Here is a 57454-nt window from a genome sequence, read left to right as displayed (position 1 = left end):
CCAGCCGTGTGGGCCGTAGAGGCGTGCCTGGCCGGGCATGCCGACGCGGTGCGCGCCCGCGCGGGCGAGCGCGTCGAGGGTACCGGGCAGCAGGTTTTCGATAGCGCGGGCTCCGCCGGAGGGGAGGGCATGCAGGTGGCGTCCCTGGGGGACTCCGGGGCGGGGGGCCGGCTCGTCCGGGAGCCGGTCGTGTTCGACGATGGTCAGCCGGGCTGCGTGCGGGGCGGCGGCCGCGGCGGCGAGCAGGCCGGCGATGCCGCAGCCCAGCACGACGCAGTGCCGCAGCGTCGCGGGCCGTGTCACGGCCGTGCCTGGGTGGAGAGGACGGGCGTCACCAGGTCCGGCGGAGCGGGTGAGGCGGCGAGGCCGGCCAGCAAGTGGGCCAGGCCGTAGCAGAGCACCGCCAGCTGGATGGCTCCAGCCGTGGCCAGGAGCCTGAGCCAGGGCCTGCTCCACCCGGGGAAGCGGTCCGCGCCTCTGTCGATCGCGGTGAGACCGTCGCTGTCCTGGTGGTACCAGAGCAGGCCGAAGACGGCGAAGGAAGCGCCGATGAACACCGCGTCGTAGAGGGGGTATTGGAATCTGCTGCCGTAGAACAGCGTCAGTACGGGGATAGTGTCCGCGAAGGCGTAGAGCCGTACGGCCACCCCCGAGAACATGACGGCCCCGCCGCACACCGCGCTGGTTGCCAGCGCCGCTGCGGCGCGGTGCCGGCGGCCGCTGCGGGGCCGCCGGGCCGTCCACCGCACCGCCTGCCGGATGAGCGCGAAGAACAGGGGCATGGACAGGTACGCCAGAAGCGCCTGTGCGGGGAGATTGGTCGCCGCCTGAGGGCCTCCGCGCCACCCGGGCAGGTAGGGAAACCAGCTGCGCATCGCTAGCGGTTCGTCCTTGTAGTACGCGAATACGGGCCGGAGCCAGCCCCCCACCAGGTCCAGCCACATGGCGAACGGCGCGGTCACCATCACCATCGCCGGGAAGGTCAGCCGCCGTTCCCGCCGGCAGTCGCGTACCACCCAGACCGCCACGGCCGCGACGATCGGGGCGTAGCAGAGGGTGAAGACGGTGGTGATCCCGGGGCTGCCCAGGTGCGGCGGGCCGGCGGGACGGTCCGGCAGGCGCCAGCCGCCGTCAGCCAGCCAGCGTCCGACCACGATGATCTGGGTGACTATCCCTGTTGCACCGAGCAGGGACCACCAGCGGATCGGTGTCGGGGGCGGGGGTGCCGCACGGGTATCGCTCGCGGACTCGGCCGTGGTCACGCTCTGTACCTCCCACGTCGGACTGGCCGGCATCGTGACTAGTGCGGGGGCCACAGGTAATGGGGAAAATCCGCCGGGAGCGGGTCGTGTCCGGCAGCGGCGGTCAGCGGGACGAACACCAGGAGGAAGGACATCGCGATCGCGTTGCAGATCCCGATGCCGGCGAGCACGCGCAGTGCCGCCTCAGGGCGCCGGCTCAGAGGGGCAGCGGTGCGGAACACCCAGGGGGTGCGAGCATGCCTTTCGGCCAGCTGTTCCATCAGTACCACGACGGTGGGCTGCAGGACCATGGTCACGATGTTGACCAGCGGTACCTGGTACCAGTGCCCGCCGAACACCGACAGGTGCCATGGCGCGAAGGGGTAGGCGTAGACGCCCAGCAGGATCGCGACGAGTTCGAGCAGCACGCACACGACCGCCATGAAGGGCAACGAGGCCAGCAGCCGCCGTCCGATGCCCCAGCGTGGGCGCACGCGCTCGATGCGAGCGACGGCCCAGCGCTGCAGCCAGACCCACACGACGGTCAGGAACATCATGAGGACGGTGCTGGCTGTCGCGGCCTGCGACTCGGGTAGCGGACCGGTCCAGCCGGGAAGGTAGGGCCCCCAGGTCGTGGCATTGAGCGAGAACGGATTCTCGACCATCGTCAGGTTTCCCCAGCCGTACACCGGCAGCAGCCAGGCCGACATGCCGAAGCCGAGCAGGAGCACCGCATCGAGGGTGATCGTGTGAGCCTGTCGGCACTGGCGCCAGACCACCACCGCGCACACGGCCAGGGCGGCGGCCAGTCCGGCCTGACCGATCCAGGTCACCGTCTGCTGAGTCGGCGAGATCTCACGGCCGGCGGTGGGGACCGGGTGCAGGCCACCGCCGGTGATCCATCGTCCGAACACTGTCGCCTGGGTGACCAGGGCCAGCACGCCGGCCGTCGCCCACCATGTCAGGGGAGCGGACAGCAGTCCGCGGGCGCGTGCGGCTGTGGCGTGGTCCGGGCCGGCCGTGGTCATGCTTCGGGCACCTCCTGTGGGCGCTGCTCGGTTGTCCGTTGTCCGGGGACGGCAGGCTTTCCGAGCGCGGTGGCGGGGAGGCGGCCCATTTTGTCCAGCAGCCAGTCGGCCAGGGCGGCGGCACTGGGCTTGACCCAGATGACGCCCGGTTTGATCTCGGTGCGCAGGGCGCGCTGGATGCGTTGTTGCAGCTGGACGGCGCCGAGGGAGTCCAGCCCCAGCAGGACCAGGCTGGTGTGCCCTCCGATGTGGCGGTGGGTGCCGCCGAGCAGGTCACGTACCTGGTCGATGATGAACTCTTCGATGAGGCGGCGTCGTTCGGCGTCGCCGGTAGCGGCCAGCACGGCCTCGCGAACTGCCGACGTGCCCGTCTCCGTCTGGGGTGTGCCCGCCAGCAGGGGGGCGAGGAGGGTGGAGCGCCGTAGTGCCGGGTAGGGGGCGGTCCACCGCGTGGTGTCGAGGGGGGAGTAGCCGATCTGGTGGTGGCCCTCGGTCAGGATCCTTTCGAGGGCGGCGGTTCCGTCCTCCGGTGTGATCATGATGAACTTGCGTTGGGCGAGGTGCCGGCCGCGGCCGACCTCGCTCCACGCTCCCCACTGGACGGCGGTAGCCGGCAGGCCGTGACTGCGGCGCCAGGCGGCGAGGGCGTCGACGAAGGTGTTGGCGGAGGCGTAAGCCCCTTGTCCGGGGGAACCGAGGAGGCCGGCGACCGATGAGTAGAGGACGAAGAAGTCCAGGTCATGGGCGAGGGTGGCCCGGTGCAGGGCCCAGGCTCCCTCGGCTTTGCCATGCCAGACCCGCGCGGTGAGGTCGTCGTCGAGGCGGGTGAGGGTGGCGTCTTCGATGACGCCGGCGGCGTGCAGTACCCCGTGCAGCCTCCCGGTGCCGTCGGCTGCGGCCTCGACGGCCTGCTCGGCGGTGCGGGGGTCGGCGATGTCTCCGAGGAACACTCGGATATCGGCACCGGTGTCACGGCGCAGTGCCTCGAGTTCCTTGGTGGTCGTCTGGGTGGGGGCGGTGCGGCCGCAGGCCACGATGCGTCCGGCACCCCGCTCGGCCAGCCAGCGCAGGGCCAGCAGGCCCAGTCCTCCCAGCCCGCCGCTGACCAGATAGGCGCCGCCCGGCTGTACCGGCGTGGGCACCGGGGAGCGGAAGGGTCCAGGGCCGGGGCGGATCTGGGCGAGGTGGCGTGTGCCGTGCCGCCAGGCGATCTCGGTGACCGGCTGGCCGGTGGCGAGCAGGTCGTCGGCGACGGCGTCGAGCGGAGTGGTGCCGCAGATCTCGATGCTGCTGGGCGTCAGCTCGGGGTGCTCGAAGGCGGCGACCCGCAGCAAGCCGGGCAGTCCGGCCGTCGCGAGCGGTGTCTCGTCCCCACGCCACAGCACCCACAGCCGGGGCGGTGCGGCACGCTCACCGAGCTGCCGGATCACGGTGACGGCGCGGGTGAAGAGGCTACGGGCCGTGAGGGCCGGGGTGTGCTCATGACGGGCGGGCGGGCGGGTCGAGGACGAGAGCCAGCGCGGTGACCGCCGGCTCGCGGCCCTCCAGTGCCTCGGCGAGGGCCGCTCCGGCCGGGGGGACCTCTGGTCGGTGGGTGAGCAGCCGGCTGCCGGCGCTCCTCTTGCCCAGCAGGGCGGCCAGCCGCTCGGCCCAGGGGCTGTCCTCGGCCGCGACGACCAGCCACCGGCTCTCCCTGTCCGCTTCGCGGTCCGCCGGGACAGGGTGGGGCATCCAGGCGAGATGGGCGAGTCGGTCGGCGTAGCGCTGCTGAGGCGGGGTGATGTTGGTCAGGCGCAGGCCGCGGACCTCGGCGACGACGGTGCCGTCGGCGGTGGCGAGTTGTCCGGAGGCGGTGCAGGCGAGGTCATCGGCTCGGTGCAGCTGTACGGACGCGATGCGTGTGTGGGCGGTGGGTCCGTGGACGCGGATCTCGTCGAAGCCGCTGACGACCACAGGCCCGGGGCTGGTAGCGCAGTACTCCAGCCAGGCCGCGACGACGGTCTGCACCAGTTGGTCGGCGAGGGCGGGGTGGAGGGCCATGGTCCACGCGGACACGCGGGCCGGGTCGGCGATCCGCAGTCGGGCGACGGCACGGTCGCGCGCGGGGCTGATCTGGATGCGGTCGACCGCGGTGAAAGCAGGGCCGTGGAACACGTCGTGGCGCTCGCGGAAGTACCGGTAGAGGTCGGCCGGGGCCGTGTCCGTCCACTGCTCGGTGACGAGTGCGGGCGTCTCCAGGCGCTCCGGAGCCTCGTGGGCGGGCAGCGGCCGTACGGTCGCTGCGGCGTGCACGACGACACCGTCCTGGCCGCCCGAGACCACTTCGACCCGCGCCTGCTGCCCCCGGACGGTCATACGGGTGGTGACCTGCGGTTCGGGTTCCAGGATCAGGGGCGCATCGGCCTGCAGCCCCTCGAGGACGATGCGGTCGGTGGCGAAGACCTGTGCGCCGGCGGCGAGAGCCATCTCGGCCAGGCCGGTTCCGGGCAGCACCGGTACCCCGGAAACCCGGTGGTCACCGAGCCAGGGCAGGCGGTGCGGGCTGACGAGAGCCTGCCACAGGTGCCGCTCGGGGGCGTCGGGATCGTGCACGTAGCCGCCGAGCAGTGGATGCTGGGCGGCGCCCGCCAGATGGGGGGCGATGAGCTGGTAGGGCGTCTGGTCGCCGCCATGGCGTGTGCGGTGCCAGGCATGTGGGGGCAGTTCGGCCAGTCGGCCCTCGCCGTAGCGGGAGGCGAAGTCGATGCGGTCGTATCCGGCGCAGTGCACGGCCGCGAGATGAGCCAAGAATGCGTCGGTGTCGTCAACGCCCTGGCGCAGGGTGCCGACTGCCACGGCATCGCTCACGCCGTCCGCGTGGGCGGTATCCAGGATGGGGCGGACGGCCAAGGGGTGCGGGGTGCATTCGACGAAGAGCCGGTGTCCGGCGGTCAGCGCCGCCGATACGGCGGTGTGGAAGCGGACCGTGCCGCGCTGGTTGCGCACCCAGTAGGAGCCGTCCAGCGGACCGGGGCTGCGGGGGTCCTCACTGACGGTGGAGAAGAATCCCTCGCCGGGCGCAGTGGCGGGCAGGTCGGCGAGGGCCGCGGTCAGATCGGCCAGGACGGGCTCGACCTGCGGGGAATGCGAGGCCACATCGACGTCGATCATCCGGGCCGCGACACCAGCCGCATCCCACGCCCGGACCAGAGCGGCGATCTGTGCGGCGTCCCCGGAGATGACGGTGGAGGTGGGGGAGGTGAGCACAGCGAGCGACACACCGTCCGCCCCGGCTGTCGCGAGCGCCGACCGGACCTCGTCGGCACCGAGCAGGACGGACGCCATCGCGCCGCCGGAGATGGTGGCGAGCAGCGCCGAGCGGCGGCAGATCACCCGCACTCCGTCCGCACGGCTGAGCGCACCGCACACCACGGCGGCGGCGGCTTCGCCCAACGACTGCCCGATCACGGCGGCCGGTTCGACGCCCCAGGACCGCCACAACGCCGCCAGTGCGACCTGGACGCCGAACAGCACAGGCTGGATCCGGTCGATACCGCGCAGCCGCTCCGGATCGGCGATCATCGCGCGCAGGGAAAACCCGGCCTCGGTCGCGATCAGCGGCTCGAGTTCGTCGATCGTGGCGGCGAACACCGGCTCGGCCGCCAGCAGCCTGCGGCACATGCCGGGCCGCTGGGAGCCCTGGCCGGTGAAGACGAACACCGGCCCGGCATGATCCGGTGGCAGCACAGGCACCCCACTGACCATGTCGTCCGCCTGCCGTCCCTCGGCGAACGCCCTAGCCCGCTCCGCCAGTTGAGCGTGATCGCGGGCGACCAGGCCCAGGCGGTGGTCCGCGTGCCAGCGGCGCAGGGCCAGGGTGTGCGCTGTGTCCGCCGGCTCCACCGCCTGGCCGTGCTCGCCCTCCGCCCAGTCGGCCAGCCGTGCCGCGGCTGCGGACAGCGACTCCGGGGAGGTACCCGAGAGCAGGAACAAGCGGGCCGGACTCCCCTCGGGCGTCCGGTCGCGGCGTGCGGTGCGACGCCGGGGCTTCGGCGCGGTCTCCAGGACGACGTGCGCGTTGGTGCCGGTCACCCCGTACGAGCAGATTCCGGCCAGCCGTGCAGCCCCCTTGACCGGCCACGCGGTGAGCACGGTGGGCACGAACAGCCTCGATGGCACGCCCCGGGAGATGGAGGGGTTCCACCGGTCGAAGTGGAGGTTGGGCGGGATGAAGCCGCGACGCAGACACTCGACAGCCTTGATCACGCCGGCGATCCCCGATACCGGCTCACTGTGCCCGATGTTGGTCTTGACCGAGCCCAGCGCACACCGACCCTTGCCCTGGCCGTAGACGGAGTCGATGGAGGCGTACTCCACCGGGTCGCCGACCGCGGTGCCCGGGCCGTGCGCCTCGATCAGACCGACCTCGCCCGCGTCGATCCCGGCAGCCTCGACCGCGCGGCGGAACAGCCGCTGCTGCATGAGGGTCGACGGCGCGGTCAGACGGCTGGCCTGCCCGTCGTTGTTGACCGCGCTGCCCCTGATCACCGCCAGCACCCGGTCCCCGTCCCGCAACGCATCAGCCAAACGTTTCAGCACGAGTACGCCTGCGCCCTCCCCTCGTACGTAGCCGTCCGCACGCGCGTCGAAGGCATGACACGCCCCACGCTGCGAGAGCAGCAGCGGAGCCTCGTACAAGTGCGTCTCGGGTGAGAGCATCAGCAGCACTGCACCCGCCAGTGCCACATCACAATCCCCCAGCGTCAGGGCCCCGCACGCGGTATCCAGCGCCACCAAGCCCGAGGAGCAGTGCGTACTGATCACCATCACCGGGCCGCGCAGGTCCAGGGCGAACGCCACCCGCCCCGCCGCACCCGCCGTGAAATTCCCGAACAGGTAGGGGCTGTTGGGCGCGTCCTGGACCGGTCTCGCCTCGCGAAAGAGGTTGTCCGGCGCGTAGGTGCCCACATACACCCCGGTCCGCGAACCGCGCAGTCGGTCGAGCGGCACGCCAGCATGCTCCACCGCCTCCCACGCCACCTCCAACAGCACCCGGAACTGCGGGTCCACCCAGCGCTGCTCGACCGGGGCCACCGCGAACGCCTCCGGCTCCCACGCCCACACGTCCCCGTCCAGGAAGCACCCCTGCCCCGCCCGGACCGCGACGTCCGGATCCTGAACGGCCGCCAGTTCTGCCGCGTCCCAGCGCCCCGCAGGCACCGGCCCCACCGTTGAACGGCCCTGTGCGGCCAACCGCCACAGCCCGGCCGCACTCTCAACGCCCCCCGGAAACCTGCAGCCGATCCCGATCACCGCGATCGGGGTCTCCTGTGAGGCAGCCATCGTGTCCCCTTCTCTCCACCTGCTCGGCGACCTTCACGCCGCGGGACCGCGGGAGAACGGCAGGCGCCGCCCGTCGAGGGTCTCCCCCTCAGCCGTGCCGACGGAGTGCCCACGCCGTCCTTGAGGGCCGCCCTTACGATCGCCGGCACGTGGCCCCCGACTCCAGCCACGCCACGCCCCGCCGCCCGGTCCGCACCGCGATCGTCCAGGAAGAGTTCCGGCCCCGGCCCGCACTCTGCCGCACCACAAGTGGCCAGATGGGCGCGGGCATAGCACGTACTCGCTGTTACGGCCCCGCGGAGCCCGCTGCCGGACACCGTGTACGCGCGGATGCGCACCTGGTGCATGACTCCGCCAGATCGTCCGCTCTTCAAGTTGACGCGGGACCGATTCATCGGTCAATTCTCCCCGGAGGAGCGCATCGCAGCGTTCTCGTAGCGCGAGGGCGCAGACCAACCACAACCGAACCCTCCGCGCGCCGGTCGAAGCAGTTCAGGGGTGGTGGAGATGGTCTGCTTGGACACGCTCACGCCATAGACCTCGGCCAGATGGGCGGAGATCCCACCGCGTGTCAGACCCCGGGCCGACAGGGACAGGACCATGTCGTCGACACCGGTCAGCCGGCGCTGGCGCTTGCGCACGATCTGCGGCTCGAAGCTGCCTTCCCGGTCGCGAGGCACATCGATCTCGACCGGTCCCACGTCGGTGAGCACAGTCGTGGACCGGATGCCGTTGCGGGAGTTCCCGGAGCCGGCACCGGCCGGGTCGCGCTTCTCGTAGCCGAGGTGGCATGAGCTGCCGGATCGCGTGGTGGACGAGCAGGAGGCCGTAGACCTCCTGCTCGACGCCCCACGGGTACTTCGAGGCGCAGGACGAGTCCGGGGCCGCGCTGGTGGGTCTTGATCTCGTCCAGGGCGGCCTCGATCTCCCACCGCTGGGCGCAGAGCGCGGCCAGTTCGCGGGCGGGCGCCTGCTCGGGGTCGAGGATGGTGGTCACCAGCCGGTAGACGGTCGCGTCGCCGGTGCGGGCCAGGGTGTACTCGACGACCCGCACGGTCACCGGGTTGCGGCTGCTCCTGCGGTCCGGCTCAGCGTGGACGGTACTGAGGTAGGAACCGTCTTCCTGTACCCGCATGACCGGCAGGGCGGCGTTCGCGCGGACCCGCCACAGCAGGTCCGCGCGAACGCCCGGGTGGCATGCCACAGCTCGAACCCGTAGAAGCCCCGGTCCGCCGGCAGCAGCATGCCCTCCCGCAGGTGCACGAACAGCCGACGCGACAGCGCCTGCTCGCCCACCGACGGCGGGCCCACCTCGGCGCCGAACGCGGCGTGGGTGCCGCACTCGGCCAGCCCCACTACTCTGGCCTGCGGGAACGCGCCCGTCCCGCGCCCGGTGCCCGGACGGCCGAAATGCGCGTCGTTGGCCTCGGTGTCCGCCAGGTCCGAAGTCGTGCCGTCTACCGCGACCAGACGCCAGTGCCGGTACCAGGCCCCGCCGTCCCGGGCGCGGCCGGCGGGCGGCACACCCACGCGAACAGCGCCTTCAGCGGATCGACTCCCAGCCGTCGGCGGGCCCGGCCGATCGCGGCGATCGTGGGAACCCGCCACGACCGCCGCCCGTCCCCAAGTCCCTCGCCCAGCAGCCGTGCGACCTCCTCGTAGCCCTGCCCGAAGAACAGGCACATCGCCAGCACGAAGTACACGACCACCCGCGCCGGCAACAGCCGGCTGCGTTTCTCGCCCCGCCCGGTCTCGGAGATCACCTCATCGACCAGATCCGGCGGAAACGCCTGGGTCAGCACCCCGATCGCGATCCGATCCGATAGCCGCTCACCCGTAGGCGACTTGACCTGCCCCACCCTCGCCACACCACACCCGACGAGCCAGAGACACCAAAGTCACTGGCATTGGCCCTAGCCGGCCGGGGCGAGTGTGGGGTCGAGCGCGGCCCGCAGGAGTCGAAGGTAGGTGTCCCGGGGGATCACCGTGCCGCCCAACTGCCGGGTGAAGGCGTGGAGTTCCTGCACGTCGACCAGGACGCAGCCGCGGCGTTCCATAAGTTCCGCCATGGCTGCGATCGCGGCGTGCCCGGCGTTGGGCGCGGAGTGGAAGGTCGTCTCCATGGAGAGCCACCGTCCGATGCCCAGACCGATGACACCGCCCACCAGCACGCCGTCCAGCCACACCTCGGCGGAGTGGGCGGCGCCGACCTGGTGCAGCTCACGGTAGAGCGCGGACATCGCGGCGTCGATCCAGGTGGTCTCGCCCGGTTTGCGGCCCACCGCACAGGAGTCGAGCACCTCGCCGAACGCGGTGTCCCAGCGCAGATCGAAGCCGCCGGTCTCGACCGCCCGGCGGGCTCGACGGAGGTAGCGGGTCCAGGTGTCGCCTCGGACGTCGATGATGCAACGGGTCTCCGGGTTCTCCCATTTGAGTGGTGCCTGCGGCTTCCTGGCGTCGCCCCCGGCGTACCAGCCGTGCGCGTAGTAGGCCAGTGCCTCCGCCGCACCGACGGGAGCTCCGGCCGACGCAACGCCGCCGCTCATCACGCCACCGCCTGGGTGAACTGGTGGTTCGTCGGCCCGTTGACCCGCAGGCTCAGCTGGACCAGGTCGGCGTGGGTGGCCGCGGGAGCCTTGGCGCGAATTCGCCGGAGGTACGTATTCACCGTATGAACACTGATCCCGAGGCGCCGGGCGGCCTGCTCGTAGGTACGCCCGCAGGCTATTTGTTCCAGCACCTCGCGCTCGCGCGGCGAGAATTCAGTCGGCACGAGATCCAGGCTCATGGTTGACCCCCGTCAGAAATTTCGTCTGTGCAAATGCGACGGGCCCGATGAGCGTCCCGCCCGCCGCCGAGCGGTCAGACTATCACCGCGTTTGCCGAGCCAAAGATCTTGAAGGGCAGGTCGGAGCGACCTCGTCGGTCCGATCGGACTCCGTTGCTCACGTGCCCCGTTGGGTTCGAATCACAGACCGGTGATCATGTCAAGTCGCCAGTTGCGGTGACTCGCCCGAACCTGTGAGCCGGGGTGAGGGTGGCGAACGAATGCGCCGACGGTTCGGCCGCGGCCCCTTCCGAGAGGACTGATTGACGACATGCTGACCGAAGAGCAAATCCGGCTATTCGGCCAGGACGGGTTCATCCTGATTCCTGACGTCTTCGATCCCGCAGAGCTGGCGACTCTCCGCGGAAGCCTTTCAGAGGTATTCGCCGAACCCGGTCCGCACCGCGTTATGGAGGCCGGGACCGGGGTGGTGCGCGGCGTGCACGGCGTGCACGCGAGCCACCCGGTGTTCGGGGCGCTCACCCGGCTGCCCCGGCTGGTGGAGCCCGCCCGGCAGCTGCTGGGCGACGAGGTCTACGTCCACCAGTTCAAGATCAACGCGAAACTCGCCCTGGTCGGCGAGGTCTGGGAGTGGCACCAGGACTACCGCTTCTGGCGTGACGAGGACGGCATGCCCGCGCCGCACGCGCTCAGCGCCGCCGTCTTCATGGACCGGGTCGACGAGTTCAACGGCCCGCTCATGTTGGTCCCCGGCTCGCACCTGGACGGCGTGTACGAGACCACGGTGCAGGACGACGCGGACTGGAGCCGGACGCTCTCCGCGAAGATGAAGTACTCGCTGACCGCCGACACCCTCGCTCGGGCCACACGGGAGCGCGGCATCGTCGCTCCCAAGGGCGGAGCCGGCAGCGTCCTGCTGTTCCACAGCAACATCCTGCACGGCTCGGTGCCCAACATGTCGCCCAACAACCGAACCCTGGTCCTGATCAGCTACAACAGCGTGCGCAACCGGCTGCAGGACGTGGCCGCCCCCCGGCCGGAGTTCCTCGCCGCCCGCGACTTCACCCCGCTCAGCACGGTCGCCGACGACGCACTGCTCTCCCTCCCGCACGTCACCGCGGCCCGCGCATGACCGGCGAGCGCGAACGCCGGATCCAGGAGCTGCTCGCCCAGCGCGGCCGGCGCAGCCCCGCTCCGGGAGGCGCCGACCTTCCGAGCGGTCGCACCGAGGGCCCGCTCTCCCCGGGGCAGCGGCGGCTCTGGCTGCTCGACCGCCTGCACCCGGGCAGTGCCCAGTACAACGTCCCGATGGCCTGGCGCATCGAGGGAACGCTGGACGAGGCGGCGTTCGCGGAGAGTCTGCGGCAGCTGTGCCTGCGCCACCCCGCCCTGCGCACTCGGATCGTGCTCGACGAATGGGGCGAGCCCGGGCAGGTCGTGCTCGCCGACCCGCCCGCCGTCGAGATCGAGGACCACAGCGCGCTCGCTGCGGCAGATCGCGAGGCCGCGGTCGCCGCCCGGGTCCGTGCCGAGGCGGACCTGCCCTTCGACCTCGCGGCTGAGGTGCCCCCGGTGCGCGTGCGGCTGCACCGGCACGGTGACGCCCGATGGACGCTCACGCTGACCATCCATCACATCCTCTTCGACGACTGGTCCTCCGGCGTGCTCCAGCACGACCTCGCCGCGCTCTACCGGCGGGCTGTCGGCGGTGCCGGGGAGCTCGCTCCGCCGGCCGCGCAGTACCTGGACTGGGCGGCGCAGGAGCACCGGCGCACCGACGGGCGGCAGGACCAGCTCGCCCTCTGGCGCGCGCACTTGGAGGGCGCGCCGACCACCGTCGACCTGCCCGCGAACCCCGTGCGCGAGTCCGGTCCGGGCCCCGCGCGGCAGCTGACCGTACCGGCCGACCCGGCGGACCTCGCCCGGCTGGAGGAGCTCGGCCGGGCCGAGGGCTGCACGCCGGTCACCGTGCTGATGGCCGCCTGGGCCGCTCTGCTGCACCGGGTCGGCGGGCAGGACGACCTGGTGATCGGCACGCCGTACGCCCAGCGCGAGCAGGCCTGGACGCACGAGCTGATCGGCTTCTTCCTCAACACCCTCGCGCTGCGCGTCGACCTCGTCGGGGCGCCATCGTTCCGCACGCTGCTCGCCCGGACGCGCACGACCGTCACCGAGGCGTACGACCGGGCCGAGGTGCCCTTCGACGAGGTGGTGGAGGCGCTGCGGCCGGAGCGCTCGGGAGGGCGGCACCCGTTGTTCCAGGTGTGGTTCGCCGCCGATGAAATCGGCGCCGCCGGGCTCGATCTGCCGGGAACGGTCTGCACCCCGCTGGAGGCCGACGGCGGGGAGGCGAAGTTCGACCTGGCCCTGTTCGCGGCGCGGCGGTCGGCCGGTACCGAACTCGTCCTGGAGTACGACAGCGCGCTGATCGACGACCTGACGGCGGACCGGCTCGCCCGGCAGCTGGCCCGGCTGGTCCGCTCGCTTGCCGACGCTCCGGACCTCCCGCTTGCCGACCACGACCTGCTCGCCCCCGAGGAGCGCGAGCTGGTCCTGCGGACCTGGAACGGCACCGCCGCCGACCTCGGGGCCGAGCCGCTGGCCCAGCACTGGTTCGAGCGGCAGGTCGAACGGACCCCGGAGGCGATCGCGGTCGAGGCCGGGGCCGAACGGATCAGCTACGCCGAACTCGACCGACGGGCCGAGGAGGTAGCCCGGGCGCTGGTCGCGGCCGGGGCGGGCCCGGGCGGATTCGTCGGCATCGCCGTCCGTCGATCGGTCGCGATGCTGGCCGCCGTCCTGGGCACGCTCAGGACCGGCGCCGCGTACGTGCCGTTGGACCTGAGCCATCCGCAGGAGCGGATCGCGCTGCTGCTGGAGGACACCGCGCCCGCGGTGGTCCTGGTCGACGCCGGCACGGCCGACCGGCTCCCGGCGACCGGTGCCCGGCTGGTCGACGTCGCTGCACTGGCCACCGCGCCGGAAGCGGACGCCGCGCCCCGGCCGGCGGTCCCCGTGGACCCGGAGTCGGTCGCCTACGTGACCTACACCTCCGGCTCCACCGGCCGCCCCAAGGGCATCCTGATGCCGCACCGGGCGGTGAGCAACCTCATCGCCTGGCAACTGAGGCGCTACCAGCCGTGGCAACCCGGCTACCGGACGCTGCAGTTCGCGTCGCTCAGCTTCGACGTGTCGTTCCAGGAGATCTTCTCCACCCTCGGCGCCGGCGGCACCCTGGTGCTCATCACCGAGGACGAGCGGCGCGACGTGCACGGCCTGGTGGACCTGCTCAACCAGCACCGGATCCAGCGGCTGTTCATCCCCGCGGTGGCGCTCCAACAGGTGGCCGAGGGCTACCGCCTGGGCGGACGGCTGCCGCGCACGCTCGAAACGGTGATCGCCGGCTCCGAGCAGCTGGTGGTCACCGACGACCTGCGCACGCTCTTCGCCGATCTGCCGAACGGCCGCCTGCACAACGAGTACGGGCCCTCCGAGACCCACGTCACCACGGCCCACCGGCTGCCCGCGGACCCGGCCGCCTGGCCGGGGTGGGCGCCGGTCGGGCGGCCCATCGCCAACCACCAGGTGTACGTACTGGACTCCGCGCGCCGGCCGGTGCCGGTCGGCGCACGCGGCGAGGTGTACATCGGCGGCGCCGGGCTCGCCCACGGCTACCTCGGGCGGCCGGACCTGACCGCGGCCGCCTTCGTGCCCGACCCGTTCTCCGGACGGCCCGGTGCCCGGCTCTACCGCACCGGCGACATCGCCCGCCATCTGCCCGACGGCGAGCTGGAGTTCCTCGGCCGGGCGGACGGCCAGGTCAAGATCCGCGGTTTCCGGGTGGAACTCGGCGAGGTGCAGGCCGGTCTGGACGCCCACCCGGCGGTGCGCTCGGCCTTCGTCAAGGTGGACGGACAGGGCTCGGCGGAGCGCCGCCTGGTCGCCTACGTCGTCCCGCAGAACGGGGCGGCGCCCGGCGCAGCCGAGCTGCGGGAATTCCTGCGGCGGCGGCTGCCGGACTACATGGTCCCGGCCGCGTTCGTCGCGCTGGACCGCTTCCCGCTGACCGTCAACGGGAAGGTCGACCAACGCCGCTTGCCCGCACCGGAGTTCACCGGAACCGCGGGCACGGAGCGGGCCGCCGAGCCGCAGGACGAGCTGGAGCGGGAGCTCGCCGCCGAGCTCGCCGCCCTCATCGGCGCCGAACGGGTCGGCCGGGACGACGACTTCTTCCAGCTCGGCGGCCACTCCCTGCTCGCCACCAAGCTGCTTTGGGCTGTCCAGGCCCGCCACCGCGTCGAGTTCCCGCTCGCCGACTTCTACCGGCGGCCGACCGTGGCCGGGCTGGCCGAACTGGTGCGCAGCGCCCTCGCGGCCCCCCAAGCGGACGCCGACGTCATCACGGCCGGGGCCGCCGAGGCGCAGGCGCGCCGGCAACTCGACGACCTCTTCGACGACCTGCTGGGGCCGGCGCACTGACCACGCCGCCCCACGGAAGGAAGAACGACCCATGAGCTCACAGACCGTCGCAACCGGCTCGCACACCGTCGTGGTGAACGAGCAGGGGCAGTACTCCATCTGGCCCGCGGACCGGGAGGTCCCGCTCGGCTGGACGGCGCTCGGCGGCCCGGCCGGCGAGCAGGAGTGCCTGGCGTACATCGAGGAGCACTGGACGGACCTGCGCCCGTTCGCGGCCCGCCGCTCCGACACCGCCGGAGGACTCGATGCCTGATCTCCTCAGCCCCGGCCTCACCCTGGCGCTGGAGCCCGGGGAGGCACGGACGCTTACCGAGCTGGCCGACGCGCACGCCCGGGCCGCCACCGGGCCGCAGTCCCACACCTTCTTCCGCCAGGCGCCCGCTCTGGCGCAGGAACTGCCGCAGCGGCTGCGCACCGCGCTGACCGGTATGCGGCAGCGCGAGGACGCCGCCTTCGCGCTGGTCACCGGCCTGTCGGTGGACGACGAGGCGATCGGCGCGACCCCGGCCACCTGGCGCGACCCGGAGGCGGTCCGCCGCACCGATCGGTACGAGAGCCGGCTTGCCCTGGTGGGCTCGGTGGTCGGCGAGCTGTTCGGCTGGAACACCCAGCAGGGCGGTTCGGTGATCCACGACGTCCTGCCGATGCGTGAGTTCGAGAACACCCAGATCAACTTCGCCAGCCAGGAACCGATCTGGTGGCACACCGAGGACGCCTTCCACAGCCACCGCCCGGACTACGTCGGGCTGCTCTGCCTGCGCAACCCGCAGGGCGCGGCCACCACGGTCAGCTGCGCCGCCGACTGGGACCTGGCCGACCCGAGGTTCGACCTGCTCTTCGAGGAGCGGTTTCGGCATCGGCCGGACGAGTCGCACGGCGACGCCGCCGAGCCGGCCAAGCCCAGGGCGCTGCTGACCGGCGACCGGGCCCACCCGTACGTCTGCGTGGACCCGTACTTCCTGGAGCAACCGGTCGACCCCACGGTGGCCGCCGTCCTGCAGGACTTCTACGCCGTGGTCGACGCGGCGCTGCAGCAGGTGGTGCTGGAGCCCGGCGACATCCTGGTGGTCGACAACTACCGCGCCGTACACGGGCGCAGGCCCTTCCGGGCTAACTACGACGGCCGCGACCGCTGGCTCAAGCGGATGTCCGTCAGCCGGGACCTCCGCCGCAGCTGGTCCGTTCGGACCACGGCCTCACGACAGATTCTGGACGGCAATGACCACTGAGACGGCGACCACGGGGACGACGGTGAACGGGGAGACGACGGTGGCGGTGCCCACGGGCTGGACATCGGTGATCGAGGCCTTCGCGGCGCGGCGGGCTGAATGCCCGCACGCCACGGCGGTGACCGGTGGTTTCGGCAACTGGTCGTACGAGCGACTCGGCCTGCTGGCCGACCGGGTGGCCGCCGCGCTGCCCGCCGGGCGGGAGACCCGGGTGGGCTACCTGGGCGCGCGCGACCAGCGTTTCCTGGCCGTGGTGCTGGGTGTGCTGGGCGGCGGTGCGGCGTACGTGCCGCTGGACCCGGCCTGGCCCGCCGCGAGGATCAAGGAGGTGGCCGAGGAGTCCGGCCTGGCCCAGGTCTTCGTCGACGAGGCGCACGCGGCCGTGGCGGCCGGGGCCGGCGTGGACGGCGTTGTCCGGGTCGACGAGGTGCTCGAGGCCGCGGACCGGCCCGCGCCCGTGCTCCGCTGGGCGGGGACCGGTGCTGACCTCGCGTACGTGGTGTTCACCTCCGGGTCGACCGGCCGGCCCAAGGGCGTGCTGACCGAGCACGCCGCGCTGCTCAACAACTGCGCCGGGATCGCTGGGCGTTGGGAGCTGACCGAGGCCGACCGGGTGCTCCAGTTCACCTCGCTCGGCGTCGACATCACTCTGGAGGAGGCGTTCTGCGCCTGGGTCGCCGGAGGCGCGCTGGTCCTGATGGATCCGGCCGTCGCCACCGACCTCGCGGCCTTCACCGCCTTCCTGGCTGAGCACCAGGTCAGCGCGCTCGACCTGCCCACCTCCTTCTGGACGGCCTGGCTCGCCGCGATCGAGGCCGGGGACGTCCCGCAGCCGCCCGCCACCGCGCGGGTGATCGCGGTCGGCAGCGAGGAGGTCGGCTCCGCCGAGATCGCCCGCTGGCACGCGGTGGCCGGCCCGCACAGCCGCGTCCACAACATGTACGGCTCCACCGAGCAGGCGATCACGTCGATCACGGCCGGGCCCATCGGGCCGGGCGACCCGATCGGTACCGGCGTCATCGGCACCCCGCTTCCCGGCGTCCGGGCCTACGTCCTGGACGGGCAACTGCGGCCGGTCGCGCCCGGAGTACCCGGCGAGCTGTACGTCGGCGGCCTGGCGGTTGCCCGCGGCTACGTCGGTCAGCCGGCCCGGACCGCCGCCCGGTTCCTCCCCGACCCGTTCGCCGGAGAGCCCGGCGCCCGGATGTACGCCACCGGCGACCGCGCCGTGGCCCTCAGCGACGGCAGCTTCCGTTTCGCCGGCCGCATCGACGACCGGTTGAAGATCCGGGGCTTCACCGTGCAGCCGCGCGAGGTCGAGCTGGTGCTGGTCGGCGTGCCGGGGGTGGCCAAGGCCGTCGTCACCGCCGAGCCCGGTCCGGACGGCCGCGACCGCGTGGTGGCCGACGTCTTCGCGACCGTCCCCGGCCGCGAGTCCGAGCGGCTGGTCGCCGCGCTCACCGCCGAGGTCGTCGAGCGCCTGCCCGCCCCCGCGCACCCGCAGCGCTACACCGTCCACACCGACGACGCGGACGGGCCGCACGTCCTGCGCCCGGCGGCCGCCCGCGCCGCGGCCGAGGACCTCCCGGACGACCCGGGGTACCGGGCGGCCGCGGCGGCCGTCTCCGCCCTGTGGCAGGAGCTGCTCGGAGGTCAGGAGATCGGGCCGCACGACAGCTTCCTCGACCTCGGTGGGAACTCGCTGATGGTCACCCAGCTGCTCACCCGGCTGCGCAGTCGGCTCGGGGTCGAACTCGGCTTCGCCGAATTCTTCGCCGCGCCGACGGTGGCCGCCGTCGCCGCTGCCGTGACGGCCACCGACGCTCCGGTCCCCGACGACGCCGGGCCCGCCGTGCTCACCCCGCGCGAGCTGCCGCGCAGCGATGCCGAGCACGGCCCGGCCTGGTCCGGCCAGGAGCGGATGTGGTTCCTCAACCGGCTCGCGCCCGACTCGGCCGCTTACAACCTGCCGTTGGTCTTCGAGGTGGCCGGCCCGCTCGACCTCGCCGCCCTGGAGCGAGCGCTCCTCACGGTCGTGGAGCGACACGAACCGCTGCGCACCGCCGTCCGGTTCGAGGACGGCCGCCTGGTGCAGTCCGTCCGCCCGGCCGCCGTGCGGATCGAGACCGCCACCACCGGCGCCACCGTGGCGCAGGAGCTGAGCGACGTGGACGGCCTGCTGGCCGCGTTCGTGGCCCGCCCCTTCGACCTGGCCGGCGGCGAGCTGCTGCGTGCGGTCCTGCTGGACTGCGCGGACGGCAACCGGCTGCTGGCCTTCGCCGTCCACCACATCGCCTTCGACGAGTGGTCTGCGGGGCTGTTCGTCGCCGAGCTGGGCGTCGCGTACGCGGCCACCGCGCGAGGGGCCGAGCCGGAACTGCCCCCGCTCGGCGCCCGCTACCTGGATTTCAGCGCCTGGCAGAGCGGTGCGGAGTTCCGCGCCCACACGGAGGGCCTGCACGGCTTCTGGCGGGAGTACCTCGACGGGCTGCCGCAGAGCCTGCCGCTGCCCGTCGACCGCGAGGCGCCCCGCGAACCCAGCGGCGTGGGCGGCGCCAGGGCGTTCACCGTCGGCCCCCGGCAGACGGCGGCCCTCACCGCGCTGGCCCAGCGCGAGGGTGTCACCCGGTTCCACACGCTGCTCACCCTGTTCGCGGTGTTCCTCGCCCGCCACGCCGGCCAGTTCGACCTGGCCGTCGGCGTGCCCACGACGAACCGTGGCTCAGAGGAGCTGGAGCGGCTGGTCGGACTGTTCGTCAACACCCTGCCGGTGCGCGCGGACCTCGCCGACAACCCGCGGTTCGCCGAGGCCGTCCAGCGGCTCAGCCGCAGCACGCTGGCTGCCCAGGGCGGCGCCGACCTGCCGCTGGACGAGATCGCCCGCGCCACCGGCCGGCCCGGCGGTCCGGGGGAGAACCCGATCTTCCGGACCATGTTCCTGATGGACGAGGAGCGGATCGACCTCGACCTCGTCGGAGCCCGGGTGAGGACCCTGGAGCTGCCGGCCCGCACCTCCACGCTCGACCTGACGCTGATCCTCGGCGAGTACGAGGGACGGCTGGAGGGACGGCTGTGGTACTCCACCGACCTGTTCGACGAGCAGAGCGCGGAGCGGCTGGTCGAGACCTTCCTCGCGCTGGTCGAGCGGGTCGTCGCCGACCCCGACCTGAAGGTCAAGGACATCCCGTACGTCCCCGCCGGCGCCCGCGCCCTGGTGGCGGGCGAGCCCGCCGCCGGCACCCGTACGCCGCTCGCGCTGCAGATCGCCGAGACGGCCCGCCGGCACCCCGGGCGGATCGCCGTCGAAGCCGACGGCACGAGCCTGACGTACCGACAGCTGATGGACCTCGTGGACGACATCCGCGGTCGGCTGCTCGCGGCCGGGCCGGTCGAGGGCTTCGTCCCGCTGGTGCTGCCCGGCGGCCCGGCGATGCTGGCCGCCATGGTCGCGGTCAACAGCCTCGGCGCCGCCTTCGTGCCGATCGACCCGGATTGGCCCGCACAGCGCGTCGCGGACATCCTCGGCGAACTCGGCAGCTCGGTCGCGGCGGGCGCCGAGGACGGCCCACGGCCGGCCGGCGTCCGGACCGTCGCGGTGCCCTCGGCGCCGGTCGGCGAGCACGGCCCGACCCCGTGGCAGCTGGCCCACGGCGACGGCGACCGGCCGATGTACGCGATCTACACCTCGGGCTCCACCGGACGCCCCAAGGGCGCGGTCGTCCACCACCTGGGCGTTGCCAACCGGATCGCCTGGATGAACCGCGAGTTCGGCGCGGAGGCCGCCGAGACCGTGCTGCAGACCACCCCGCCGGTGTACGACAGCTGCGTCTGGGAGTACCTGTGGCCGCTCACCCTGGGCGGGCGCACGGTGCTGTCCGGGCCGACCCTGCAGGCCTCGCCGGAGCGGCTGCTCGACGTGATCGCCACCCACAAGGTGCGCACGATCGACCTGGTCCCGGCCATGCTGGACGGGCTGGTGCGCCACGCGGCCGGCGATCCGGCGGCCACCGAGGCGCTGCGCTCCCTGGCGGTCGCCATCGTCGGCGGCGAGGAGCTGGGCCGCGGGGTGGCCCGCCGGTTCGAGGAACTCGGCCTGACCGCCCGGCTGTACAACCTGTACGGTCCGACCGAAGCCAGCATCGGTTCGATGTTCCACCGGGTCACCGGTGGTGACGAGGGCCGGGTGTCGATCGGTCGGCCGATCGACGGCACGGGCGCGGTGGTCCTGGACGAGCGCCGCCAGATCGTCCCGGTGAACGTCGTGGGCGAGCTCTACCTGGCCGGTGACTGCGTCGGCCTCGGCTACCTCGCCAACGCCGGCGAGACCCGGCGCCGCTTCGTGGAGAACCGTTTCACCGACGCAGTCCCCGGCACCCGGCTCTACCGCACGGGCGACCTCGCCCGGATGCGTCCGAGCGGCGAGCTGGAGTTCTGGGGCCGCGCCGACGACCAGATCAAGATCCGCGGTGTGCGGGTCGAACCCTCCGAGGTCGCCGCTGTCCTGGAGGCCCACCCCGGGGTCGCGCAGGCCGCCGTCCTGGCCGCCCCCGCGCCCACCGCCGCCGTCGGGAGCCGGGAACGGGTCGCCGCCCTGCTCGGCGCCGCGCCCGCCGAACTGGCGCAAGCCGCTTGGCGCCGCGTGACCCGGGCCGACCTCTCCACGGCCGAGACCACCACCACAGAACCGGAGCACTGAGCATGCTGCGTCGCTACAAGGACTTCACCATCGAAGTGGGGCTGCACCGCGGCTCGTTCATCGGCGCGCCGCGCGCCGAGCAGCAGCGCTGGGTCGTGCACCGGGCCGTGGACGAGCTGGCCGAGCAGCTGCGCCACCTCGACGTGATCGCCCCGGACTTCGTGGACGGCACCACCCGCGGCGAGATCAACGCGGAGTGGCACGGCAGTGAGGCCGACTACCACGACGGCTCGCTGATCATCGAGGGCCAGCAGGTCATGCAGGACTGGGAGGCCGCACTGATGCGCCGGATGGCCGAAAGGGTCGGCGCGGGCCACGGCGACATCCTGGAGATCGGCTTCGGCCTCGGGCTCTCGGCGACCTTCATCGAGGAGCAGGGCGTCCGCTCGCACACCATCGTCGAGTTCAACGACCAGGTGCTGGAGGTCGCCAAGGCCTGGCGCGCGAAGCGCCCGGAGGCGGACATCGAGCTGATCCAGGGCAACTGGCAGTCCGTCATGCCCACTCTCGGCGACTTCGACGGGGTCTTCTGGGACGCCTTCCCCACCAGCGAGGACGAGTTCGACCAGTACGTGCTGCGGGACAGCACGGTGGCCGAGGCGTTCTTCTCCGAGGCCGCCGCCCACCTGCGGCCCGGCGGGGTGTTCACCTACTACACCAACGAGCGCGACTCGCTCAGCCGGCGCCACCAGCGCAGCCTGCTGCGGTACTTCAGCTCGTTCTCGGTGGAGGTCGTGGACGGGCTCGTCCCACCCGCGGACTGCCAGTACTGGTGGACCGACCGCATGACCGTCGTCACGGCGACCCGCTGACCCGGCGCGAGAGAGAAGACACGCCCATGCTGCCCAGCCTTGACGAACTGACAGAGAACCAGCTGACCGAGTTGGAACGGCTGTTGTCCCCCACCTCCGCCGACGGCGACGAGCCGGCCCAGCACGAGCTGGTCGCCTACTACGTCCCCGCCGCCGGTGCCCTGGTGCCGACCGCGGCCGAACTGCGCGCCCACGCCGCCGCACTGCTGCCCGCCTCCCACGTGCCGGTCCGCTTCACCGCCGTGGCCGAGCTGCCCCGGCTCGCCAACGGCAAACTCGACCGCCGCGCCCTGGCGGCCGCAGTGCCTGCCCCGGCCGCCGCCGATGCCCCGGCCGCGCCGGGCACCGCTCCCGCCGACGACGTCGAGCGGTGGCTGGCCGGCGTGTGGGCGGACGTGCTGGAAACGCCGGTGCACACCGTCGAGGCGGACTTCTTCGCCCTGGGCGGCAGCTCGCTGCGCGCGGTGCGGGTGCTGGCCCGGATTGGGTCGGTCATCGGTGTCGAACTGCGCCTGGCCCGGCTGTTCGAGCACTCGACGCTGGCGGCCCTCGCCGCCCTGGTGCGGGAACAGGCCGACGAGGTGCCCGGGTTCGCCGAGATCGTCGCCGTCGCCGCCGAGGTGTACGCGCAGGAGCTGGACGACTCGGCGGCCGCCCGTGCCTGAACTGCTCCCGCGCTTCACCGGCCTCGCGCTGTACGGCAGTTGCTACCAGCAGTGCGTCGCCAACCTGCTCGACTGGCAGGGCGTGCCCGCCGCCGAGGAGGCCGTCGGCATGAGCTGGGGCTTCTCCTGGTCCGGCGGGGCCGCGCTGGACGGCAGCGGCCGCTGGCTCGCGGCAGCCGGCACCGGCTACGGCCTCGACATCGCCGACCTGCGGTTCGCCGACGCGGCGCAGGCGGCGGCGTACGAGCGGGAGTGCCTCGCCGCCGGGCCGCCGGTGGCCGCCGCCGTGGACGCCTTCCACCTGCCCTCCCCATTCGAGGGGAAGCAGCACATCACTCACTGCGTGATCGTCGTCGCGGCGGACGCCGAGGGCGTCGTCGTCGTCGATCCGATGAACAACCCCGAGCCGGTTCGCTACCGCCCGGGCGACTGGGCACGGCTGCGCTCGGAGCCGAGCGCCCAGGACGCCCGGCTGCTGCTGGTCCGGTCGGCGCCCACCCGGCGCCCCGGACCGGCCGAACTGGCCGGGGGACTCGGCGCGCAACTGCGCGAGCACGACGAGCGGGACGCCGCCGCGCTGGCCGACTACCTGGCCGGGAACGGCGAGGAGATGCCGGACGTGAGCGGTGTGGCAGCCGAGCGGATGTACCTGGCCCGGTTCCTCGCCGCACTGGCCGTCCCGCTGCCCGCGCTGCAGCCGGTCGCCGACGGCCTGGCCGCGCTGGAGCGCCGCTGGTACCTGGCCCACACGATCGCGCTGGAGGCCGGGGGCGTCCCGCCGGCGCGCCAGCTGCGGCTGATCCGCGACCTCGGCCAACGCGACCAGGAGCAGCGGCGGGCCGCGGCCGAGCTGCTGACGGCGATCACCCGGAACAACGAGGAGCACCCATGACCACCCCCCGAGAGCGCTGCGAGCGCGCCGTCCGGGCGGCGCTCGCCCGGAACGCCGAGGTGGAGCCCCCCGCCGACCGGCTGGCGGTCACCGACGACCTGTACGAGCACGGCCTGACCTCGCTCGCCTCCGCGCGGGTGATGCTCGCCGTGGAGGGTGAGCTGTCGATCGAGTTCCCGGAGGGGATGTTGACCCGGGCCCTGTTCGCAAGCATCGAGCGGCTCACCGACGCCTGTGTCGAGCTAGTCGAGTCGGTCGAGCGCGAGGGAGCGGCGCTGTGACCACCGGAACGGGGACCGCCCCGACGACCTCGCTGACCGAGGAGGGGGCGCTCGCCGCGATCGACGAGCGCGCCGAACTGCTGGAGAGCGAGGCCGTCCGCGCCGACCGGACCGCCACCGTGCCGGCCGCGAGCATCGAGGCGCTGCGCGAGGCCGGGCTGTGGGCCGCAGCGGTGCCCGTCCGGTACGGCGGCTCCGGCCTGGGTGTCGAGCAACTCACCCGGATCGGTTCCCGACTGGGCGGGCACTGCGCCGCCACCGCGATGATCTGGGCGATGCACCAGCTCCAGGTCGCCTGCCTGGCCCGCTCCGCCGCCGACTCCCCGGCGATCGCCGACTACCTGGCCGAGGCGGCCCGCGAGCAGCACCTGATCGCCTCGGTCACCTCTGAGGCGGGCGTCGGCGGAAACCTGCGGACCAGCCGCGCGGCCCTGGTCGCCGACGGCGGGCAGGTACGGCTGGAGAAGCGGGCGACCACCGTCTCGTACGGGCCGGTCGCCGACGCCTTCCTGATCACCGCCCGCCGGGACGAGCACGCCGCCGCCTCCGACCAGGTCCTGGTGCTGGCACGGCGCGATCAGCTGGAGCTGGAGCAGACCGGCGGCTGGAACACCCTCGGCATGCGGGGAACGGTCAGTCCGCCGTACCTGGTCCGGGCCGCCGTCCCGGCCGAGCAGGTGCTCTCCGAGCCGTTCGGTACCACCGCCACCCGCTGCATGGTGCCGCTGTCGCACGTACTGTGGGCCGGTGTCTGGACGGGCGTGGCCGGCGACGCGGCACGCCGCGCCGCCCGTCTCACCCGGGCCCGGGCGCGCGCCGCGTTGAGCGCCGGCGGCGACTTCGCCGACGAGCGGCTGGGCGAGGTTCACGCGCGTCTCGCGCTGCTCCAGGGCGCGGTGCGCCAGTTCGCCGCCGACTACGCACGCTGGGACGGCGGAACGGACGGCGAACATGCCGTCACCACCCGGGCCAACGCGTTGAAGACCTCGGTCTCCGTCGAGGCCTCCCGGATCGCCGAGGCTGCTCTGGAGATCTGCGGCATGGCCGGCTACACCGAGGACGGCCCCTACTCCCTCGCCCGGCACATCCGCGACCTGTACTCGGCCCGGCTGATGATCTCCAACCGGCAGATCGACCTGGCCACCTCCGACCTGCTGCTCCTCGGCGAAAGGGCCTTTCAGCTGTGAAGGAAACCGGAATCCCCGGGGCGCTCGCGCTCGGGCCGCAGTTCGAGCGGACCGTCCACGACCTCCAGGACGCGCTCACCTCGACGGCCGGCCCCGGCGCCGGGCCGACCTGGTACCCGCCGCTGATGAGCGCCGCACGGGTCGAGCAGGCCGAGTACGCGGAGTCGTTCCCGCACCTGCTCGGCACCGTGCACGCGTACTCGCCCGACCAGACGGGCCGCCGCGGCGGACCGACCGGCGAACGGCCGGCCACCGACGTCGTCCTGGCACCCGCGGTCTGCTACAACATCTACGCCGAACTGGCCGGGCAGATCCTGGACGAACAGGTCGTCCTCGACGCGGCCGGCTACTGCTACCGGCACGAGGCGACCAGCGAGACCGGCCGCTTCCGCACCTTCCGGATGCGCGAGTTCGTCGCCGTCGGCTCGCCGGAGCAGGCCGCCGACTGGCGCGACGCCTGGATCCCCCGCTGCGAGGCGTTCCTCGGCGGGCTCGGTCTGGACGTGAAGGTGGTCTCCGCCACCGACCCGTTCTTCGGACCGGGCGGGCGGCTGATGCGGTCCACCCAGCTCGAACAGGGGCTCAAGTACGAGTTCGTCGCCAAGCTCACCCCCGACGACCCGGGAACGGCCATCGCCTCGGCCAACCGGCACCGGGACCACCTGGGCCGCCGGTTCGACATCCGCCACGGCGGGGCCACTGCCCACAGCTCCTGCGTCGCCTTCGGCCTGGAGCGGATCACGCTCGCCTTGGTCCACGCGCACGGCGAGGACCGGCGCAACTGGCCCCGGATCACCGCGCCGACCGCCCCGACCGCGGCCTGACGACACCCCAGAGGAACGGAATGGCAACCGGCGGGTTCGAACGATTCAGCCAGCTGACCGCGCAGCAACGGCAGACCTTCCTGGCGCGCGCCGCGGAGGCCGCGGTCGCAGACCGGCTGCGGCTCTCGGAGGCGCAGCGGCGCCTCTGGTTCCTGGAGCGCCTCACCGACGGCGGCGCGCTGTACAACCTGCCGTCGGCGCACCGGTTCCGCGGCCCGTTCAGCGTGCCCGTGCTGCGCCGGGCGCTCGCCGACCTGTCGCAGCGGCACGAGATGCTGCGGATGCGCTACGTCGAGGTCCAGGGCGAGCCGCTGCAACTGCCCTCCGGTGCGCCGCTGGAGTGCCCGCTGGTCGACCTGAGCGGGCTCGAACCCGCCGCCCGGGAGGCCGAACTGCTCCGGTACACCGAGGCGGACGCGCGCACCCCGTTCGTGCTGGCCGGCGGGCCGCTGGTGCGGGCGTCCGTGCTGCGGATGGCCGAGGACGACCACGTCCTGCTGCTGAACCTGCACCACAGCATCGCCGACGGGTGGTCCCTCGACCTGCTCTACGGTGAACTGGAGGCGCGATACGAGGCCCACCTCGCCGGCGGCACGCCGCCTGCCCTGCCGGCGCCGGCCACCGGCTACCCCGGGTACGCGGCCGGCCGGCGGGCCTGGCTGGACGGGCCGGAGGCAGCGGACAGCCTCGCCTTCTGGCGCGCCGAACTCGCCGACGCACCCGCCGGTTCGGGCCTTCCCGTCGACCCGGTCAACCCGGCGCGCCGCCCCGGCGAGGGCGCCGTGGTCTCCCGGGAACTGCCCGAGCCGGCGACCACCGCCCTGCGCGAACTCGGCCGGGCCGAGGGCGCCACGCTGTTCATGGTGCTGCTGAGCGCCTACGCGGCCGTGCTGCGCCGCCACACCGGGCGGCAGGACCTGGTGGTCGGCAGCCCGGTCTCCGGGCGCGAGCAGGCGGACTGGGCCGAGGTCGTCGGCTTGTTCGTCAACACCACGGTGTTCCGGGTGCGGCCCGAGGGCGACGCCTCCTTCCGGGAACTGCTGTCGGCGGTGCGTGCCACCGCACTGCGCGCCTACGCGCACCAGGAGGTGCCCTTCGACTGGCTGGTGGACCGGCTGGGGGTGCGCCGGGAGCCCGGGCGCAACCCGCTGTTCAACGCCTTCCTGTCGGTGGAGGGCTTCTCCGAGCGACCGGTCCGGCTGGGCGGCCTCGTCGGCGAGGACGTCGAGGCGCACGCCGCCACCGCGTGGTTCGACCTCAGCCTCTGGATCGGCGAACGCCGCGACGGCGGCCTGCGGATCGACCTCACCTACGCGGCCGACCGCATCGCCCCGGCCACCGCGGAGGGGCTGGCCGACGACCTGCTCCGGCTCCTGGGCGCCGCACCCGCCGACCCCTCCGCCGCCGTCGAGACCCTGGCTCCCCGACTGCGCGAAGCGATCCGGGAACCGGAGCCGGAGACGACCGGCGCACCCGTCACGGGTGTCGGGCGCCGACCGGTGACCGAGTTGGAGCGCACCGTCGCGGCCACCTGGGGCGCGCTTCTCGACCGCGCCGAAGTGCTCCTGGACGACGACTTCTTCGAACTGGGCGGCCGCTCGCTGGTCGCCCTCCAAGCCGTCGCCCGGCTCAACGAGATCTGCGGGACCGACCTCCACCCGGTCGAACTCTTCGAGGCGCCCACCGTCGAGGCCTTCGCCAGGCTGCTGGGCGAGGCAGGCGACCCCGCCTCCGGGACGCTGCGCACCATTCGCCCCGGCAGCGGCCCGGCAGTGCTCTGCCTCCCGCCGATCGGCGGAGACATCCTCTGCTACGCGGCGCTGGCCGCCGCACTGGACACCGACCGGCCGGTGTACGCCGCCGCCGTCCCGGGCCTGCACGACGGGCGTGCCCCGCTGGACTCCGCCGCCGAACTGGCCGAGCACTACCTCGGGCTGCTGGCCGAGGAAGGCGTCGCCGAGCCGGTCACCCTGATCGGTTGGTCGATGGGCGGGGTGATCGCCGTGGAGATGGCGGAGCGGCTGGTCGCCGCCGGCACCCAGCCGGAGGTGGTCCTGATCGACAGCCCGATGCCCGGGCCCGGCGACGAGGACGCCGACCTGACCGCCGAGTTCAGCGCCTACCTGGCCGCCGCCGCGGGCCGTACCGGAGCCACCAGCGAGGCCGAGTGCCCTGACGACGGGGCGCTGTGGGCCTGGGCGCAGCAGCAGGGGATCATCGGCCCGGAGCTCGACGAGAAGCGCTTCACGGCGATGGCCGAGGTGTTCCGGACCAACGTCGCCGTGCTTGCCCGCCCCGGGGTCCCCGGGTACCGCGGCGAGGTCCTCTACCTGGCCGCCGCCGAGGACGCGGCCGACCTCCGATGGGCGCCCTGGGAGACCGCCCTGGGCGGCGGCCTGACCGTCCGTCCCGTCCCGGGCGACCATTTCAGCGTCATGACCAGGCCCCGAGTACAGCGGATTGCGGAGGAGATCGACACATGGTGGAAACGGCGACCGGCCAACGGCGCGGCGGCGCCGGGAGCGCGGTGACGGGGTTGGGGCCCGAGTTCGGCAAACTGTGGCTGGGCAGCGCCGTCTCCAATCTCGGCGACGGGGCGAGCTTCGTCGCCGTCCCGCTCCTGGCCACATCGCTCACCGATCGGCCGGAACTGGTGGCCGGGCTGTCCACGGCCTACGCGCTTCCCCGGCTGCTGGTGGCCGTGCTGAGCGGCGTCGCGGTGGACCGCTTCGACCGCCGCCGGCTGCTGGTCGGGGTGAACCTGGCCCGGGGCGCCGTCCTGGCGGGCCTCGGACTGCTGGTCTGGCTGGGCCTCGCCTCCATCTGGGCGCTGTACGGCGTGTTCGTCGTGCTCGGCCTGTTCGAGACGTTGTCCGACGTCTCGTCCTTCTCCTTGTTGCCCACCGTGGTCTCCCCGGGGCACCTGGACCGGGCCAACGGCCGGCTGGCGGCCGCGCAGACGGTCTGCGACGAGATCGCCGGGCCGCCACTGGGCGGACTGCTGTTCGGCATCGCCGCCATCCTGCCCGTGCTGCTGGACGCCTCCTCCTTCGTACTGGCCGCGCTGTGCTTCTGGTGGTTGAAGGGCGACTTCACCCCCGGGGCCGCGGCCTCGTCGGCAGAGGAGCGACCGAACGCGCTGCGGGAGATCGGCGAGGGCCTGCGGTTCCTGGCCGGGCACCGGCTGCTGCGCACCCTGGCGCTGATGTCAGTGGTCACCAACCTGGCGTACATGCTGCCGTTCTCGGTGCTGGTGCTCTTCGCCACCGACGGCCTGGGGCTGACCCCGGCCGAGTACGGCCTGGCGCTGACCGTCTCGGCGGTGGGCAGCCTGATCGGCAGTTTCGCCGCCCCGTCGGTGCGCCGGCTGCTCGGCACCGAGCGCACGATCTGCGCGACCCTGCTGCTGGGCGCCCTGGCCTACTCCCTGATGGCCGTCACCGGCTCGGCGCTGCTGGTGACCGCGATGCTGGCGCTCTACTTCTTCTACACCACGGTCTGGACGATCACGGTGTCGTCGCTGCGCCAGAGGCTGATCCCGGGCGAGCTGATCGGCCGGGTCACCGGGGCCACCCGCTCTTTCAGCCTGCTCGGCCTGTTGGTGGGCTCACTCGGTGGAGGCTTGCTCGCCGCCCACCTGGGCCTGCGTGCCCCGCTCTGGTGCGCCGCTGCCCTGCTCGGACTGACCGCCCTGCTGTCGCTCCCCCTGGCCCTGCGGGCGGACCTCGGACCGCTCCGGGCCGACCGGCAGGAGGAGGCCGACACCCAGCCCACGGCCTGACGTCCGCCGCCCTCCCGCCAAGCGGATTCCACGGCGGAGGGCGGCGCCGTTCGTTCTGCCGCTGGACGCCCCAACCGCCGTCCTCGGACGGCCCGCGGCGGCTGATGCCCGGCCGGCCGCGGTCGGGTGATGGGGAACGGAACCGGGTCAAGCGTCCAGGCGGCGGGCACCCGCGCACCCGCCCCGACCATCTCGGCGGCGATAGGGCCTACAGCTCCCGCCGGAACCGGCGCTACCTGCGCCGACGCCAGATCGAGCACACCATTCCCGAACCGAAGGACCAGCGGGCCAACCGCCACCGCGGGGGCAGCAAGGGCGGCAGACCGGCCGGATTCGACAAGGGGATGTACAAGCGACGCAACGAAGTCGAGCGCACGATCAACCAGCTCAAGCAGTCTCGGGCCCTGGCCACGCGATACGACCAGGTAGTCGTCGCCTCCGACGGCGAATCCCTCGACCCGGTCCGTGACGGTGTCGCGGGCCGTGAGGAACAGCACCGGCACCGTCCGGCCGGTGCCGCGCAGCTTCCGCACGTCCTCCAGAGCGTCCCCGGACGGCAACATCCGGTCGAACACGACGCAGTCGTAGTCGGTCACGAACAGCGCCTCGTCCGCCGCAGGAAGGTCCGCCGCCTCGTCGACGGCCAGACCGGCACCGCGAAGCGCCGCGACGACGGCGAAGCGCAGATCTGCCTCGTCCTCGACCACCAGCACCCGCATCTGCGGCACCATATCCCCAGCTGGGGCCGGTGGGCTCCCCGGTCCGGGCCGTGGAAGGACGCGTGCAGTCACGCGTTCGGAGGAACTCCGAGATGCTTGCGGCCGGACCTCGGCAAGAGCCCGAGCGCACTCACGTGATGGCCCACAGGATGCACGGCTCGTGCTTCATGGACCCAGGCGCGAGAGGCGCTACACAGAACTCCTGCCGAGATCGAACCCGGTGCACTCTCCTCTCGCATCGCGAGCCCGAGAGCGTTCCGGCTGAGCGGGTGGCCTAGCGTTTCCGCAGGTCAGAGGCACCCTTAGGAGTCGTAGTAGAGCTCAAACCTGCTTGCATGGGAAGCCAGAGCACACGTCAGTCGTTCACGTCGAACACCACGGTGACGGGCGCGTGGTCGGACCAGCGCTCGCCGTGGGTGGCGGCGCGTTCGACGTAGGCCTCGACGGCCTTGGCGGCGAGGCCGGGGGTGGTGACCTGGAGGTCGATGCGCCAGCCGGAGTCGTTGTCGAAGGCGCGGCCGCGGTAGGACCACCAGGTGTAGGGGCCGGTGCGGTCGGGGTGGAGGGCGCGGACGACGTCGACGTAGCCGGCTTCGTCGTAGACGCGGGAGAGCCAGGCGCGTTCCTCGGGGAGGAAGCCGGCGGACTTCTGGTTGGCCTTCCAGTTCTTGAGGTCCTCGGGGCGGTGGGCGATGTTCCAGTCGCCGCAGACCACGACCTCGCGGCCGTCGGCGGCGGCGCGGGCGCGCAGGGTGGTGAGGTGGACGAGGAATTCCGCCATGAAGCGTTCCTTCTCGTCCTGGCGCTCGGTGCCGACTTCGCCGGAGGGGAGGTAGAGGCTGGCGACGGTCAGGCCGGGGAGGTCGATTTCCACATACCTGCCCGAATTGTCGAATTCCTCCGAGCCGAATCCGATCGCGGTGCGCTGCGGCTCCTTGCGGGAGAGGATGGCGACTCCGGCGCGGCCCTTGGCGACGGAGGGGGCCCAGACCGCGTGCCAGCCGTCCAGGTCGCGCAGCTCGACGGGCAGCTGCGCGGGCTCGGAGCGCACCTCCTGCAGGCAGATCACGTCCGCCTCGGTGCCGGCCAGCCACTCGACGAAGCCCTTCTTGGCCGCCGCCCGGATTCCGTTCACGTTCACACTCGTCACCACGATCACCCGGGCAGCCTACCGACTGACCGCATCCGGCCCGCAGCTGGACGCGCGGCGGCGGGTGCGGGAGTGGCCTGTCGTGAACGCGGCATGAATATCCGCGACGGCTGCGTCAAGCGCTGCCATTGGTCTTGACCATCTCCGGAAGAAGCCCCTAGGGTCGCTTACTGCAAGGACCTTTAATAAAGAAGGACGGATAAAGCCCCGCTCTCCCACCTGCCGCAACAGCGGACAGCGGGCCCGGGATCCGCCCTCCTTGTCGCAGGGCGGACAGCACACAGGTGGAGGACGCGGTGGGAACGACTGGACAGCTTTCGGCGGTGCCGGAGCCGAAGTACTGGCACCTGCGCACCGTGCTGCTGCGGGCCATCGACTCGGAGTTCTCCACCGGCCAGGTGCTGCCCAACGAGCGCGAGCTCTCCGCCCGCTTCGGAGTGGCCCGGGCGACGCTGCGGCAGGCGCTCGACCAGCTGGAGCTGGAGGGCCGTCTGGTCCGGCGCCGGGGCATCGGCACGCTGATCGCCGCCCCGCGGGTCGGCGTCCCGGTGAACCGGCAGGAGGAGGGCTGGCCCGGCGCCGCCCGCAGCCAGTCCTGGCGGACGATCGACTGCACCACCGCCCCCGCCACCGCGCAGCTGGCCAGGACGCTCGGCATCGCGGAGGGCGCCACCGTGCACACCGTCCGCCGGGTCCGCCTGGTGGAGGGGCGCGCGATGGCCACCGAGTCGCTGCACGTCCCGGCGGCGGCGCTGCCGCACCTGCCCGGCTTCCGCGCCGAGAGCGACCGTGCCCGCTCGGTGCTGCGCCAGCTGGAGCGGCTGGAGGTCGACGGGGAGTCGCGCTCGGTCGAGCTCGGTGTCGCCGAGGCCGAGCAGGCCGCGCTGCTGGAGCGCCCGCCCGGCGCCCCGGTCCTGGTCATGACCACCCAGTACGCCTCGGCCGGCCGCCTGGTGGCGGTGGCCGTCGCGACCTACCGGGCGGACACCTGCAAGCTGACCTTCGGAGAGGCCGGCCTGGTCGAGGTCACCCCGGTCGCCGACGCGGCGACCGCGGACGTGCGCACCGCGTCCTGACGTCACGGCGGAGCCGACGCACCGCCCCTGAACCACCTGCCGCACACCCTCAGGTCGAGGCCCGGACGCCGGTCGGCGTCCGGGCCTTTGCCGTTGGGGAAGCCGCACGGCGCCACGACCGCGTCACGACCGTGCCGCCACCATGACCGCGCCATGACCGCGCCGCAGCCGCCCCCGGCGCCCGCCGCCGAAGCCCCTGGAGCCCGCGTCAGATCCGGGGCGGGTCGACCGCGAACAGCTGCTCCTCGACCTGGTCCAGGGCGACGCGCAGGGCGCCCATCGCCACGACCTCCGAGCCGAGTGCCGCCAGGGCGACCTCGGGGGCTCGCAGCGTGAACTGGGCGAGGCGCTCGCGCAGCGGGTCCAGGACGCCGTCGAGGCCGGCCGCCCAGCCGCCGATGACCACCAACTGCGGGTCGATGGCGAGGACGAGCGCGGCGACGCCCTGGACGAGTCGGGTGAGGAAGCGGTCCATGGCGACCTTGGCGACCTCGTCGCCCTCCCGGGCCAGCCGCAGGACACGGGCGACGGCGGCCTCGTCCAGCGGGTTGAGCGGCTTGCCGGTGGTGGACAGCAGGCGCTCGGGGGTGACCTCCTGCCCGAGCAGGTGCAGGGCGCCGATCTCGCCGGCCGCGCCGCCGTAACCGCGGTGCAGCCGGCCGTTGATGAGGGAGCCGGCGCCCGGGCTGAGGCCGGCCATCACGAAGACGACGTCGTCGGCGCCGACCGCCGAGCCCTGCCAGTGCTCGGCGATGGCGGCGAGGTTGGCGTCGTTCTCGATCAGGACCGGGCAGCGGAAGGAGCGCCGCAGCCGGGCGCCGAGGTCGAGGCCGGTCCAGCCGGGCATCGCGGTGCCGAGCCGGACGGTGCCGTCGCGGTCGACGATGCCGGGGGTGCCGATGCCGACGGCCCAGAGGTTGTCCCGGGAGATGCCGGCCTTGCGCAGCACCTCGGCGACGGCGGTGCGGACGGCGGTGAGCCGCTCCTCGGCGTCCAGGGTCTCGTCGACCGGCTTGAAGTGACTGCCCACCACCTCGCCGGTGACGTCGGCCAGGATGACCCGGATGTCGTGCACGCCGATCTCGATGCCGAGGACGTGCCCGGCCTCGGCGCGGAAGCGGAACCAGCGGGCGGGGCGGCCGCGGCGGCCGGTGCCCGGCTGGCCGTCCTCCTTGGGCTGTTCGACCTCGGCGACCAGCCCGGTCTCGACCAGGCCCTCGATCACGCCCTCGACGGTCGGACGGGAGAGTCCGGTCTCGCCGACGAGCTGAGTGAGGGTCACGGAGTGGCCGTTCCGCAGCGCCCGGAGCGTGACCGCCGCGTTGATCCGCCGCAGCAGCGAGGAGTCTCCTCCGGTGAGCCGATCCGCCAATGCGATGCCCTTCGCCGTTCGCGCGACTGCCCTGGCGCGCGGTGTCGAGTGCGCGGAGCCCACCGAATGGCCCGCGGGGTTGCGCCCCCGGAACCCCGGAACGCGGCGGCGGGAGACCGCCCGCGCGAGGGCCGGAGGACATCCGGAGCCTACCCGGGGAGCGCCCCGGGCGGCGAGGATCCTCGCAGCTCACCCAGGCTTCGGTATCGAAATGGTACGGATCGGGTGGCGGCGGGGGGCCGGGGCTTCACCGCCCGGCCACGGATGGTCGCGCACGGGGCGAGGACCTTCCGGCGCAGGCCCGGTACGGGCCCGGGGCGGGCCGGACGCAGGCCCCGGCCGAGGCCCGGAGCAGGCCCACCTCGGACCCCGCGGGCCCGCCTCAGTCCACCCGCGCCGCGAACAGCCGCTGCCCCAGCAGCGCCATCGGGTGCCCGTCCTCCGGCAGGGTGTGGACGGTCGGGCAGCCCGCCGCGGTGAGGGCGGCCTGCCAGTGTTGCGGAGGGTGGGCGGTGGCGGGGCTCTGGGCGTGGCCGGTGATCAGCAGGTCGAGCTGTTCGGCGGTGGGGGCGAGGAGGAGCAGCCGGCCGCCGGGGGCGAGCAGCCGGACCAGCGAACGGACTTCGTCCTCCGGCGCCCGGGCCGCCGACGCGGTGGCGACGACGACGTGGTAGCGCCCGCCGTCGGCGGTGAGGTGGTGCTCGGCGGTGGGGCGGGGCCGGGCGGCGAGGGCGCGGGCGACGGCGGTCTCGGCGCCGTCGAGGGCGTGGCCGAGTTCCAGGACGCGCAGCGGTGCCGGTCCGTCGTGGGCCTCGGCGGTGCGGCGCACCAGTGCGCCGAGGGCGGTGCCGAGGTAGCCGCGGGCGGCGGTCCAGCGGACGGGGGCGGTGGCCGGGCGGGGTGTCTCCTCGCCGCTGAGCAGCCGGGGCAGCCGCGCGGCGCCGCGCCGGACCCGGTCCAGGGCGGCGGCCGGGCCCAGCCCGTCGGCCCAGGCCTCGACGGCCGGCCGCCAGGACTCGCGGACCTCGGCGGCGGTGAGCGGGGGCGCGTCGTGGCGGGCGTGGAAGACGGGGCCCTGGGCGCCGCCGTCGTGGCGGGTGATCAGGGCGTGGCGGGCGAGGGCGTCGAGCCAGCGGGTCACCCGGGGGCGCTGGGCGGGGGTGACCATGGCGGTGGCGAGGAGCTCGGCCTCGGAGTACCCGCGGGCGGGGTCGGTGAGGACGCCGCTCTGCTGGAGGGTCAGCAGCAGGGAGGAGAGGACCGCCCGGTCGAGATGGGCGCCGAAGTCGTGGAGCTGTCCCTCGGTGACGCCGATGCTGTGCTTCCAGGCGGCGGCCGCGGCGGCTTCGGCGTCGGCGCGCAGTCGGCGGTCGGCGGCTTCGGCGTCGTCCTCGGGGGCGCGGACGTGGGCGAGGACGGCGCCGAGGGCGTCGACGGCGGCGTACACGTCCTCCTGGCGGGGTTCGGGGCCGATGTGCAGGACCAGCCGGAGCGCGCCGAGGTCGTGGTCGGTCAGGCGGGGCAGGCGGCTGAATCGCCAGAGCAGGGCGGAGGGGAGGCTGAGGTGGGTGGTGCGGTGGGCGGCGAGGGCGGCGAGCTGCTCGTCGGGGTGCTGTTCGGGGTCGTCGCAGTGGACGGTGCCGCCGGCCAGGAGGGTGGCGAGGGCGAGTTCGACGGCGAGGTCGGTGACGGGGTGCAGCACGGTGTGCCGGATCGGCGGCGGGCCGAGGACACCGGCCCAGTACCGCAGCCGCTGCTCGGCGGCGCGGGCGGCGGAGGGCGCCAGCGCGGCGTGTTCGGCGACGCGCCCGGCGAGGGCCCGCGGCAGGCCGTCCGCCGGGGAGACGCCGAGCAGCAGGCCGGTGCCGCTGATCGCGCGCCCGTCGGCGACGACGGCGGGCCGGTCGCCGAGTTCGCGCAGCGCGGTGACCAGGGCAGAGGAGTTGGGCACGGTTATCACTTCCAGGACGTGGGGGGAAACCGCACTACTGAACCATGTGCTCAGGTCGGGGGAGGGCGCCGCAGAGTCAAAATTCCGTAATGATTTTCATATTGGACAGCCAAACCGGTGGGGTGCGGGCAGGGAGAAGTTGGCGCAAAGAGGACGGACGTTCGCATTCCGGAAGTGCCGCACGATCCCTTGACACCCGGTTCGGGTACTGGGTTACTGGGCTCGGCGCGCGCCTGACCGAACGATCGGTAGGCACCTCGGGCCAGGCCGACCAGCGAAGGAGCGACGATGACCGGCACCGCACCCGTCACGCCCAGGCCGGGAGAGCCGCCCCGACGCCCGCAAGCGCAGCCCGGGGACCCCGCCGAGCGGCCCCGCCGGCTCGGGGCGCCGATCCCCTCCGGGCTCCTGGACGCCGGCGAGCGGATGGGCGTGGACGAGCTGCGCGCCCTCCAGCTCAGCCGGCTGCGGGCCACCCTGCGGCACGCCTACGACCACGTCGAGCTCTACCGCCGCAAGTTCGACGCGGCCGGCGTCCGCCCCGAGGACTGCCGCACCCTGGCCGACCTGGCCCGCTTCCCCTTCACCACCAAGGCCGACCTGCGCGAGGGCTACCCCTACGGGATGTTCGCGGTGCCGATGGAGCGGGTCCGCCGGATCCACGCCTCCAGCGGCACCACCGGCCTGCCGACGGTGGTCGGCTACACCGAGAACGACCTCGCCGTGTGGGCCGACGTGGTCGCCCGCTCGATCCGCGCGGCGGGCGGCAGACCCGGCCACAAGGTGCACATCGCCTACGGCTACGGCCTGTTCACCGGGGGCCTCGGCGCGCACTACGGCGCCGAGCGGGCCGGCTGCACCGTGATCCCGGCCTCCGGTGGCATGACCGCCCGGCAGGTGCAGCTGATCCGGGACTTCGAGCCCGAGATCATCATGGTCACCCCGTCCTACCTGTTGACCCTGCTCGACGAGTTCGAGAAGCAGGGGATCGACCCGCGTGGCACCTCGCTCAAAGTGGGCATCTTCGGGGCCGAGCCCTGGACGGAGGAGATGCGCCGGGAGATCGAGGAGCGGCTCGACCTGCACGCCGTCGACATCTACGGCCTCTCGGAGGTGATCGGCCCGGGCGTCGCCCAGGAGTGCGTGGAGACCAAGGACGGGCTGCACATCTGGGAGGACCACTTCTACCCGGAGGTCGTCGACCCGATCACCGACGAGGTGCTGCCCGAGGGCGAGGGTGGCGAGCTGGTCTTCACCTCCCTCACCAAGGAGGCGCTGCCCGTCATCCGGTACCGCACCCGCGACCTCAGCCGCCTGCTGCCGGGCACCGCCCGCCCGGCGTTCCGGCGGATGGAGAAGGTCACCGGGCGCTGCGACGACATGATCATCCTGCGCGGGGTGAACGTCTTCCCGACCCAGATCGAGGAGATCCTGCTGCGCACCCCGGGCGTCGCGCCGCACTTCCAGCTGCGGCTGGCCACCGAGGGGCGGCTGGACCGGATGACGGTCCGGGTCGAGGCCCGGCCGGAGGCGTCCGCCGAGCAGCGCGACGCCGCGCGGGCGGCGATCGCCGGCGCGGTGAAGGACGGGGTCGGCGTCACGGTCGCGGTCGAGGTGGTCGAGCCGTACACGCTGGAGCGCTCGGTCGGGAAGATCAAGCGGGTGGTGGACGAGCGGGGGTGAGCCCCGTCGCGAGGTGAGCCCCTTCGTGGGGTCAGCCCCGTCGTGGGGTGAGCCGCGGCGTGAGGTGAACCCTGTCGTTGGCTGAACCCCGTCGCGGGGTGGCCGGACGAGAGGTCGGAGGCGCGCGGCTGTCCGGGGGGTGATGCCGCGCGCCTCCGACGTCTACAGAAATGTAGACGGACGATCGGTGCCGAGTCCAGCCGCCTCCCCGGCTACCCGTTCGGACCACCGGATTCGTGGGCTCGGCACATGCTTCCCAGACTCGGAGAGGAGAAGGGGGTGGACCCAACCGGAGAGGCATCTTCATGAGCATCGGGCTTCGCCGCGTCCTCGCGGTCACCGCCGTGGTTTCCCTCGGCCTCGGCATGGCGTCCTGTGGCAGCGCCAAACAGTCGTCAGGAAGCGGTTCCTCGGGCAGCGCGGCCGCGAGCGGCAGTGCCTCCGTGGGAGCCGTCCGGATCGGTCTGCTGCTGCCGGAGACCAAGACCACCCGCTACGAGCAGTTCGACCGTCCGCTGATCGAGCAGAAGATCAAGGAGATCGCGCCGCAGGCCCAGATCGACTACTACAACGCCAACCAGGACGCGACGCTCCAGCAGACCCAGGTGGACACCGCCCTGACCAAGGGCGACAAGGTGCTGATCCTGGACCCGGTCGACTCCAAGTCGATCCAGTCCTCGGTCCAGAAGGCCCACGACGCCGGCGTCAAGGTGCTCGCCTACGACCGCCTGGCCCAGGGCCCGGTCGACGCGTACGTGTCCTTCGACAACCACAAGGTCGGCCAGCTGCAGGGCCAGGCCCTGGTCGAGGCGGTGGGGGACAAGGCCAACGCCGGCCAGATCATCATGATCAACGGCTCGCCCACCGACCCCAACGCGGCCGACTTCAAGGCCGGCGCGCACAGCGCCATCGACGGCAAGCTGAAGATCGGCAAGGAGTACGACACCCCGCAGTGGGACCCGAACCAGGCCAACCAGGAGGCCGCGGCGGGCATCACCGCGATCGGCGCGGCCAACGTCGTCGGCATCTACTCCGCCAACGACGGCATGGCTGCCGGTATCGCGACCGCGCAGAAGGCCGCGGGCATCAACACCCCGCTCACCGGCCAGGACGCCCAGCTCGACGCCATCCAGCGGATCCTGATCGGCACCCAGACCATGACGGTCTACAAGCCGTTCAAGCCGGAGACCGACGCCGCGGCCGAGATGGCCGTCGCCATGGCCGGTGGCGGCACCCCGGGCCCCTCCCTCGCGCCCACGACGGCGACCAACGGCAGCAACAACAAGGTGCTGGCCAATCTGCTCACCCCGATCGTCGTCAAGAAGGACAACGTCAAGACCACCGTCGTCCAGGACGGCCTCTACACCGTGGCCCAGATCTGCACGCCGGACTACGCCTCCGCCTGCCAGTCCGCCGGCCTGATGTAACCGGCGTCGCCGTCCCGGCGCCGTCCGTCCGACGTCGCCCGTCCGGCCTCGCCCCCTCGACGTCGCGCTCCCGACGTCCCCCCTCGAACCCGAACAGGCCCCGCCTCCACGACGGAGGCGGGGCAAGGGAGTTGGTCACTGTGGCAGGTGAGACCGTACTGGCCCTGCGTGGGGTCTCCAAACGGTTCGGCGCCGTGCAGGCGCTCACCGACATCGAACTGGAGGTGCACGCCGGCGAGGTGGTGGCCCTGGTCGGCGACAACGGCGCCGGCAAGTCCACCCTGGTCAAGGCCATCGCCGGGGTGCACCAGCCCGACGAGGGCGTCATCGAGTGGCAGGGGAAGCCGGTGGCCATCCACCGGCCGCAGGACGCCCAGCAGTTGGGCATCGCGACGGTCTACCAGGACCTCGCGCTCTGCGACAACCTCGACGTGGTCGGGAACCTCTTCCTCGGCCGCGAGATCCGCCGCTTCACCATCCTCGACGAGGTCGCGATGGAGAAGCGCTCCCGGGCCCTGCTGGACACCCTCTCCATCCGCATCCCCAGCGTGCGGATCCCCGTCGCCTCGCTGTCCGGCGGTCAGCGCCAGGTCGTCGCGATCGCCCGCGCGCTGATCGGCTCGCCCAGGGTCGTCATGCTGGACGAACCCACCGCGGCCCTCGGTGTCGAGCAGACCGCCCAGGTGCTCGACCTGGTCGAACGGCTGCGCGAACAGGACCACGGCGTGATCCTCATCAGCCACAACATGGCCGACGTGATGGCCGTCGCGGACACCGTCGCGGTGCTGCGCCTCGGCCGCAACAACGGCGTCTTCGACAAGCGCTACACCAACCAGGAAGAGATCATCTCGGCCATCACCGGTGCCACGGACAACGCCGTGACCCGCCGGAGGGCCCGGGGCCAGGAGGGTTCCGAGTGAGCGAGAACATCCCCGGGAGCCCCCCGGGCGGCGAGCCCGAACGCCGGCACGTCCCGGTGCCCGAGGACAGCATGCCGTACGGCGGCGTCAACGCCCCCGAGCCGGTCGCCCCCGGGGCGACCCCCGCCGTCGACCCCCGGCTGATCGTCCGGCAGGAGGGCGTCAAGGGCTACCTCGGGGAGTTCCGCCGGCGCCTGAGCAGTGGTGAACTCGGCTCGCTGCCGGTCGTCCTGGCACTGATCGTGATCTGGGCCGTGTTCGGCAGCCTCAACAGCAGCTTCCTGTCCGCCCAGAACCTCTCCAACCTGTCCCAGCAGATCGTCGGCACCGGCATGATCGCGATCGGTGTGGTCTTCGTGCTGCTGCTCGGCGAGATCGACCTCTCGGTCGGCTCGGTCAGCGGCCTGTGCGCCGCGATCTACGCCGTCCTGAGCGTGACCAACGGCGTCAACCAGTGGCTGGCGCTGCTCACGGCCCTGGTCGGAGGCGCCGTGGTCGGCTGCATCCAGGGCGTCTTCTTCGCCAAGGTCGGCGTCCCGGCCTTCGTCGTCACCCTCGCCGGCAACCTCGGCTGGAACGGCCTGATGCTGCAGATCCTCGGCGCCACCGGCACGGTCAACCTCCCGGGCACCGACATCGTCTCCAGGCTCTACAGCACCATCTACGGCCAGCAGGCCGCCGCCTACGGTGCCGCGGCGGTCGGCGTCCTGCTGTTCCTGTTCGCCTCGCTGGTCGACGCCCGGCGGCGGCAGGCCGCGGGCGTGCCGTCCCGCCCGCCGACCGACATCGTGCTGCGCACCGTCCTGCTGGCGATCGTCGCCTTCCTCGCCGCCTACACGCTCAACCAGTACAAGGGGCTGCCCCTCGCGCTGCTGATCTTCCTGATCTTCATCGTGGTGCTGGACTTCGTGCTGCGCCGCACGTCCTACGGCCGCCAGGTGTTCGCGCTCGGCGGCAACATCGAGGGCGCCCGGCGTGCGGGCATCAACGTGGCCTGGATCCGGATCAGCGTCTTCACGATCTGCTCCACGATGGCGGCCGTCGGCGGCCTCTTCCTGGCCGCGCAGATCCAGTCGGCCAGCCAGACCTCCGGCGGCGGCAACCTGCTGATGAACGCCATCGCGGCGGCCGTCATCGGCGGCACCAGCCTCTTCGGCGGTCGCGGCAAGACCTGGTCGGCGCTGCTCGGTGCGCTGGTGATCGGCTCGATCCAGTCGGGGATGAACATCCAGGGCCTGAGCAACGCCATCCAGTTCATGATCACCGGCCTGGTCCTGCTGGCCGCCGTCGTGGTCGACTCGCTGGCCCGCCGCACCCAGAAGGCCGCGGGCCGGGCCTGAGCGCCCGGGGGAGGGGCCGAGCCCCCGCGGACGGGCGAACGCTCGCCGCGGGGGCTCTATGCTGCGGGCATGCCGAGTGAGCTGCGTACTCTTCAGCCGACCGAGGACCTCGCCTTCATCCGGCGCGAGACCGAGCTGAAGCCCGTCCCCTTCGTGCCCGAGATCAGCCTGCACATGGCCGAGGACGCGATCGTCCTCTGGGAGACCACCGAGCGGGCGCGCGGGGAGGCCGGGCTGCCGCCGCCGTTCTGGGCCTTCGCCTGGGCGGGCGGTGTGGCCGTCACCCGCTACGTGCTGGACCACCCCGAACTGGTGCGGGGCCGTACCGTGCTGGACGTCGCGGCCGGCTCCGGGCTGATCGGCGTCGCCGCCGCCCGCTGCGGCGCGGCCTCGGTGCGGGCCGCCGAGATCGACGCCTACGCGGTCGCCGCGATCGGCCTCAACGCCGAGGCCAACGGGGTGCGGGTGGACGGCGCCCTGGTCGACCTGGTGGACGGCGACGGCGCCCCGGCCGAGGTGGTCCTCGCGGGCGACGTCTTCTACGAACGCGCCATGGCCGCCCGCTTCCTGCCCTTCCTGGAACGGGCCGCCGCGCGCGGGGCCACCGTCATCGTCGGCGACCCGGGCCGCGCCTACCTGCCCCGGGAGCGCTTCACGGCGGTGGCGGCCTACCGGGTGCCGGTGGTCGCCGACCTGGAGGACACGGCGGTGAAGACCACCACGGTGTGGCGGCTGGGCTGACGGCCGCTCATCGCGTCATCGCGGCGCGGGCGCGGGCGCGGGCGCGGTGGGGCGGTGGGGCCAGTGCGACCGCTGACGCTCGGTCATGTCAGGATGGTTACCGTCTGGTAATCAGAAGATGTCCAGGCAGAGAACCATGCACCACCGTAAGGAGTCACCCATGCGTCGACGCATCCCCGCCCTGGTCCTGACCGCCGCCCTCGCCGGCGGCGCTCTGGCGACGGTCGCCCAGGTCGCCACCGCCCAGCCCGCGGCCGCCGCCTCGATCACCGTCGACCTCAACCAGATGCGCCAGCAGGTCCACCAGCTGCGCCAGAAGGCCGACCGCCTGGAGCACGAGGGCGAGCGCGACGCGGCTCGCAAGGCCCGCGCCCAGGCCGACGCGCTGCAGCGCCGGATCGACCAGATCGAGAAGTCCGAGCGCGACACCTCCCACCACATCTGACAGCCGCGTCCCGGCCGCCGTCCGCTCCGCCCCTCCGTCGGGCCGGGGCGGGCGGCGCCTCGTCCCGGCCGTCCAGGACGTGGAATCCCCGGCGCCGCGGCAGAACCGGCTGCTAGACAGGCCCGCATGACCGACCAGATCGCCCTGCGCCCCGCCACCCCCGACGAGATCCCCGCCGTGCTCACCCTCTGGGGCCGGGCCGCCAAGGGCGCCAGCATCACGGACGACGAGGCGGGAGTGGCCGCGCTGCTCGCCCGCGACCCGGAGTGCCTGATCGTCGCCACCCCCGCCGACGACCCGGCGGCGCTGCTCGGCACCGTGATCGCCGGCTGGGACGGCTGGCGCTGCCACCTCTACCGGCTCGCCGTCGACCCCGCCCACCGCCGCCGCGGCATCGGCGCCGCCCTGCTGGCCGCCGCGGAGGAACGCTTCACCGCACTCGGCGGTCGCCGCGCGGACGCCATGGTGCTCGACGACAACGCCCTCGGCCACCGCACCTGGCAGGCCGCCGGCTACGCCCCCGAGCCGCAGTGGAGCCGCTGGGTCAAGCCGCTGACGGGCTGACCGGGCGCGCGGCCGGACCCACCGGTGCGGCACCCGGGGCGGGCTTCGCGCGCTGCCCCGGGTGCCGTACGGCGTTCCGGCGTCAGCCGCGGAGGGCGGCGAGCCAGGCCTCGACCTCGTCGGAGCGGCGGGGGAGGGCGGCGGAGAGGTTCTCGTTGCCGTCCTCGGTGACCAGGATGTCGTCCTCGATCCGCACGCCGATGCCCCGGTACTCCTCCGGCACGGTCAGGTCGTTCTCCTGGAAGTAGATGCCCGGCTCGACGGTGAGCACCATGCCCGGCTTCAGCGGGCCGTCCACGTGGAGCTCGGTGAGGGAGTGCGCGCAGTCGTGGACATCGATGCCCAGCATGTGGCCGGTGCCGGCCAGGGTGAAGCGGCGGTGCAGGCCCAGCTCGTACACCTTGTCGGCGGTCAGGTCCCCGAACAGGCCCCAGGAGGTGAGGTGTTCGGCCAGCTCGCGCTGGGCGGCGCGGTGGAAGTCGCGGAAGTCCGCGCCCGGCTTGACGGCGGCGATGCCGGCCTCCTGGGCCGCGTACACGGCGTCGTAGACCTTGCGCTGCAGGTCGGTGAAGCGGCCGCTGACCGGCAGGGTCCGGGTGATGTCGGCGGTGTAGAGGTGGTTGGTCTCCACACCGGCGTCGAGCAGCAGCAGGTCGCCGGGCTTGGCGTGGCCGTCGTTGCGCACCCAGTGCATGGTGGTGGCGTGCGGGCCGGCCGCGGCGATGGTGCCGTAGCCCACGTCGTTGCCCTCGACCCGGGCGCGGACGAAGAAGGTGCCCTCGATCAGCCGCTCCGCCGTCTCGGTGTCGGTGCCGAGCACCCGCACCACGTCCTCGAAGCCGCGCGCCGTCGCCGCGCAGGCGAAGCGCAGCTCGGCGATCTCGAACTCGTCCTTCACCAGGCGCAGCCCGGACAGGAAGACCTCGAACTCCTCGTCCCGCTCGGCGACCACCCGGTCCTTCAGGGCCTCCTCCACGCCCGCGTCGTGGCGGCGCAGCACCCGCACCGGGCCGGTGGCGGCGCGCAGGTCGGCGCGCACGGTGCGGACGTCCCGGCAGGGGAGGCCGAGCAGCCGCTCGCTCTCGGTCAGGCTGTTGCGGCGGCCGTCCCACAGCTCGCCGTGGGTGTCCAGCCAGAACTCGCCGTTGTCGATCCCGGAGCGGTTGCGCAGGTAGAGGACGGCGGTGTGGCCGCTCTCGCCGGTGGGCTCCAGCACCAGCACCGCGTCCTGGGACTGATCGCCGGTCAGGTAGGCGTAGTCGGAGGACGGACGGAACGGGTAGTCGGTGTCGTTGGCCCGGACCTTGGGGTTGCCGGACGGCACCACCAGCAGCTCGCCGGGGAAGGCGGCGGACAGCGCGGCGCGGCGACGGGCGGTGTGGGCGGCCTGCGGGTTCGGCTCCAGGGCGGTGCGCTCGGTGTCGGCCCAGCCCTGCTTCATGTTCTCGGCGAGCTCGTCCGTGACGCCGCGGGTGAGGCCGTTCTTCCGGTACGTGATGGTGTCGGCGGGCTCGGTCACTAGGTTCTCCCGGTGAAGGTGGTGGGCGAGGCGGCGGGCGAGGTGCTTCGCTACGCTGCCCCGTCCGTCGGCAGGCGTCCCGTACGGTATATCGAACGAGGCCGGGAGAGAAGAGGTCGAGCATGAACGACACCGGGGAGTCCGCCCGGGAGCCCGCCGGGGCACCGGGCGAGGAGTGCGTCCGGGGTGTCCTCGCCGCCAACCTGAAGCGGGTGCGGGCGCAGCGCGGCCTGTCGCTGTCCGAGTTGTCCCGGCGGGCCCGGGTGGGCAAGGCCACGCTCTCCCAGCTGGAGTCCGGGGCCGGCAACCCGACCCTGGAGACGGTGCTCGGACTCTCCCGGGTGCTCGGCGTGCCGATCTCCGACCTGGTGGAGGCGCGTCCCGCCGAAGAGGTGACGGTGGTGCGGGCGGCCGACGCCGAGGTGCTGAGCGGCCGGGGCGTCGACCTGCGCCCGCTGCGCCGGATCGAGGCCGGGGACGTCGTGTTCGAGCTCTACGACCAGCAGGTCCGCACCGACGGCACGCAGATCTCCGGGGGCCACATCGGCACCGAGCACACCGTCGTCCAGTCCGGGCGGCTGCGGGTGCGGGCGGGGCGCCGGGAGGTCGAGCTCGGCCCGGGCGACTACGTGGGGTTCGACGCCTCGCTGCCGCACTCGTACACCGCCGTGGGCGGGGAGCCGGTCCGCTCGGTGCTCCTGCTGCAGTACCGGGCGGAGCAGCGGCTGCACCTCGCCGGCGACGGGCAGGAGTCCGAACTGCCTGCGGCGTCCCGTCCGGCGCTGGGGCCGGGGGCCTCGCTCGGGCACGGGCACTGAGACCGGTACGGGCGCCAACACCGATACGGGCACTGGCGCAGGCCCGGGTACTGGCCCCGGTACGGGCACTGGCGCAGGCCCGGGCACTGGCCCCGGTACGGGCACTGGCGCAGGCCCGGGCACTGGCACCGGTACCGGCCCGGCTGGAGCACGGCCGCCGACCCGGTCGCGGGCGCCGACACCGGCCCGGGGGGGGGGGGGGGGGGGGGGGGGGGGCCGCCCCCCCCCCCCCCCCCGGGGCCCCGGGAAAAGGCCGTTTCACGACAACAAAGGACACACCCCCGCCCCCCCCCCCCCCCCCCCCATTCCCCACCCCCCCCCCCCCCCCCTTCACCTCCCCCCCCCCCCTCCTCTGGGTGTTTTCTATCTCCCCCCCCCCCCCCCCCCCCCCCCCCCGGGCCGGCGCCGGAGGCACTGCGTTCGGAATACCGAACGAGTGCTCCGGCCCCCACTCCCCTCGTGGTGGGGGCCGGAGCGGGTCCTCGTCGCGCCGGCCAGAGAGAGCATGCCAAGCGCGGCGGCCGACCGGCCATGCATTAGCCTCAGGGCCTAATAGTCAAAAACGCACCAGGTCAGGGTGGTTGCGGGGATCCGGAGGAGGCTTTGTGATCGCGTTGAGGTTCGGGGTCGCGGACCTCGCGAAGACCCGGTTCGTCATCTCGCCGCTCGACCACCTGATGGCCGGCTCCGCTCGCAGGGGCGTGCACCAGGGCACGGGGTCGCGCAGCGAGCGATGGTGGCGGGACATCCGCCGGCACGTGCCCCACCGGGCCGTGCGCTTCCTCGAAGTGGTCAACGCGAGCCCGATCGGGGTCCCCGACTTCCTGGTGGCGGACCTCGACAGCGTCCGCCGGCAGCTGACCGAGGAGCTCGACGCGCTCCTCGCCGTCCCGCAGAGGGTCGTCGAGGAGGACGTCGCGATGTTCGGCAGCGGGGCCGAACTCCCCACCGCGCTCGCCCGGTTGCGCGACGACGGCTCCCGGGGCCTGCGGGAGGTCAGTGACGGCGCCTGGGCGCTGTTCCGGTCCTGCCTCGCCCCGGACTGGCCCGACATCCGTCGCGCGCTGGAGGCCGACATCGCCGTCCGGGCCCGCACCGCCAGCCGCTCCGGCATCGGCGCGATGCTCGACGCGCTCCACCCGAACGCGGTCTGGCGCGACGAGGGCGTGCTGGAGTGCACCCTCGGCGAGCTGGAGGGCTCCTTCGAGCTGGGCGGCCGCGGCCTGGAGCTGCGGCCCAACTACTTCGTCCAGCAGAGCATCAGCCTCCTGGCAGGACCGGACCGGCAGAGCCTGCTGCTGCACCCGATCGCCACCCCGGCCGCCGAGGCCCCGGCCCGGCCGACGGCCGCCGACGGCCTCGCCGCCGTCCTCGGCCCCGCCCGGGCCCGCGTCCTGCGTGCCATCGCCGGCAGCGACTGCTCCACCACCGAACTCGCCCAGCGGCTCGGCGTCACCCCGCCCTCCGCCTCCGCCCACGCCGCCGCCCTGCGCGCGGCCGGCCTGATAGCCACCCGCCGGGAGGGCAAGCAGGTCCGCCACTCCCTCACCGAGGTCGGCCACGACCTCCTGCTCGACAACCCGCAGCCCCCGGCGCAGCCGTAGGCCGGATCGTTTCGCCTGGAGGGGGACCGGATGAGTCAGTACTTCGAGATGGCCGGCAGGACGCTGTGGAACCCGTCCAACGGGGTCTCCCGGCTGTTCCTGCGCCAGGTGGCCGACTTCGAGGCCGAACTGGGCCTGGCCTCGGGCATCGGGCCGATGGTCCATGACGAGAGCGAGATCGACCCGGCGGCGTTCGGCACCTTCGTCAAGGCCCTCGCCGCCTGGCACGGGAGGACGAGCCACCGCGTGCTGCGCGCGCTCTCCGAGGGGTTCGTCGCCACCACCCTGGCTCTCGCCGAGCGTGCCGGCACGCCGTGGGAGGAGGAGGTGTCCGATCCGCAGCTGCGGGAGCGGGTGCGGGAGATGCTGCGCAACGTCGCACCGTGAGGGCCCGGTCGTCAACGGGTGCGCCCCTGGAGTCCTTCCTCCGGGAGCGAACGGCGTGGAAACGGGGCGTGAATTGTTCCTCCGTCGGGGTCGTGCCCGGGCGGGGGCGTCGATCTCGGCGCGGGCGGGCGCGGGCGGGCGTGCGGGGGCGCCCGGGCATGGCGTCGGGAGCGTGGTGCGGCGGTGCATCGTGGCTGCGTACGGGCGGTGGGTGCGGCCGTTCACGGGGTGGATTCCGGGCCGTCACCCGCGCTTGGCGGGGGCGTGGGGAGGTTCGCGCAGGCTCGGGGAGCACGCCGGGCGGTGATCGGCGGAACAGTGCCCTCCGCCGCCGGGCCGGGCATCATGGGCCGCGACGGGACGTCGTCGAACGGGTGGACGCGGAACAGGGAGTCGACCGATGAGAAGGCCGATGATGCAGTTCGGCTGCGCGAAGTGTTACGGCGGGGACGCGCACGCGGTGTGGCGGGGGCAGCGCGAGGCCTTCGAGCAGGAGGCCGAGGTGGTGGACGGCGCGCACTTCTCCGTCGACGTCCGGCGCTGCCGGGACTGCGCGCAGCAGTTCGTCTGGATCTTCAGTGAGTCCGTCGACTGGATGGGCGGCGACGACGCCCAGTACGTGACGGTCATGCCGCTCACCGCCACCGAGGCCACCGGCCTGGTGGCCGGCACCCTGCGGCCGCTCGACCTCGGCGCCCTTGGCCGGGACCGTCGCCGGCTGGACCACGAGTGGCCCACCGGCGGCCCGGCCGGGCTCCAGTGGAATTCGGGGGCCTTCCGGGTCGCCGCGGCGCGCTGACGCCCGTCGGGCCGACCGCGGGCGGGCCGTCGCGCTGCCGCGGGCGGCGCGGGGGCGCGGTCGATGGACCTGACGCCGTCACCGGTGCCCGCACGGGAAGTCGGCGCCGTCGACGTCCCGTTCCCGGCCTCGTACCGGCCCCGTACCGGCCCCCGGCGCATCGGTTGAGGCCGCCGTGCCGCCGCCCTCGCGAGGCTGAGGCGCTGGGGCGGCCGGCGTTCGGTCGGCGATGCCGAGGGTCGAGCAGGTCCTCAAGCGGCTCGGCGGCGGCCCTCACGGCGGTCGGGGGCACGGCGGTCGGGCGGCGGTCGGGGCGTCGGTACGGTGCGTCCGCGGCCCCTGCACGTCCCTGGCCCCTTCGCGCCTGCGGCCCCTGAGGTCTGGGGCCCCGGTGCGGCCTACTGGTCGCGGCCGGGCCAGACGGGGCCCTGGTCGGTCCAGACGACTCCCTTGTTGCGGCAGAGGCAGAAGGGGTGGCCGATCGGGTCCGTGTAGACGCGGAAGCCGTAGCCGTTGGGGCCGATGCAGTCCCGCTGCAGGGACGCGCCGAGGGCCAGGACGCGACTCTGTTCGGCCTCGATGTCGTCGACCTCGAAGTCGAGGTGGAACTGCTTCGGGTGCTCGCTGTCGGGCCACTGCGGGGCGCGGTAGTCCTCGACCCGGATGAAGGCCAGTTCGATCTCGCCGAACCGGATGCCGGCCCAGTGCTCGGTGCTGTCCGCCTTGACCGGGCGGCCCGTCACCTCGGAGTAGAAGGCGGCCAGCTCCATCGTGTCCGGGCAGTCGATGATGAAGTCGGTGAGTCGCAGCATTCTGCGATCTTGCCACACGGTCGAAGGAGCCGGCCTGCGTCGGGGCGGGGCGCCGGCCTGGCCCGGCCCGGCGAGCGGGCCGGGGGCGCGTTGATCGGCTGTCTACCGGCGCCTGGGAGGGTGCGGATGCTTGATCACGTACGAGTAAGGAGCGTCCTCAGTGGTTCGGAAGGTTGTGGTCCGCGCGGTGGTCGCCGGTGCGGCGGTGCTGGTGTCGGTGCTGGGCGCCGTGGCCGTGGGTGCGGGAGAGCCCGGACGGCACGGCTCGTCGGCCGAGCCGCCGGCGGGGGCCTGCGGCGGATCGGCCGACGTGCGGTGCCTGGCGAACAAGGTCGCGTGGAACGGGACGGGCCTCGTGATCGTCAATCCGCGCGGGGTGTGAGGGCTGCCCGGTCGGCGGTGGCCAGCGCCGTCAGCAGCGGCTTCGCGTCGGCGGACTCCGACGCGCTCAGCCGGCCGAGCAGCAGGTGCGCCCTGGCCTCGTGAACCCGGGCGGCCGGGTGGTCGCCACGGGTGGTCAGGACGTTGGCCAACACCAGGTGGGCGAGGGCGCGTTCGCGCTGTCGCCCACCTTCCGTCGCCAGGGTGAGGGCGCGCTCCGCCTCTGCGGCGGCCTCGTCGAGGCGGCCGAGCAGGCGCAGGATGTCGGCGAGGCGGCTGCGGGCGGCCGACTCGCGGTCCAGGTCGCGGGCGGGGTGTGCGCGGTCGATGCAGCACCGCATCTGCGCGGCGGCGTCGTCGAGCCGGCCCAGGACCTGGTGGGCGAGGCCGAGGACGTAGTGCACGTACGCGGTCATGGCGTGGTCCGTTGATCCGGTGCCGGCGGTCGGCGCGGTGCCGGTGCGTGTCTCGGTGCCGGTGTCAGTGCAGGCGGTCGGTGCGATGTCGGTCTGGGTGCTGGTGCCGGTGCCGGCGGCGGGTTCGGTGAGGAGCAGGCGGCAGGTCTCCGCCGCGACGGCCGCCTGTCCGCTGCGGATCCGGGACAGCGCCGCGTTCGCGGTGCTCGCCACCTCGCCCGAACGGTGGCCCAGCCGCCGGGCGAGCAGCGCCGCCTCGTCGAAGGCGGTGATCGCCTCCTCGTGCCGGCCCTCCGCCTGGGCGATCAGGCCCAGGTCGTTGAGGGCCTGCCGCAGGACGGCCCGGTCGCCGACTTCCTGGCAGGCGTCGGCGGCCTGCCGGGCCTCGGTTCCCGCCTCGCCGAGCCGGGCCCGGGCCAGCAGGATCGTGCCGAGCAGGAAGCGGGAACGGCCCTCGGCGGCGCGGTCGCGGCGTTCGACGGCGGCGGCGACGAGGAGGCGCGCCGCCTCCTCCGCCCGGCCGCCGAACGCGCCGAGGCCGAGCGGGCTGAGCGCGATCAGGAGGTCGATGGCGGAGCGCAGTTCGGCGCGGCCGTGCGTCGCGACGGCCGCCGCGAGCGCGACCGCGCCCGGTGTCTCCACGCGCGCCCAGCGGCGGGCGTCGGCCAGGTCGGTGAAGGGGGGACGGCCGGTGGGGGAGGGTGTCGGTTCGCCGAAGACGTCGGCCACCGGGTCGCCGGGGACGGCGAGGGCGAAGGCCGTACGAGCGCGGCCGAGCAGGAGGGCCAGCAGCCGGTGGTGTGCGGCGCTGCGCTCGTCGGGGCCGAGCCGGAGGGAGACCCGGCGGGCGAACGCGCGCACCAGGTCGTGGAAGCGGTAGCGGCCGGCGCCGAGCGACTCCAACAGGGCCTGGTCCACCAGGGATTCGGCCAGCCACTCGGCCTCGTCCTCCGGCAGGTCGAGGACGGCGGCCGCCGACTCCAGGCCGATGTCCGGCTCCACCCAGGCGAGCATCCGGAACGCCGCCGCCAGGGAGGGCGGGAGCAGGCGGTAACTGACGTCGAAGACCTGCTCGATGGCGAGGTCGCGGGTGCGGAGGGCGGCGATGCCCTCGCGGTCGTCGGCCAGGCGGCGCAGGAGGTCGGCGATCGACTGGTCCGGTGCGGCGGCGAGCCGGGCGGCGGCGATCCGTACGGCCAGCGGAAGCCGTCCGCAGGCCTCGACCAGCCGCTCGGCCTCGGCGGCCTGCGCACGGCGGCGTGCCGTACCGATGACGGAATCCAGCAGGTCGAGGGCTTCGTGCTCGCTGAACACGTCCAGGGGGAGGTTCAGGACCGCCGGTACGCCGGGGAGCACGGTACGGCTGGTGACGAGGACCGCGCACTCGGGGGAGCCGGGCAGCAGCGGCTGGATCTGGGCGTCGTCGCGGGCGTTGTCGAGCAGGATCAGCAGCCGCTTGCCGGCGGTCGCCGTGCGGAGGAGGGCGGAGCGGCCCGGGAGGTCCTTGGGGACGGCGGACGGCCGGATGCCCAGGGTGGTCAGGAAGTCGGCCAGGATGTCGGACGGGCTGGCCGGGACCAGGTCGGCGCCCCGCAGGTCCGCGTACAGGCGGCCGTCCGGGAAGTCCGGGCGCACGGTGTGGGCGGCGCGCACGGCGAGGGAGGTCTTGCCGACGCCGGCCATGCCGGTGACGGTCACCAGCCGCAGTCCGGAGCGGGGCGGCGTGGTCAGGGCCCGGGTGATCCGGCCGACGTGGTGCGCGCGGCCGGTGAAGTGGGCCGGGGAGGAGGGGAGTTGGTCCGGGTCCAGTTCGCGGCGCAGGGCGGTGAGGTCGGGGCCGGGTTCGATGCCGAGGTGCTCCACGAGGCGGTGGTGCAGGGCGTCGTAGACGGCGCGGGCCTCGGGGGTACGGCCCTGGCGGTGCAGGGCGCGGATGAGGAGGGCCTGCAGGCGTTCGCGGAAGGGGTGTTCGGCGGCCAGGGCCGTCAACTCCGGAGCGGGGTCGCCGAGTGCGACGTCGAGGGCGAGACGCTCCTCCAGGAGCGTGAGGCGCAGTTCGCGGAGGCGCTCGCGCTCGCGCTGCATGAGGGGGCCGGGGAGGTCGGCGAGTGGTTCGGCGCGCCAGAAGGAGAGTGCCTCGGCGAGGAGTTCGCGGGCACGGGCGGGCTGGTCGGGGGAGTGGCGGGCGGCGAGTTCGTGCAGGTGCTTGGCGCGCCAGAGGTCGATGTGGTCGGGCTCGACGGCGAGGCGGTAGCCGCCCGCGTGGGAGAGCAGGACGGTGGGGGTCTCGCGGACCGGTTCCAGGAGCTTGCGGAGCTGGGAGAGGTAGGAGCGGAGGGTGACGAGGGGGGAGCCGGGCGGCTGGTCGCCCCAGAGGCCGTCGATCAGTTCGTCGGTCGTGACGACGGCGTTGGGACGGAGGAGGAGCGCGGCCAACACGGCCCGCTGCCGGGGAGCCCCGAGGGGGATCGCACGATCGGCGCGCTGCACCCGCAGCGCGCCGAGTATCGCGAAGCGCAGGGGACCCGGGGTCGGCGGTAAGTCAGACTGCACCGAACTCGCCCGCCTTGACCCCGGCGATGAACGACTGCCAGGCCTCGGCGCCGAAGGCGAGCTGAGGGCCGTGGAGGTCCTTGCTGTCGCGGACGGGGAGGACACCGGGGAGGCCGGGGGCGACCTCGATGCAGTTACCGCCGCCGCTGCTGTAGGAGGACTTCAGCCAGGAGGCGGGTTTGGCCGTCGTGATGGGGAACATGGCGTGCAACTCCTTGAGACGGGTGCGGACGAGCGTCAGTGAGTCCGCACACGAGAGGGCCTGGGCCTGGAGCCAATCGTATGTCCTCATGAGGGAACGGATCTTGCTCTCATCCTCGCGCTCGACGTAACCCCGCTGGATGGTTTCGAGGTAGGCCATCCACTTTCCGTTCGTGTCGGTCAGCAGCGTGAACGGCATGGTCGCTGGAAGGTCTGCGCCCAGGTGGACGGAGCGATCTGCAGGGTGACATGAGGAAGACGAGCCACGCTCTCAAGTCGGCGAAGCTGTTCTGCCATGACGAAGGGGCCGCCGACCGGCCGCAGACAACTCTCCTCGATGACGACCTGGATGGAGGGAGACGGTTCGCGGTACAGCGATGCCTGCCGCGCCATGCGGACATTCAGGCGTTCGATGGCCTTGTCTTGCGGGACCTCACCTCTCTGAACCGCAGCGTTGATGAGGGCGGAGGCGTACTGATCGACCTCGGGGCCGCCCGGCCGGACGTCATCGAGCAGCTGGTCGTCGTCCTCCGCAGAGGTGTGCGGCCGTCGTCGCCGCCGGAGTCATCGGCGTCGGCTCCCTCTCTGTCGCGGGATTCGCTGTCCTCCTGATCCCCGAGGGCGTCCCCGGCCCGGCGCGCGGCCTCGTCTTCGCCCTCGTCCTCCTCGCCGTCTCGACGGGCGGATTCGCCCTCGCCGCCGGGTGGATGCGGGTGCGTTCTTAGCGCGGAAACGCGGCTTCGCGGCGTCTCGGACACGCAGCGGCGCGGGGCTCCGGGAAGGTCCGGAACCCCGCGCGGGAGACCGGCGCCCTCAGGTGCCGTTGAGGGCGTAGCTGCGGAAGGTGGCGAGCAGGGGCAGGACTTCGGTCTTGCCGGGGTCCTCGGTGACGGCGCGCATGGCGTCGATCACGGTGTGGGCGATGATCTTGGTGACGGCGAGGTCGTCCGGGGCGGCGAGGGTGCCCCAGGCCTTCAGGGTCTGGGTGAGCAGGGCGCTCATCCGGGCGCCGATGTTGGAGCTGACCGCGTCGGAGATCTCCGCGAGCTCCTCGTCGCTCATGCTGGAACGCAGGCCGAAGGCCAGGGCCATCAGCGTGTCCATCGCGTGTTCGCCGTACGCGGCGACCAGCGCCGGCAGCGGCTGTTCACCGGCGCCGCCCGCCGCCAGGGCGGACAGCGCCTCGTCGTCGTCCTTCCACGCCGCCTCCAGGGCGGCCAAGGCCCGCAGGGCCTCGTCCACGGTGAGCCCGTCTGTCATGGGAGGAACGGTATTCAGCCAATGGCGGAGACTCCCACGGTTCGGGGGCGGAGATCACCCCTTCGAGCGAAGCGGGCCCGGTTCGGGCCGATGGGCGTGCGCGAAGTGCTCCGCGTCCCAGGTTCCGCCCAGCTCAGGGGCCAGTGAGGCGAGTGCGAGAGACGCGAAGTCCTCCGCCGTGCCCGCGCGTTCGGGCAGGGCGCCGAGCAGCGGGGCGCCGGCGCAGCGCGGCAGGTCGGCGAGGTTGCAACGCTCGGCGAGGCCGGGGTCGGCGGGCCAGGAGCCGACCAGGACGCCGGTGAGGGGCAGTTCGCGGGCGGCCAGCGCCTCCGCCGTGAGGGCGACGATGTTGAGCGTGCCGAGCCCGGCGGAGGCGACGAGCAGGATCCCGACCGGCAGCCCGGCGTCCAGCACGGCCCGGGCCTGGTCGGCGAGCGTGCGGCCCTCGTCGTCGTAGCGGACCAGCAGGCCGCCCGCGCCCTCGACCAGCACCAGGTCGTGGCCGGCGGCGAGCTCGGCGACCTCGGCCACCACGTCGGCGGGGGAGAGGCGGGGCAGTCCGGAGCGCCGGGCGGCGGTGTCGGGTGCCAGCGGCTCGGGGTAGCGGACGAGTTCACGGTACGTCAGTTCGCCCGCCAGGCGGACGACTTCGGCGGCGTCGCCGGGCTCGTCGGCCGTCACGCCGGTCTGGCCGGGCTTGAGCACCGCGACCTTCCGCCCGGCCCGCAGTGCCGCCGAGGCGACGGCGGCGGTGGCCACGGTCTTGCCGACGTCGGTGTTGGTACCCGTGACGAAGAGGATGCGCGCGGTCATCCCGCCACCGCCGCGGCGGTCACGGCGGCGGCGATGCGTGCCACGTCCTGGTCCTCCGTCACGTAGGGGGGCATGGTGTAGATCAGGTCCCGGAAGGGCCGCAGCCACACGCCCTGCCGGGCGGCCGCCTCGGTGGCCGCCGGGACGTCCACCGGGTGGTCCAACTGCACGACGCCGATGGCGCCCTGGACGCGGACGTCGTGCACGCCCGGCAGCCCGGCCGCCGCCGCGAGGCCGTCCCGAAGGCCGGTCTCGATGCGCTTGACCTCCGTCGCCCAGTCCTGCCCGAGCAGCAGGTCCAGCGAGGCGTTGGCGGCCGCGCAGGCCAGCGGGTTGCCCATGAAGGTCGGGCCGTGTGCGAGCACCGGCATCTCGCCGCGGCTGATGCCGTCGGCGACCTCGCCGGTGCACAGGGCGGCGGCCAGCGTCAGGTAGCCGCCGGTGAGGGCCTTGCCGAGGCACATCACGTCGGGCGAGACGCCGGCGTGGTCGGCGGCGAACAGGGCGCCGCTGCGGCCGAATCCGGTGGCGATCTCGTCGAAGACCAGCAACACCCCGTACCGGTCGCAGAGTTCGCGCAGCATCCGCAGGTACGCGGGGGAGTGGAACCGCATGCCGCCCGCGCCCTGGACCACCGGTTCGACGATGACGGCGGCCAGCTCGTCGGCGTGACGGGCCATCAACTCCTCGAACCGTGCGGCGTACGCGGGGTCGAGCGGGGCGTCGAACCCGGCCGGCGGCTGCGGTGCGAAGAGCTGCCCGGGCAGCACTCCGCCCCACAGGTGGTGCATCCCGCCGTCCGGGTCGCAGACCGACATCGGGTGGAAGGTGTCACCGTGGTAGCCGCCGCGCCAGGTCAGCAGCCGGCGCTTGCCGGGCCGCCCGATCGACTGCCAGTACTGCAGGCACATCTTCATCGCGACCTCGACCGAGACCGAGCCCGAGTCGGCGAGGAAGACGTGCTGCAGCGGCTCCGGAGTGATCTCCACCAGCCGGGACGCCAGCCGGACGGCGGGCTCGTGGGTGAGCCCGCCGAACATCACGTGGCTCATCCGCCCCAGCTGCTCGCGCACGGCCTCGTCCAGCACCGGGTGCCGGTAGCCGTGGATCGCCGCCCACCAGGACGACATGCCGTCGACCAGCTCGCGCTGCCCGCCCGCGACCGGTTCGGCCAGGCGCAGCCGTACGCCGGAGGCGGACTCGACCACGTACGGGGTGACCGTCCCGGGCATCGGCCCGTACGGGTGCCAGACGTGGGCGCGGTCGAGGCTGAGCAGCGTGTCCGCGGACAGCTGGGGCATGGTGGGTGACTCTCCAGAGCGGTGGAACGGTCAGGCGTTGGGCGCGAGTTCGGTGCCGGCGCCGCGGCGGCGGACCTTGACGAGGTCGCTGCGGAACTCGGCGTTGCCCTCGGCGGGCTCGGTCTCGGTGGTGTCCGGGGCCGCCTCGACCGGTGCGACCGCCCCGACCGGTGCGGCCTGCTCGGCCGGCGCGGTGTGGGCGTGCCCGCCGCACGGGCCGCAGCCGCCGCCGCTGCCGCAGGCCGAGGCCGCGGTGCCGCAGCTGCCGGCCTGGGCGGCCGCGGCGATGTCGGCGCGGTGGCGCGGGAGGGTGGCCTCGCCGGTGCCCTCGACCTCGAAGCCGGCGTCCTTGATCATGTCGAGGTCGGCCTGCCCGGCCTGGCCCTCGCTGGTCAGGTAGTCGCCCAGGAAGATGGAGTTGGCGATGTGCAGGCCGAGTGGCTGCAGGGTGCGCAGGTGCACCTCGCGCCCGCCGGCGATCCGCACCTCGGTGTCCGGGTGGACGAAGCGGACCATCGCCAGGATGCGAAGGCAGCGCTGCGGGGTGAGGTTCCACTCCTTGGCGAGCGGGGTGCCCTCGAAGGGGATCAGGAAGTTGACCGGGACGGAGTCCGAGCCGAGCTCGCGCAGCGCGAACACCACGTCGACCAGGTCCTCGTCGCTCTCGCCCATGCCGGCGATCAGGCCGGAGCAGGCGGACAGGCCCGCACCGTGCGCCTTCTGCACGGTGTCGACCCGGTCGGCGTAGGTGTGGGTCTTGGTGATGGTCCCGTAGGTGCTCTCGGAGGTGTTGAGGTTGTGGTTGTAGGCGTCGGCACCGGCCGCCTTGAGGCGCTCCGCCTGGTTGTCGGAGAGCAGGCCGAGGCAGACGCAGATCTCGACCTCGGGGTCGGCCTCCTTGATGGCGGCCATGGTGTCGGTGACCCGGTCGATGTCGCGGTCCGTCGGGCCGCGACCGCTGGCCACCAGGCAGACCCGCTTGGCGCCGCCGGCCACCCCGGCGCGGGCGGCGTCGGCGGCCTGGTCCGGCTTGAGCCAGGTGTACTTGAGGATCTCGGCCTTCGACCCGAGCCGCTGCGAGCAGTACGAGCAGTCCTCCGGGCAGAGCCCGCTCTTGAGGTTCACCAGGTAGTTGAGCTTGACCCGGCGGCCGAACCAGCGGCGGCGCACCTTGCCGGCCGCGGCGACCACGTCGAGCAGCTCGTCGTCGGTGGTGGCGAGGACGGCCAGGGCCTCCTCGCGGGTCGGGACGTCGCCGCGCAGGCCCTTGGCGGTGAGGGTATCGAGCAGATCCATGGGGTGATCCTGCCTGCTGGCCGTCGAGCGGCGCCAGAGCAAACCCGCCAGAAGATCGGTGCGAGGATGTGCCGATTGCCACAGTGTCGAAGGTCACGGCTCCGCCCCAGGTCACGCGCTTGACGTGGCGCCGGGCCGGAGGTTACCGGCGGGTAGTGGCGGCCGCCCGGGAACGATGATCCACCAGACCCGCCCCCGTGATCCAGGCCACCCCCGGGGTGCTTAGAATCTGCGCCATGACCACGCAGGGGGAGCGCACCCCGACTCCGGGAGAGGGCCAGGAAGGCCGGGCAGGACAGCGGACCGGCGGGGGCGCCGACGCGGGGGGCACCTGCGCCGGGGGTGCCGGTACGGCGGGCGCCGGTGTGACGGGAAGTGGCGCGGCGGGATCCGCTGCGCCGGGTGCCGGCGCCGGCACCGGCAGCGGCGTCGGCGCCGGGCGTCGGCCGGTCCGCCGGCTGAGCGGCCGTCGGGCCGCGGGCTGGGTCGTCGTGGTCGGCGTGGTCGCGGTCGGCGGATGGATCATCACCCGCCCGATGCCCGGCGACTACATACCCGGGCTCGGCCCGTCCAGCGAAGACGCCGCCAAGACGCCGCGGGTGGTCGGCTCCCCGCCGCCGCGCATCGACACCGAGGGCCTCAACGTCGACGACTACTTCCCCGCCCAGCGGCTGGTCGAGG

47 protein-coding genes and 3 pseudogenes (2 of these 50 only partly in view) are annotated in these 57454 nt (G+C 73.3%); 28 read left to right on the top strand and 22 right to left on the bottom strand.

The annotated features are described in order from the left end of the window. The 9 genes and pseudogenes from ACZ6Y7_RS24645 to ACZ6Y7_RS24605 all read right to left on the bottom strand — a co-directional run. A protein-coding gene (locus ACZ6Y7_RS24645; RefSeq protein ID WP_465760097.1) for an NAD(P)/FAD-dependent oxidoreductase crosses the window boundary here: on the bottom strand, positions 1–303 show its 5' portion. Its footprint begins 1080 nt before the window's first position; the window shows 303 of its 1383 coding nt (coding positions 1–303); the start codon lies at positions 301–303; its stop codon lies beyond the left edge, outside the window. Continuing rightward, positions 300–1262, bottom strand: coding sequence for a spirocyclase AveC family protein (locus ACZ6Y7_RS24640; protein WP_465760096.1), 963 nt, complete (start codon positions 1260–1262; stop codon positions 300–302). The genes ACZ6Y7_RS24645 and ACZ6Y7_RS24640 overlap by 4 nt, the downstream gene beginning before the upstream one ends. A 38-nt stretch (positions 1263–1300) precedes the next feature. After that, the gene (locus ACZ6Y7_RS24635; protein ID WP_465760095.1) at positions 1301–2269 is read right to left on the bottom strand and encodes a spirocyclase AveC family protein; all 969 of its coding nucleotides are present in this window, start codon (positions 2267–2269) and stop codon (positions 1301–1303) included. Continuing rightward, complete coding sequence (locus tag ACZ6Y7_RS24630; protein WP_465760094.1) at positions 2266–3699, bottom strand: beta-ketoacyl reductase; 1434 nt, start codon at positions 3697–3699, stop codon at positions 2266–2268. The genes ACZ6Y7_RS24635 and ACZ6Y7_RS24630 overlap by 4 nt, the downstream gene beginning before the upstream one ends. A 49-nt stretch (positions 3700–3748) precedes the next feature. Further along, positions 3749–7591, bottom strand: a complete 3843-nt coding sequence (locus ACZ6Y7_RS24625) for an acyltransferase domain-containing protein (protein ID WP_465760093.1) — start codon at positions 7589–7591, stop codon at positions 3749–3751. A 503-nt stretch (positions 7592–8094) separates the two neighbouring features. After that, positions 8095–8379, bottom strand: a pseudogene (locus ACZ6Y7_RS24620) (transposase); the annotation flags it as partial. A gap of 669 nt (positions 8380–9048) precedes the next feature. Further along, on the bottom strand, positions 9049–9450 hold the full coding sequence (locus ACZ6Y7_RS24615) for a transposase domain-containing protein (protein ID WP_465760092.1): 402 nt from the start codon (positions 9448–9450) through the stop codon (positions 9049–9051). A 54-nt stretch (positions 9451–9504) separates the two neighbouring features. Next, on the bottom strand, positions 9505–10137 hold the full coding sequence (locus ACZ6Y7_RS24610) for a hypothetical protein (RefSeq protein WP_465760091.1): 633 nt from the start codon (positions 10135–10137) through the stop codon (positions 9505–9507). Then, positions 10137–10379, bottom strand: coding sequence for a response regulator transcription factor (locus tag ACZ6Y7_RS24605; RefSeq protein ID WP_465760090.1), 243 nt, complete (start codon positions 10377–10379; stop codon positions 10137–10139). The genes ACZ6Y7_RS24610 and ACZ6Y7_RS24605 overlap by 1 nt, the downstream gene beginning before the upstream one ends. Positions 10380–10689: 310 nt before the next feature. On the opposite strand from ACZ6Y7_RS24605, the gene ACZ6Y7_RS24600 reads away from it, so the two are divergent. From ACZ6Y7_RS24600 to ACZ6Y7_RS24535, 14 genes and pseudogenes are all read left to right on the top strand, one after another. Next, positions 10690–11511, top strand: a complete 822-nt coding sequence (locus tag ACZ6Y7_RS24600; protein WP_465760089.1) for a phytanoyl-CoA dioxygenase family protein — start codon at positions 10690–10692, stop codon at positions 11509–11511. Then, a complete protein-coding gene (locus tag ACZ6Y7_RS24595; RefSeq protein WP_465760088.1) occupies positions 11508–14858 on the top strand; it encodes a non-ribosomal peptide synthetase in 3351 nt (1116 codons plus the stop codon). Before ACZ6Y7_RS24600 ends, ACZ6Y7_RS24595 begins: the two co-directional genes overlap by 4 nt. Positions 14859–14889: 31 nt before the next feature. Then, complete coding sequence (locus ACZ6Y7_RS24590) at positions 14890–15111, top strand: MbtH family protein (protein ID WP_465760087.1); 222 nt, start codon at positions 14890–14892, stop codon at positions 15109–15111. After that, positions 15104–16087 (top strand): guanitoxin biosynthesis L-enduracididine beta-hydroxylase GntD, encoded by a 984-nt coding sequence (gene gntD / locus ACZ6Y7_RS24585; protein ID WP_465760086.1) that lies wholly within the window; start codon positions 15104–15106, stop codon positions 16085–16087. Before ACZ6Y7_RS24590 ends, gntD begins: the two co-directional genes overlap by 8 nt. Continuing rightward, a complete protein-coding gene (locus tag ACZ6Y7_RS24580; protein ID WP_465760085.1) occupies positions 16077–20783 on the top strand; it encodes an amino acid adenylation domain-containing protein in 4707 nt (1568 codons plus the stop codon). The genes gntD and ACZ6Y7_RS24580 overlap by 11 nt, the downstream gene beginning before the upstream one ends. Before the next feature lie 2 nt (positions 20784–20785). Then, complete coding sequence (locus ACZ6Y7_RS24575; protein ID WP_465760084.1) at positions 20786–21595, top strand: class I SAM-dependent methyltransferase; 810 nt, start codon at positions 20786–20788, stop codon at positions 21593–21595. Positions 21596–21621: 26 nt separating this feature from the next. Beyond that, positions 21622–22260: a phosphopantetheine-binding protein gene (locus ACZ6Y7_RS24570; RefSeq protein WP_465760083.1), complete on the top strand. Its 639-nt coding sequence runs from the start codon at positions 21622–21624 to the stop codon at positions 22258–22260. Continuing rightward, the gene (locus ACZ6Y7_RS24565) at positions 22253–23152 is read left to right on the top strand and encodes a hypothetical protein (protein ID WP_465760082.1); all 900 of its coding nucleotides are present in this window, start codon (positions 22253–22255) and stop codon (positions 23150–23152) included. The genes ACZ6Y7_RS24570 and ACZ6Y7_RS24565 overlap by 8 nt, the downstream gene beginning before the upstream one ends. Beyond that, entirely contained in the window at positions 23149–23433 is a 285-nt protein-coding gene (locus tag ACZ6Y7_RS24560) for an acyl carrier protein (protein ID WP_465760081.1), read from the top strand. Before ACZ6Y7_RS24565 ends, ACZ6Y7_RS24560 begins: the two co-directional genes overlap by 4 nt. Further along, a complete protein-coding gene (locus ACZ6Y7_RS24555; RefSeq protein WP_465760080.1) occupies positions 23430–24620 on the top strand; it encodes an acyl-CoA dehydrogenase family protein in 1191 nt (396 codons plus the stop codon). The genes ACZ6Y7_RS24560 and ACZ6Y7_RS24555 overlap by 4 nt, the downstream gene beginning before the upstream one ends. Beyond that, complete coding sequence (locus tag ACZ6Y7_RS24550; protein ID WP_465760079.1) at positions 24617–25444, top strand: aminoacyl--tRNA ligase-related protein; 828 nt, start codon at positions 24617–24619, stop codon at positions 25442–25444. Before ACZ6Y7_RS24555 ends, ACZ6Y7_RS24550 begins: the two co-directional genes overlap by 4 nt. 20 nt (positions 25445–25464) lie before the next feature. Further along, positions 25465–27975 carry an alpha/beta fold hydrolase gene (locus ACZ6Y7_RS24545; RefSeq protein WP_465760078.1) on the top strand — a complete coding sequence of 837 codons (2511 nt, stop codon included), beginning with the start codon at positions 25465–25467 and terminating at the stop codon, positions 27973–27975. Next, complete coding sequence (locus tag ACZ6Y7_RS24540; protein ID WP_465760077.1) at positions 27924–29225, top strand: MFS transporter; 1302 nt, start codon at positions 27924–27926, stop codon at positions 29223–29225. The genes ACZ6Y7_RS24545 and ACZ6Y7_RS24540 overlap by 52 nt, the downstream gene beginning before the upstream one ends. 134 nt (positions 29226–29359) lie before the next feature. Then, positions 29360–29650: pseudogene (locus ACZ6Y7_RS24535) on the top strand (transposase); the annotation flags it as partial. A 54-nt stretch (positions 29651–29704) separates the two neighbouring features. Here ACZ6Y7_RS24535 and ACZ6Y7_RS24530 read toward each other — a convergent pair. Continuing rightward, positions 29705–29944 (bottom strand): annotated as a pseudogene (locus ACZ6Y7_RS24530) (response regulator transcription factor); the annotation flags it as partial. A gap of 355 nt (positions 29945–30299) precedes the next feature. After that, complete coding sequence (locus ACZ6Y7_RS24525; RefSeq protein ID WP_465760076.1) at positions 30300–31103, bottom strand: exodeoxyribonuclease III; 804 nt, start codon at positions 31101–31103, stop codon at positions 30300–30302. Between the two features lie 287 nt (positions 31104–31390). Between ACZ6Y7_RS24525 and ACZ6Y7_RS24520 the strand changes: the two genes are divergently transcribed. Then, the gene (locus ACZ6Y7_RS24520) at positions 31391–32170 is read left to right on the top strand and encodes a GntR family transcriptional regulator (protein ID WP_465760075.1); all 780 of its coding nucleotides are present in this window, start codon (positions 31391–31393) and stop codon (positions 32168–32170) included. Between the two features lie 208 nt (positions 32171–32378). Here ACZ6Y7_RS24520 and ACZ6Y7_RS24515 read toward each other — a convergent pair whose 3' ends face one another. Together ACZ6Y7_RS24515 and ACZ6Y7_RS24510 are read right to left on the bottom strand one after the other, a co-directional pair. Further along, positions 32379–33542 (bottom strand): ROK family protein, encoded by a 1164-nt coding sequence (locus ACZ6Y7_RS24515; RefSeq protein WP_465760074.1) that lies wholly within the window; start codon positions 33540–33542, stop codon positions 32379–32381. 382 nt (positions 33543–33924) lie between these two features. Further along, positions 33925–35493, bottom strand: a complete 1569-nt coding sequence (locus ACZ6Y7_RS24510) for a hypothetical protein (RefSeq protein WP_465760073.1) — start codon at positions 35491–35493, stop codon at positions 33925–33927. A gap of 426 nt (positions 35494–35919) precedes the next feature. On the opposite strand from ACZ6Y7_RS24510, the gene paaK reads away from it, so the two are divergent. From paaK to ACZ6Y7_RS24475, 7 genes are all read left to right on the top strand, one after another. Further along, positions 35920–37176: a phenylacetate--CoA ligase PaaK gene (gene paaK / locus ACZ6Y7_RS24505; RefSeq protein WP_465760117.1), complete on the top strand. Its 1257-nt coding sequence runs from the start codon at positions 35920–35922 to the stop codon at positions 37174–37176. A gap of 305 nt (positions 37177–37481) precedes the next feature. After that, a complete protein-coding gene (locus ACZ6Y7_RS24500) occupies positions 37482–38603 on the top strand; it encodes a substrate-binding domain-containing protein (RefSeq protein ID WP_465760072.1) in 1122 nt (373 codons plus the stop codon). 140 nt (positions 38604–38743) lie between these two features. Further along, positions 38744–39523 carry an ATP-binding cassette domain-containing protein gene (locus ACZ6Y7_RS24495; RefSeq protein ID WP_465760071.1) on the top strand — a complete coding sequence of 260 codons (780 nt, stop codon included), beginning with the start codon at positions 38744–38746 and terminating at the stop codon, positions 39521–39523. Between the two features lie 71 nt (positions 39524–39594). Continuing rightward, the gene (locus ACZ6Y7_RS24490) at positions 39595–40863 is read left to right on the top strand and encodes a sugar ABC transporter permease (protein WP_465760116.1); all 1269 of its coding nucleotides are present in this window, start codon (positions 39595–39597) and stop codon (positions 40861–40863) included. A 69-nt stretch (positions 40864–40932) separates the two neighbouring features. Further along, entirely contained in the window at positions 40933–41604 is a 672-nt protein-coding gene (locus ACZ6Y7_RS24485; protein WP_465760070.1) for a class I SAM-dependent methyltransferase, read from the top strand. 160 nt (positions 41605–41764) lie between these two features. Then, complete coding sequence (locus tag ACZ6Y7_RS24480) at positions 41765–42049, top strand: hypothetical protein (protein WP_465760069.1); 285 nt, start codon at positions 41765–41767, stop codon at positions 42047–42049. A gap of 126 nt (positions 42050–42175) precedes the next feature. Then, entirely contained in the window at positions 42176–42613 is a 438-nt protein-coding gene (locus ACZ6Y7_RS24475) for a GNAT family N-acetyltransferase (protein ID WP_465760068.1), read from the top strand. Positions 42614–42695: 82 nt separating this feature from the next. Here ACZ6Y7_RS24475 and ACZ6Y7_RS24470 read toward each other — a convergent pair whose 3' ends face one another. Continuing rightward, the gene (locus ACZ6Y7_RS24470) at positions 42696–44132 is read right to left on the bottom strand and encodes an aminopeptidase P family protein (RefSeq protein WP_465760067.1); all 1437 of its coding nucleotides are present in this window, start codon (positions 44130–44132) and stop codon (positions 42696–42698) included. Between the two features lie 122 nt (positions 44133–44254). Between ACZ6Y7_RS24470 and ACZ6Y7_RS24465 the strand changes: the two genes are divergently transcribed. The 4 genes from ACZ6Y7_RS24465 to ACZ6Y7_RS24450 all read left to right on the top strand — a co-directional run bounded on the left by ACZ6Y7_RS24465 (position 44255) and on the right by ACZ6Y7_RS24450 (position 47740). Beyond that, positions 44255–44950 carry a helix-turn-helix domain-containing protein gene (locus ACZ6Y7_RS24465; RefSeq protein WP_465760066.1) on the top strand — a complete coding sequence of 232 codons (696 nt, stop codon included), beginning with the start codon at positions 44255–44257 and terminating at the stop codon, positions 44948–44950. Positions 44951–45555: 605 nt separating this feature from the next. After that, positions 45556–46554 carry a MarR family transcriptional regulator gene (locus ACZ6Y7_RS24460; protein WP_465760065.1) on the top strand — a complete coding sequence of 333 codons (999 nt, stop codon included), beginning with the start codon at positions 45556–45558 and terminating at the stop codon, positions 46552–46554. Between the two features lie 30 nt (positions 46555–46584). Next, the gene (locus tag ACZ6Y7_RS24455; protein WP_465760064.1) at positions 46585–46941 is read left to right on the top strand and encodes a DUF6086 family protein; all 357 of its coding nucleotides are present in this window, start codon (positions 46585–46587) and stop codon (positions 46939–46941) included. 400 nt (positions 46942–47341) lie between these two features. Further along, positions 47342–47740 (top strand): hypothetical protein, encoded by a 399-nt coding sequence (locus ACZ6Y7_RS24450; protein ID WP_465760063.1) that lies wholly within the window; start codon positions 47342–47344, stop codon positions 47738–47740. Positions 47741–48138: 398 nt separating this feature from the next. On the opposite strand, the gene ACZ6Y7_RS24445 is transcribed toward ACZ6Y7_RS24450, so the two are convergent. After that, positions 48139–48552 carry a VOC family protein gene (locus ACZ6Y7_RS24445; protein WP_465760062.1) on the bottom strand — a complete coding sequence of 138 codons (414 nt, stop codon included), beginning with the start codon at positions 48550–48552 and terminating at the stop codon, positions 48139–48141. Between the two features lie 160 nt (positions 48553–48712). Here ACZ6Y7_RS24445 and ACZ6Y7_RS24440 point away from each other — a divergent pair, with 160 nt between their 5' ends. Beyond that, entirely contained in the window at positions 48713–48934 is a 222-nt protein-coding gene (locus tag ACZ6Y7_RS24440) for a hypothetical protein (protein ID WP_465760061.1), read from the top strand. Here the strand turns inward: ACZ6Y7_RS24440 and ACZ6Y7_RS24435 are convergent. The 7 genes from ACZ6Y7_RS24435 to bioB form a co-directional block, all read right to left on the bottom strand. Next, positions 48915–51839 carry an AfsR/SARP family transcriptional regulator gene (locus ACZ6Y7_RS24435; protein ID WP_465760115.1) on the bottom strand — a complete coding sequence of 975 codons (2925 nt, stop codon included), beginning with the start codon at positions 51837–51839 and terminating at the stop codon, positions 48915–48917. The genes ACZ6Y7_RS24440 and ACZ6Y7_RS24435 overlap by 20 nt on opposite strands. A gap of 52 nt (positions 51840–51891) precedes the next feature. Continuing rightward, positions 51892–52104: a DUF397 domain-containing protein gene (locus ACZ6Y7_RS24430; protein ID WP_465760060.1), complete on the bottom strand. Its 213-nt coding sequence runs from the start codon at positions 52102–52104 to the stop codon at positions 51892–51894. Positions 52105–52283: 179 nt separating this feature from the next. After that, positions 52284–52562 carry a Scr1 family TA system antitoxin-like transcriptional regulator gene (locus ACZ6Y7_RS24425; RefSeq protein ID WP_465760114.1) on the bottom strand — a complete coding sequence of 93 codons (279 nt, stop codon included), beginning with the start codon at positions 52560–52562 and terminating at the stop codon, positions 52284–52286. Between the two features lie 354 nt (positions 52563–52916). Next, complete coding sequence (locus ACZ6Y7_RS24420; protein WP_465760059.1) at positions 52917–53363, bottom strand: hypothetical protein; 447 nt, start codon at positions 53361–53363, stop codon at positions 52917–52919. Positions 53364–53417: 54 nt separating this feature from the next. After that, positions 53418–54176, bottom strand: a complete 759-nt coding sequence (bioD, locus tag ACZ6Y7_RS24415; protein ID WP_465760058.1) for a dethiobiotin synthase — start codon at positions 54174–54176, stop codon at positions 53418–53420. Beyond that, positions 54173–55477, bottom strand: coding sequence for an adenosylmethionine--8-amino-7-oxononanoate transaminase (locus tag ACZ6Y7_RS24410; protein ID WP_465760057.1), 1305 nt, complete (start codon positions 55475–55477; stop codon positions 54173–54175). Before ACZ6Y7_RS24410 ends, bioD begins: the two co-directional genes overlap by 4 nt. 30 nt (positions 55478–55507) lie before the next feature. Further along, complete coding sequence (gene bioB / locus ACZ6Y7_RS24405; RefSeq protein WP_465760056.1) at positions 55508–56773, bottom strand: biotin synthase BioB; 1266 nt, start codon at positions 56771–56773, stop codon at positions 55508–55510. Between the two features lie 236 nt (positions 56774–57009). Between bioB and ACZ6Y7_RS24400 the strand changes: the two genes are divergently transcribed. Continuing rightward, on the top strand, positions 57010–57454 hold the 5' portion of the coding sequence (locus tag ACZ6Y7_RS24400; protein ID WP_465760055.1) for a hypothetical protein. Its footprint extends 512 nt past the window's final position; only the first 445 of its 957 coding nucleotides appear in the window; its start codon is at positions 57010–57012; the stop codon falls past the right edge of the window.

It is taken from the genome of Kitasatospora sp. NPDC053308 (genome assembly GCF_055585785.1).
The sequence above is the reverse complement of the archived record's forward strand: the minus strand, read 5'-3'. Positions and strand labels throughout refer to the sequence as shown.

Excerpts from the sequence above, each read along its gene's own strand:
- ACZ6Y7_RS24500 (WP_465760072.1), top strand. The coding sequence starts at position 37,482 with ATGAGCATCGGGCTTCGCCGCGTCCTCGCGGTCACCGCCGTGGTTTCC.
- ACZ6Y7_RS24490 (WP_465760116.1), top strand. The coding sequence starts at position 39,595 with ATGCCGTACGGCGGCGTCAACGCCCCCGAGCCGGTCGCCCCCGGGGCG.
- ACZ6Y7_RS24560 (WP_465760081.1), top strand. The coding sequence starts at position 23,149 with ATGACCACCCCCCGAGAGCGCTGCGAGCGCGCCGTCCGGGCGGCGCTC.
- bioB (WP_465760056.1), bottom strand. The coding sequence starts at position 56,773 with ATGGATCTGCTCGATACCCTCACCGCCAAGGGCCTGCGCGGCGACGTC.
- ACZ6Y7_RS24610 (WP_465760091.1), bottom strand. The coding sequence starts at position 10,137 with ATGAGCGGCGGCGTTGCGTCGGCCGGAGCTCCCGTCGGTGCGGCGGAG.
- ACZ6Y7_RS24420 (WP_465760059.1), bottom strand. The coding sequence starts at position 53,363 with ATGACAGACGGGCTCACCGTGGACGAGGCCCTGCGGGCCTTGGCCGCC.
- ACZ6Y7_RS24600 (WP_465760089.1), top strand. The coding sequence starts at position 10,690 with ATGCTGACCGAAGAGCAAATCCGGCTATTCGGCCAGGACGGGTTCATC.
- ACZ6Y7_RS24635 (WP_465760095.1), bottom strand. The coding sequence starts at position 2,269 with ATGACCACGGCCGGCCCGGACCACGCCACAGCCGCACGCGCCCGCGGA.
- ACZ6Y7_RS24625 (WP_465760093.1), bottom strand. The coding sequence starts at position 7,591 with ATGGCTGCCTCACAGGAGACCCCGATCGCGGTGATCGGGATCGGCTGC.
- bioD (WP_465760058.1), bottom strand. The coding sequence starts at position 54,176 with ATGACCGCGCGCATCCTCTTCGTCACGGGTACCAACACCGACGTCGGC.
- ACZ6Y7_RS24570 (WP_465760083.1), top strand. The coding sequence starts at position 21,622 with ATGCTGCCCAGCCTTGACGAACTGACAGAGAACCAGCTGACCGAGTTG.
- ACZ6Y7_RS24430 (WP_465760060.1), bottom strand. The coding sequence starts at position 52,104 with ATGTTCCCCATCACGACGGCCAAACCCGCCTCCTGGCTGAAGTCCTCC.
- ACZ6Y7_RS24580 (WP_465760085.1), top strand. The coding sequence starts at position 16,077 with ATGACCACTGAGACGGCGACCACGGGGACGACGGTGAACGGGGAGACG.
- ACZ6Y7_RS24545 (WP_465760078.1), top strand. The coding sequence starts at position 25,465 with ATGGCAACCGGCGGGTTCGAACGATTCAGCCAGCTGACCGCGCAGCAA.
- ACZ6Y7_RS24590 (WP_465760087.1), top strand. The coding sequence starts at position 14,890 with ATGAGCTCACAGACCGTCGCAACCGGCTCGCACACCGTCGTGGTGAAC.
- ACZ6Y7_RS24485 (WP_465760070.1), top strand. The coding sequence starts at position 40,933 with ATGCCGAGTGAGCTGCGTACTCTTCAGCCGACCGAGGACCTCGCCTTC.
- ACZ6Y7_RS24445 (WP_465760062.1), bottom strand. The coding sequence starts at position 48,552 with ATGCTGCGACTCACCGACTTCATCATCGACTGCCCGGACACGATGGAG.
- ACZ6Y7_RS24455 (WP_465760064.1), top strand. The coding sequence starts at position 46,585 with ATGAGTCAGTACTTCGAGATGGCCGGCAGGACGCTGTGGAACCCGTCC.
- ACZ6Y7_RS24465 (WP_465760066.1), top strand. The coding sequence starts at position 44,255 with ATGAACGACACCGGGGAGTCCGCCCGGGAGCCCGCCGGGGCACCGGGC.
- ACZ6Y7_RS24480 (WP_465760069.1), top strand. The coding sequence starts at position 41,765 with ATGCGTCGACGCATCCCCGCCCTGGTCCTGACCGCCGCCCTCGCCGGC.
- ACZ6Y7_RS24410 (WP_465760057.1), bottom strand. The coding sequence starts at position 55,477 with ATGCCCCAGCTGTCCGCGGACACGCTGCTCAGCCTCGACCGCGCCCAC.
- gntD (WP_465760086.1), top strand. The coding sequence starts at position 15,104 with ATGCCTGATCTCCTCAGCCCCGGCCTCACCCTGGCGCTGGAGCCCGGG.
- ACZ6Y7_RS24605 (WP_465760090.1), bottom strand. The coding sequence starts at position 10,379 with ATGAGCCTGGATCTCGTGCCGACTGAATTCTCGCCGCGCGAGCGCGAG.
- ACZ6Y7_RS24475 (WP_465760068.1), top strand. The coding sequence starts at position 42,176 with ATGACCGACCAGATCGCCCTGCGCCCCGCCACCCCCGACGAGATCCCC.
- ACZ6Y7_RS24540 (WP_465760077.1), top strand. The coding sequence starts at position 27,924 with ATGGTGGAAACGGCGACCGGCCAACGGCGCGGCGGCGCCGGGAGCGCG.
- paaK (WP_465760117.1), top strand. The coding sequence starts at position 35,920 with ATGGGCGTGGACGAGCTGCGCGCCCTCCAGCTCAGCCGGCTGCGGGCC.
- ACZ6Y7_RS24450 (WP_465760063.1), top strand. The coding sequence starts at position 47,342 with ATGAGAAGGCCGATGATGCAGTTCGGCTGCGCGAAGTGTTACGGCGGG.
- ACZ6Y7_RS24595 (WP_465760088.1), top strand. The coding sequence starts at position 11,508 with ATGACCGGCGAGCGCGAACGCCGGATCCAGGAGCTGCTCGCCCAGCGC.
- ACZ6Y7_RS24575 (WP_465760084.1), top strand. The coding sequence starts at position 20,786 with ATGCTGCGTCGCTACAAGGACTTCACCATCGAAGTGGGGCTGCACCGC.